This is a genomic window from Flavobacterium branchiicola, assembly GCF_018383905.1.
GTDB lineage: Bacteria > Bacteroidota > Bacteroidia > Flavobacteriales > Flavobacteriaceae > Flavobacterium > Flavobacterium branchiicola.
This window is the reverse complement of the sequence record NZ_JAGYWA010000004.1, coordinates 288,358-346,028: the sequence shown is the minus strand read 5'-3', so window position 1 is coordinate 346,028 and position 57,671 is coordinate 288,358. Positions and strand designations below refer to the sequence as shown.

General features: G+C 35.0%; 37 protein-coding genes (1 of these 37 running past the window's edge). All 37 read right to left on the bottom strand.

The annotated features are described in order from the left end of the window. On the bottom strand, nucleotides 1-197 hold the beginning of the coding sequence (locus KHA98_RS11525) for an efflux transporter outer membrane subunit (protein WP_213258081.1). It extends 1,213 nt beyond the left edge of the window; only the first 197 of its 1,410 coding nucleotides appear in the window; its start codon is at nucleotides 195-197; its stop codon lies beyond the left edge, outside the window. 2 nt (nucleotides 198-199) lie between these two features. Continuing rightward, the gene (locus KHA98_RS11520) at nucleotides 200-3,355 is read right to left on the bottom strand and encodes an efflux RND transporter permease subunit (protein ID WP_213258080.1); all 3,156 of its coding nucleotides are present in this window, start codon (nucleotides 3,353-3,355) and stop codon (nucleotides 200-202) included. A gap of 30 nt (nucleotides 3,356-3,385) precedes the next feature. Next, nucleotides 3,386-4,516, bottom strand: coding sequence for an efflux RND transporter periplasmic adaptor subunit (locus tag KHA98_RS11515; RefSeq protein ID WP_213258079.1), 1,131 nt, complete (start codon nucleotides 4,514-4,516; stop codon nucleotides 3,386-3,388). Between the two features lie 470 nt (nucleotides 4,517-4,986). Continuing rightward, nucleotides 4,987-5,742 (bottom strand): LytR/AlgR family response regulator transcription factor, encoded by a 756-nt coding sequence (locus KHA98_RS11510; protein WP_213258078.1) that lies wholly within the window; start codon nucleotides 5,740-5,742, stop codon nucleotides 4,987-4,989. A 5-nt stretch (nucleotides 5,743-5,747) separates the two neighbouring features. Beyond that, nucleotides 5,748-6,848: a sensor histidine kinase gene (locus KHA98_RS11505; RefSeq protein WP_213258077.1), complete on the bottom strand. Its 1,101-nt coding sequence runs from the start codon at nucleotides 6,846-6,848 to the stop codon at nucleotides 5,748-5,750. 90 nt (nucleotides 6,849-6,938) lie between these two features. Next, the gene (locus KHA98_RS11500) at nucleotides 6,939-7,985 is read right to left on the bottom strand and encodes a beta-ketoacyl-ACP synthase III (protein WP_213258076.1); all 1,047 of its coding nucleotides are present in this window, start codon (nucleotides 7,983-7,985) and stop codon (nucleotides 6,939-6,941) included. Between the two features lie 188 nt (nucleotides 7,986-8,173). Then, nucleotides 8,174-9,007 (bottom strand): universal stress protein, encoded by an 834-nt coding sequence (locus tag KHA98_RS11495; protein ID WP_213258075.1) that lies wholly within the window; start codon nucleotides 9,005-9,007, stop codon nucleotides 8,174-8,176. Between the two features lie 525 nt (nucleotides 9,008-9,532). Beyond that, entirely contained in the window at nucleotides 9,533-9,910 is a 378-nt protein-coding gene (locus KHA98_RS11490) for a nuclear transport factor 2 family protein (protein ID WP_213258074.1), read from the bottom strand. A 112-nt stretch (nucleotides 9,911-10,022) separates the two neighbouring features. Continuing rightward, a complete protein-coding gene (locus KHA98_RS11485; RefSeq protein WP_246522320.1) occupies nucleotides 10,023-10,649 on the bottom strand; it encodes a MarC family protein in 627 nt (208 codons plus the stop codon). A gap of 313 nt (nucleotides 10,650-10,962) precedes the next feature. Beyond that, nucleotides 10,963-12,954 (bottom strand): alkyl/aryl-sulfatase, encoded by a 1,992-nt coding sequence (locus KHA98_RS11480; protein WP_213258072.1) that lies wholly within the window; start codon nucleotides 12,952-12,954, stop codon nucleotides 10,963-10,965. 351 nt (nucleotides 12,955-13,305) lie between these two features. Continuing rightward, complete coding sequence (locus tag KHA98_RS11475) at nucleotides 13,306-14,103, bottom strand: SDR family NAD(P)-dependent oxidoreductase (protein WP_213258071.1); 798 nt, start codon at nucleotides 14,101-14,103, stop codon at nucleotides 13,306-13,308. Nucleotides 14,104-14,374: 271 nt separating this feature from the next. Then, on the bottom strand, nucleotides 14,375-15,409 hold the full coding sequence (locus KHA98_RS11470) for an NHL repeat-containing protein (protein ID WP_213258070.1): 1,035 nt from the start codon (nucleotides 15,407-15,409) through the stop codon (nucleotides 14,375-14,377). After that, nucleotides 15,400-16,623 carry a hypothetical protein gene (locus tag KHA98_RS11465; RefSeq protein WP_213258069.1) on the bottom strand — a complete coding sequence of 408 codons (1,224 nt, stop codon included), beginning with the start codon at nucleotides 16,621-16,623 and terminating at the stop codon, nucleotides 15,400-15,402. Before KHA98_RS11465 ends, KHA98_RS11470 begins: the two co-directional genes overlap by 10 nt. A gap of 170 nt (nucleotides 16,624-16,793) precedes the next feature. Continuing rightward, nucleotides 16,794-17,705: a DMT family transporter gene (locus KHA98_RS11460; RefSeq protein WP_213258068.1), complete on the bottom strand. Its 912-nt coding sequence runs from the start codon at nucleotides 17,703-17,705 to the stop codon at nucleotides 16,794-16,796. Between the two features lie 13 nt (nucleotides 17,706-17,718). After that, nucleotides 17,719-18,837 (bottom strand): N-acetylglucosamine-6-phosphate deacetylase, encoded by a 1,119-nt coding sequence (gene nagA / locus KHA98_RS11455; RefSeq protein ID WP_213258067.1) that lies wholly within the window; start codon nucleotides 18,835-18,837, stop codon nucleotides 17,719-17,721. Between the two features lie 9 nt (nucleotides 18,838-18,846). Beyond that, entirely contained in the window at nucleotides 18,847-22,050 is a 3,204-nt protein-coding gene (locus tag KHA98_RS11450) for a LamG-like jellyroll fold domain-containing protein (protein WP_213258066.1), read from the bottom strand. A gap of 96 nt (nucleotides 22,051-22,146) precedes the next feature. Further along, a complete protein-coding gene (locus tag KHA98_RS11445; RefSeq protein ID WP_213258065.1) occupies nucleotides 22,147-23,334 on the bottom strand; it encodes an AGE family epimerase/isomerase in 1,188 nt (395 codons plus the stop codon). Nucleotides 23,335-23,453: 119 nt separating this feature from the next. Then, the gene (locus tag KHA98_RS11440) at nucleotides 23,454-25,556 is read right to left on the bottom strand and encodes a GDSL-type esterase/lipase family protein (RefSeq protein WP_213258064.1); all 2,103 of its coding nucleotides are present in this window, start codon (nucleotides 25,554-25,556) and stop codon (nucleotides 23,454-23,456) included. Nucleotides 25,557-25,687: 131 nt separating this feature from the next. Continuing rightward, nucleotides 25,688-26,923: an MFS transporter gene (locus KHA98_RS11435; protein ID WP_213258063.1), complete on the bottom strand. Its 1,236-nt coding sequence runs from the start codon at nucleotides 26,921-26,923 to the stop codon at nucleotides 25,688-25,690. A 34-nt stretch (nucleotides 26,924-26,957) separates the two neighbouring features. Next, nucleotides 26,958-28,130, bottom strand: a complete 1,173-nt coding sequence (locus tag KHA98_RS11430; protein WP_213258062.1) for a galactose oxidase — start codon at nucleotides 28,128-28,130, stop codon at nucleotides 26,958-26,960. A gap of 29 nt (nucleotides 28,131-28,159) precedes the next feature. Further along, the gene (locus tag KHA98_RS11425) at nucleotides 28,160-29,080 is read right to left on the bottom strand and encodes a dihydrodipicolinate synthase family protein (RefSeq protein ID WP_213258061.1); all 921 of its coding nucleotides are present in this window, start codon (nucleotides 29,078-29,080) and stop codon (nucleotides 28,160-28,162) included. A 99-nt stretch (nucleotides 29,081-29,179) separates the two neighbouring features. Then, nucleotides 29,180-30,634, bottom strand: coding sequence for a RagB/SusD family nutrient uptake outer membrane protein (locus KHA98_RS11420; RefSeq protein ID WP_213258060.1), 1,455 nt, complete (start codon nucleotides 30,632-30,634; stop codon nucleotides 29,180-29,182). A gap of 17 nt (nucleotides 30,635-30,651) precedes the next feature. Further along, nucleotides 30,652-34,086, bottom strand: coding sequence for a SusC/RagA family TonB-linked outer membrane protein (locus KHA98_RS11415; protein WP_213258059.1), 3,435 nt, complete (start codon nucleotides 34,084-34,086; stop codon nucleotides 30,652-30,654). Nucleotides 34,087-34,400: 314 nt separating this feature from the next. Beyond that, complete coding sequence (locus tag KHA98_RS11410; protein WP_213258058.1) at nucleotides 34,401-35,633, bottom strand: ROK family transcriptional regulator; 1,233 nt, start codon at nucleotides 35,631-35,633, stop codon at nucleotides 34,401-34,403. A gap of 203 nt (nucleotides 35,634-35,836) precedes the next feature. Then, a complete protein-coding gene (locus KHA98_RS11405) occupies nucleotides 35,837-37,891 on the bottom strand; it encodes a protein-disulfide reductase DsbD family protein (RefSeq protein WP_213258057.1) in 2,055 nt (684 codons plus the stop codon). Nucleotides 37,892-38,034: 143 nt separating this feature from the next. After that, nucleotides 38,035-40,854 (bottom strand): M16 family metallopeptidase, encoded by a 2,820-nt coding sequence (locus KHA98_RS11400; protein ID WP_213258056.1) that lies wholly within the window; start codon nucleotides 40,852-40,854, stop codon nucleotides 38,035-38,037. A 225-nt stretch (nucleotides 40,855-41,079) separates the two neighbouring features. Beyond that, entirely contained in the window at nucleotides 41,080-42,462 is a 1,383-nt protein-coding gene (locus KHA98_RS22905) for a TlpA family protein disulfide reductase (protein ID WP_246522300.1), read from the bottom strand. 25 nt (nucleotides 42,463-42,487) lie between these two features. After that, nucleotides 42,488-43,963: a retropepsin-like aspartic protease gene (locus KHA98_RS11390; RefSeq protein WP_213258055.1), complete on the bottom strand. Its 1,476-nt coding sequence runs from the start codon at nucleotides 43,961-43,963 to the stop codon at nucleotides 42,488-42,490. Next, nucleotides 43,960-44,835, bottom strand: a complete 876-nt coding sequence (locus KHA98_RS11385; RefSeq protein ID WP_213258054.1) for a thioredoxin family protein — start codon at nucleotides 44,833-44,835, stop codon at nucleotides 43,960-43,962. The genes KHA98_RS11390 and KHA98_RS11385 overlap by 4 nt, the downstream gene beginning before the upstream one ends. A gap of 72 nt (nucleotides 44,836-44,907) precedes the next feature. Continuing rightward, nucleotides 44,908-46,398, bottom strand: coding sequence for a PKD-like family lipoprotein (locus KHA98_RS11380; RefSeq protein ID WP_213258053.1), 1,491 nt, complete (start codon nucleotides 46,396-46,398; stop codon nucleotides 44,908-44,910). A 34-nt stretch (nucleotides 46,399-46,432) separates the two neighbouring features. After that, the gene (locus tag KHA98_RS11375; protein ID WP_213258052.1) at nucleotides 46,433-47,206 is read right to left on the bottom strand and encodes a DUF4843 domain-containing protein; all 774 of its coding nucleotides are present in this window, start codon (nucleotides 47,204-47,206) and stop codon (nucleotides 46,433-46,435) included. A 15-nt stretch (nucleotides 47,207-47,221) separates the two neighbouring features. Then, nucleotides 47,222-48,667 (bottom strand): RagB/SusD family nutrient uptake outer membrane protein, encoded by a 1,446-nt coding sequence (locus KHA98_RS11370; RefSeq protein WP_213258051.1) that lies wholly within the window; start codon nucleotides 48,665-48,667, stop codon nucleotides 47,222-47,224. A 10-nt stretch (nucleotides 48,668-48,677) separates the two neighbouring features. Then, nucleotides 48,678-52,064 (bottom strand): SusC/RagA family TonB-linked outer membrane protein, encoded by a 3,387-nt coding sequence (locus tag KHA98_RS11365; protein ID WP_213258050.1) that lies wholly within the window; start codon nucleotides 52,062-52,064, stop codon nucleotides 48,678-48,680. A gap of 112 nt (nucleotides 52,065-52,176) precedes the next feature. Further along, complete coding sequence (locus KHA98_RS11360; RefSeq protein ID WP_213258049.1) at nucleotides 52,177-53,328, bottom strand: FecR family protein; 1,152 nt, start codon at nucleotides 53,326-53,328, stop codon at nucleotides 52,177-52,179. A 172-nt stretch (nucleotides 53,329-53,500) separates the two neighbouring features. After that, nucleotides 53,501-54,082, bottom strand: a complete 582-nt coding sequence (locus KHA98_RS11355) for an RNA polymerase sigma factor (protein WP_213258048.1) — start codon at nucleotides 54,080-54,082, stop codon at nucleotides 53,501-53,503. 449 nt (nucleotides 54,083-54,531) lie between these two features. Beyond that, nucleotides 54,532-56,220 (bottom strand): ribonucleoside-diphosphate reductase subunit alpha, encoded by a 1,689-nt coding sequence (locus KHA98_RS11350; RefSeq protein WP_213258047.1) that lies wholly within the window; start codon nucleotides 56,218-56,220, stop codon nucleotides 54,532-54,534. 19 nt (nucleotides 56,221-56,239) lie between these two features. Further along, on the bottom strand, nucleotides 56,240-57,214 hold the full coding sequence (locus KHA98_RS11345) for a ribonucleotide-diphosphate reductase subunit beta (protein ID WP_213258046.1): 975 nt from the start codon (nucleotides 57,212-57,214) through the stop codon (nucleotides 56,240-56,242). Between the last annotated feature and the right edge of the window lie 457 nt (nucleotides 57,215-57,671).

Here is a 57,671-nt window from a genome sequence, read left to right as displayed (position 1 = left end):
TCAATCAATCCTACCAAAAGCGGATCTTTGTAATAACTTTTCCACGGAAGTAAAACCGTGTCTCCTGTTACCGCAACTTCTTCACGGTATTTTTCAGGAGCTTTTAAATCTGTTCGGGAATATTTTTTTCCTACCACGCATGATGTCATGATCGTTCCGGTAAGCAAAAGCATTCCTATTTTATATAGTGTTTTCATTATTATTCTTTTATCGTTTGAACCTGAACTGCAATTTTCTTACCTGAAACTTTTTCTTGTAAATATTGGAATACAATGAAAAGCAACGGAATTACAAAAACTCCCAAAACAACTCCACTAAACATTCCTACCGCCGCGCTGACACTGATTGAGCGATTTCCGACAGCAGTTCCTCCTGAAGCAAACATCAACGGAATCATCCCTACAATAAAGGCTAGCGAAGTCATGATAATTGGTCTTAACCTTGATCTTGCTCCTTCAATTGCTGACTCCACAATCGTTAATCCGGCTAATCGTCTTTGCAATGCAAATTCAACAATCAAAATGGCATTCTTAGCGAGCAATCCGACCAGCATGATTAATCCGACCTGAACGTAAATATTGTTATCCAAACCAACTGCTTTAACTCCTGCAAATGCTCCTAAAATTCCTGTTGGAATAGAAAGCAAAACGGCAAGTGGCAGTAAATAACTTTCGTATTGAGCTGCCAACAAGAAGAATACAAATAGTAAACACAATCCAAAAATGGCAACGGTCTGGCTTCCTCCTGCTTTTTCTTCCAAACTTAAACCCGTCCATTCGTAACTATAATCAGATGGAAGTTTATCTAAAACTTTCTCTAAACTCCCCATAATCTGACCATTACTATAACCTGGCAATGCCATTGCTGTAATATTTACCGAATTGTAAAGGTTGTAACGGTTTACCGATTCTGGTCCGTACACTTTATGGAATCTTACAATCGATTTAACTGGAACCATTTGCATATCAGCATTTCTTACGAAAATTTCATTAAATGCGTCCTGATCCATTCTGAAGATTCCATCGGCTTTTACATTCACTCTGTAAAACTTTCCGAATCGAGTAAAATCTGACGATTGATCTCCTGCAAAATAAGTCTGAATGTTTCCTAAAAGTTCTTTTACATTTACTCCCATTTGGCGGGCTTTGTCTTCATCAACTTCCAACTCCAATTGCGGATAATCTGCTCTAAAAGTCGTATAAGCATATTGAACGCCTGGCTGCTTCATAATTTGGGCGATCACTTTATCCGACATTGCTTTCAGTACTTCAGGGCTTCTCGCCATTCTGTCTTGCAAAACAATTTCTGCACCACTTGTTACCCCAAATCCTTCAACCGGAGGCATTCTGAAAACCATGATCGAACCTTCTTTAATTGTCGATAATTTAGCAGTAACACTATTCAAAATTTCATCAATATCTTTTACTTCACCTCTTTCTTTTTTAGGTTTTAGTTTAATAAATCCTAAACCATAGGCGGTACTGGCACTGTTACTCAAAATATTAAATCCGGTAATACTTGTATTTACATCAATAGCTTTTTCGGTTTCTAATATTTTCTCCATTCGTTGAACTACCGCAGTTGTACGATCTAAAGCAGTTCCCGGCGGCATTGACAAACTGTAAACCATAAATCCGTCATCTTCTAGCGGAACGAAACTTTTTGGTGTAGACATCATCATATAAATTGCAATTGCAGTTATTCCGGTAACTAAACCAGCAGCAATCCATTTTTTACCGATAAGAAAACGAACTCCTTTAATATATCTTCCTGTTAAATTGTCGAAACTCGTATTGAACCCAACGAAAAAGTGGTCTTTAAAAGTGGTTTTATGTTCGTGATCGCCATCTATAGATCCGTGATTTTTCAATAAAAGAGCACATAATGCAGGAGTTAAAGTCAAGGCATTTACTGCAGAAATGATAATCGCAATTGCCAAGGTATAAGCAAATTGTTTGTAGAAAATTCCCGAAGATCCTGTCATAAATCCAATTGGAATAAATACGGCTGACATTACCAAAGTAATCGAAATTACAGCTCCCGTAATTTCTGCCATTGCACTGTGAGTAGCTTCTTTTGCCGAAATTCCTGCATCTTCCTCCATTTTACTATGAACGGCTTCGACGACGACAATCGCATCATCGACGACAATTCCAATCGCTAAAACCAAAGCAAAAAGCGTTAGAATGTTAATTGTAAATCCGAAAACCAAAAGGAAGAAAAATGTTCCTACAATCGCTACCGGAACTGCAATCGCTGGAATAATCGTCGAGCGAATGTCTTGCAGGAATATAAAAACCACAATAAATACAAGAATAAAAGCTTCAAATAAAGTCGATTTTACCTGTCCGGTTGCTTCGTCCAATCGGTCTTTGGTACTCATTACATTTACGTACTTAATGCCTGGAGGAAAAGATTTAGACAATCTTTCTACTTCTTTGTTGATTCCGATTTCAATATCATTGGCATTAGAACCAGAAGTTTGTAAAATTGCCATTGTCACAGCGTTTTTACTATTTGATTTATTATCTCCGCTATACGAAATAGAACCAAATTCTACTCGTGCAACGTCTTTCAATCTTAAAACATTGCTTCCGATATTTTTAACCACAATATTTTCATATTGTTCTGGTTTGTTCTTTTTTCCTTTGTAACGAATTACATATTCTAAAGCAGCTGTAGATTCTTCTCCCAATTTCCCGGGAGCCGATTCTAAACTTTGTTCTGCAATGGCCTGCGTAACATCTGAAGGAACTAAACCTGCATTTGCCATTTTACGCGGATCCAGCCAGATTCGCATCGAATAATCTTTCTGTCCGAAAATCTGAACTTGTCCAACACCCGGAACACGTTTCATTTGAGGAACTAAGTTGATATTGGCATAATTCTGCAAAAACAATTCGTCGTATTTGTTATTATCATCTGTATACAGGTTGAAAATAACAATCATACTATTTTGTTGTTTCGAAGTCGTAAGACCCATTCTCACCACTTCTTGCGGTAATTTTGGTGTCGCCTGTTGCACTCTGTTTTGCACATTTACGGCAGCCTGATCTGGATCGATACCTTGCTTGAAAATCACGCTGATCGAAAAAGATCCGTCGTTACTGGCAGTAGATTTAATGTACTGCATGTTTTCAACTCCGTTAATTTGCTCTTCTAATGGCGTCACCACCGAACGAATAACGGTTTCACTATTTCCTCCCGGATACGAACCACTTACCATAACGGTTGGAGGCGAAATATCTGGAAATCTTGTAACTGATAATCTGGTAAGACCTATAATCCCCAATATTACCAATACAATAGAGATAACTGTGGCAAATACTGGCCTGTCTATTATTTTCTTTAACATGGAAAATGTTATTTTTTATTGAATGAAAAATTATTTGCTGCTTACAGCCTTTGAAGCGGTTTTTGGAACAACTTCCATACTATCGTAAAGTACATCGATAGAATTCAACGCTACTTTGTCTCCCGGTTTTAAACCTGATTTTACAAAATAATCTACTCCAGCGCTTCCAGCAATCTCGATAGGAACCATGGCAACTTTATTGCCTTCTTTCAAAACAAAAACGAAGAATTTATCCTGAATATCTTTTACGCTCGCCATAGGAACTGTAATTATAGAAGACAAACTTTTGTTCAATACAATTCGCGCAGAACCTCCGGCACGTAATTGTTTATTCGGATTTGGAAAAATGGCTTTTAGAGCAATTGTTCCTGTTGCACGATCAATATTTCCACTGGCAACTTCCAATTTTCCTTTTTGGTCGTACTGGCTGTCATCGGCCATAATTAAACTTACGGATTGATTTGCTTTTGAATCTTTTGAGAAAGCCAGATAATCTGCTTCGGTTAAAGAGAAATAAACAAAAACGTTATTGATCTCCGATAAAACAGTTAGTGGAACTGCATCTGTTGGCGTCACTAAATTCCCAACACGATTCGGAATTCGGCTAATATAGCCGCTCACAGGAGCTGTAATCAAAGAGAAATTGGCATTAATCTGAGATGATCCTAAAGCGGCCTTAGCCTGTGCTACCTGAGCCGTAGCTGCTTCATAGCTGGCTTGCGCTGTTTTTAACTGCATGTCTGAAAAAACTTTTCCTTCTACCAAAGGTTTGATTTTCTCTACTTCCAATTTAGCATTTGCCTGATTTGCCAAAGCGCTTTTATACGCTGCACGACTGTTGTTTACTTGTTCGGCATAAACATCGCCTTTAATTTTAAAAAGAGATTGTCCTTTATTTACATAATCTCCCTCTTTAACATAAATGGCTTCCAAATAACCTGATACTTGCGCTTTTATATCCACATTTACAGCACCTTCGACTGTTGCTGGATATTTTTTTTCTACTTCGCCTGTTGCTGAATTAGTTTGCAAAAAATCAACTTCGGGTTTTGGCGGTGCCATTTGCGCATCTGCTCCGCTTTTCCCACATGAAGAAAGAAAAATTATCATTAATATAACTGCAATCTTGTTAATTGCTTTTTGAAAAAACTGTTTTGTCATTTTATTTTTCATTTTAAATGAATACCTCAAATTTGGCAGCAAAATAACAGCGTAAAACAGCTTTTTTAGGGTAGAAAGTTACCCAAACGGAATTTTTGGGTACCGAAACGGATGTTTTTTAATAGGTTCTAAGTGGCTAAGATGCTAAGCTTCTAAGTTTTTTTTTGTTCTAAAAAAGAATCTCACAAAGACGCTAAGTCGCAAAGTTTTTTACCACAGTTAAAAAAGGATTAGAAAGATTTTTTTTACGCACAATTTGTCATCCTGACGGAGGAAGGATCTTCGAAATAAACTCCTTGCAGAATTTGCCAATCTTTGTAGACTTTCTAACGAAGATCCTTCCTCCGTCAGGATGACAAAAATGAGACTATAAATGTCATTCCAATAAGAAAAAATTAATGAAAATTAGTGAAATTCGTGGCAAAAAAACCTTAGTCCCTCAGCACCTCAGAACCTTAGAACCTAAAAAATTACCTATCCATCCACTGTTTAAAGAATGGCGCTTTTTCTCTACTGATAATCACTTCTCGTTCAGGATCTGATTTGAGTTGGATTTTAAGTTTTGCGTTGAAGTAATTTGCAATCGTTTTGATGCTTTCGGCACGAATGAAGAACTGGCGGTTTGCCCTAAAAAAGAGATTTGGATCTAGTTCCTGTTCCAATTCTTCCATCGTTTGTGGAATCGAGATAATTACACCCGATTTAAGAAATAAATTACTGGTTTTAAATTCCGAATATATAAAATCAATATCGGCAACATCTACGCTTTTGTAACCGTCTCTGTAGGTTACTAAAAAACGTAATCTATAAATAGGTTTTTGCATTAAATCTTTTAAAATACCAGTAATATTGGTAACTTCAGTATTCGTTTTAGACAGCGATTTGAATTTTATCAAAGCATATTCCAATTCATTTTTTTCGATTGGTTTCATCAAATAATCGATGCTGTTTACCTTAAAAGCACGAATCGCATATTCATCGTACGCAGTAGTAAAAATAACCGGACAAGAAATGGTTACTTCATCAAAAATGGAAAAACTCAATCCGTCGGCTAAGCGAATATCCATCGTAATTAAATCGGGAACCGGATTAGATTTTAGCCATTCTACAGTATCAACAACAGTATCGATGATACCCAAAATTTGACAATTAGGTTCAATCTCTTCCAACAATCGCTTAAGACGACTTGCATTTATGCTTTCATCTTCTACAATTAAAATTTTCATAACTTTTAAATTAATGGTAGACGGACAAAATAAAATCCGTTTGATTCATAAAAAACAGGCATTCGGTCACATAAAATCTTATATCTAAATTCTATATTTTTATTTCCAATTCCGGTCGAAACCAAGCTTTTTCCTGCTGTTGGCTGTAGATTATTTCTAACTATAATATCTCCCAAATCAGAATATATTGCAATCGTTAACGGATTTGACAAAGTTGCCATATTATGTTTCACGGCATTTTCGACCAATAATTGCAAAGTCAATGGCGGCAAATGAAGCGGCATGGCAGACTCATCAATAAAGATTTTCAAATCAATTTTTTCTCCAAGTCTTTTCTTCAAAAGATAAAAATAAGCGTTCAAAAATTCAATTTCTTCTTTTACAGTAATAGTATCTTTATTTGAATTTGAAATCATATAGCGATACACTCTTGTAATATTTTCGAGAAACGATGCGGCCTGTTGCTGATCTTCATAAATTAATTCTGTCAGCGTACTGAAATTATTAAAAATGAAATGCGGATCTAATTGCAGTTTTAAAGATTCCAATTCTGATCTTGTTACCGCTTCCTGAAGTTCTGATGCTTTAATTCTTAATTCGGCAGTTTCTTCGGCATTTACACGCCATCTGTTTAATAAAAATATTCCGGTATGAATTGCACTGATTAAAAGTGAAATAATAGCTGCCATAATTTTAGACTGCCAAATGGTTACCAAATCATTTTCTTCTAATGCCGTGCACGGATATAAATAATCCCATAGCCAGGAAAAAAAGTAATTCAAAAGAATATTTCCAGCAATCAGGCAAATAAACTGAGCTATTACCCTAAAAACAGGATTTTGTTCCCACCTAATGTAATAGTTCAATTTTCGACCTACAAAAAGGGTCAATTCAGTAAGTATGGCGCAATACAACAGAATTATAAAAATATCGAAGGTCTGATCTAAATCCAGCAAACCTTCTTCTTCAAAATTTCTGTACGGATTCAGAAAATAATACGAAGACAGATACACCAAAAAAACCGCCGGAATTACTATGATTCGGTAATATTTATAGAAAAAATTCTTTCCGGATTTTGTTGTTTTATTTTGACTTCGTAACCTCATTTAATGAAAATTGATAAAATTGATGGATTGTTAAAATTATACATTTAATTGAACGCAAATATAAAAATTGAAAATTGTATGGAATAACAATTATTGTGTGACTAAAATGCTCTTTTTTCTAACATTTATTCGGCGCGATTTTACTGTTCTTTGTTCACGCATTATTCCCCATTTTAAACAAGTTGCTCCCCATGAAAATCCAGCTCCAAAAGTGGTAATAAGTAAATTTTGCCCCTCTTCAAAATCATCTACAAAATCCCATAAACAAAGCGGAATTGTTGCTGAAGTCGTATTTCCGTATCGATCAATATTTACTTTTACTTTTTCTGAATTGATGTTCAGATTTTCGCTTACAGCGTTTATAATTCTCAAATTAGCCTGATGCGGAATTACCCAGTCAATTTCATCTGTCTGTAATTCATTTTTGGAAATAACTTCTTGCGATACTGAAGCCATTGATGCTACAGCTTTTTTAAAAACAAAGGAGCCGTCTTGCTTTAAATAATGCATTTTGTGCAAGATACTACTCATTTCTGCAGGTTTTCTGGAACCTCCTGCAGGCACTAATAATGCCGAAGTTCCGCTTCCATCTGTTCTTAAAATACTTTTCATTAATCCGTAATTCGAAGTTGTCTTTTCCAATAAAACGGCTCCCGCTCCATCACCAAAAAGAATACATGTATTTCGATCTTCATAATCAACAATCGAACTCATTTTATCTGCCCCAACAACAATAATTTTTTCATAACGACCACTTTCTATCATGTTGGCGGCCATTTCTAAAGCGTACAAAAAACCGCTACAAGCAGCATTCAAATCAACTCCAAATGCATTCAAAAGTCCACTTTTTTCGCATACCAAACTGGCCGTTGGCGCCAAAATATAATCCGGAGTTGCCGTTGCTAAAACCAATGCTTCGATTTCAAGAGGATCAATTTTATATTTTTTTATAAGATTAGCAATAGCTTCACTAGCAAGATCTGATGTTGCAACATCTTTAGCGGCTATTCTTCGTTCTTTAATTCCTGTTCTCTTTTCAATCCATTCTTCTGAAGTATCGACTGTTTCAGAGATTTTTTTGTTTGTGAGGATAGATGGTGGCACATAACCTCCTATAGCTGTTATAACTGCGTTCATTTTTTTGCTTTTTTTTGAAGTTGTGTTTTCCTGTTATTTTAATTAAAACGCTTTTTATTCCTTTTTTATTAGATTTTGAATGTACTTTGCAATTATGTAAACACTATCTAAAAACAATTCAAAGAATAACAACAGTAAAACTGAAACCGGATTTTAAAAGAAATCCGGTTTCATCAAGTTATGTATTATTAATAATTCGGAAATGATAAAAGAGGAATATCAAGTCCGGCAGCCAAAATTCTGGTTTTGCTTCTATGTACAAAAGAATCCCAAAAACCATATTTTTGGGGCACCATAATTAAAAGATCAGCTTGGTAATTTTTGATTTCTTTTTTTATTTCATCAATAACAGCATTCGATCGTACTGTTTTATAAAGATATTTTACATCTTCAAACTCTTTTTCGATATTAGAAGACATTAAAACTCTGCGTTGTTCTTCTTTCAGGTCATCTAGTTTGTCATCAACACTAAAAAATTCAATTTCTGCCTCCAAATCTCCAAGTGCATTTTTAATCCAGCTAAATTTTTTAATTGCCGAAAAACTCAGATTATCATAAGCATACAATACTTTTTTTACACTTTGAAAACGAGCCTTTTCAGGAACTGCTAATACAGGAATTTTCAGATTTTTAATTGCCGAAGTGGTTGAATTTCCCAATAATTCCTGCTCAAAGGAACGTTCTGCCATTCCTATGACTACAACATCTGCTTTTGTTTGATCAATAATGCGAGGAAGTTCGTCTTCTAAAAAAGAATAAGTACAAATTGATTCTGTTTCAATTTTAAAAACATTCGCTGTTTCTTTAGCTAAATTTTCCAATTTAGAAATCGCTTTTTCAATTTGTTTCTGCAATGCATCTGCAGAAATATGTGAATTTGCGCTGTGTACACTCAAGGAAAACGAATTAAACAAAATAAGTTTTGCTCCGGTAGCTTTTGCAAGTCCGGCAGCATACGTAACAGCATTGTTTGCTATTGCTGAAAAATTAGTGGCAGCAATTATAGTAAGTGGTAAAGTCATAAATAATACTTGAGATGTTAATTCGGCAAAATTGTCAAAATAATTACCAAAAACGTATATTAAATAACCCAAGTGGCATTTTTCACATCCCAAGCGTAAATTATGACTTCTAAAAAAATCATACAGCGAAATTATCCATGGTATGTGATTACACCAAAGATGTTTATTTCTCTCAAGTTTTTAGTTCAACATTTATTACTAAGTATGCTCTACGCAAAACCCCGTTTGCTATTTTTACGCCTTAAATTTTTACCTTTAAAATCTTTTTATAATTAAGATCAACTCATTACTATTAAAACTTTCGATACAACGGTTTTAAGTGTGGTGATTAAAATTGATATTCTTCTTGTTGATTTATGGTCAACAGTGAAATAATAGCGTGTCTTTCTAGGTAGAATATGGTCAATTTTATCTATAAACATTAATATAGGAATTAGCTGTTCTATTTTAATCCCGGCAACTCCACAAAAAAGGAAGGTGTATAGCACCTTCCTTTTTTTATTTGATTCTTAAGAAAATTTATTCTCAAACAATGTCCAGCTCTGTTTCGGTATGTAATACACACATCCATTTATTGTTTTCTTTAATCCAGGTAGACGTGCAGGCGCACTTTATAGGTGTTTTTTGACTGTCATCTAATATAATAAAGTCGAGAAGATATCCTATTACGGCAGTGTTGTCGGCAATTCGTTTTTCTTTTACATCATAGATGTCCAATACTTTTATTTTATTGGTTTGCCCCGAGTCAAACATCTTTTTGAAATCGGCTTCACTTACACTCTGAATACCATTTTTCCCGGCAACTATACAAGGAAACAGCGTAAGATTTTTTACCGTTTCATAATCATCATTTTCAACTCCGTGCCAGTATTTTTTTTCCAATTCTATAATCTGTATATCCATATTATCTTTTTATTAATTAGACATTTCACAAATTTCAAACTAATATAGAAATAAAATTTCTCTTTTAACATAGATTTAATTTCTATAAGTAACAGTTTCATCTCTCTATCATTCAAATTTTCAATAAAACAAGTAAACCTGTAAATGCAATTTGAAGCCCAACACAAAAAACTAAAAAAGCAAAAATACGTTTGACTACATCTCCGCCATTTGGTCCCAAAAAATCGAGCACGCGCCTAATATTCATGTAACACACATAAACTAAACCACACAAAAATGTTATCGAAATTAAAATCGCGACTAAATGCAAATAATAGCTTGACTTATTTACCATAGATCCTGCATGGGCACTTAATGTAAATAAAACAGAAATGGTACCTGCCCCGGCGGTGACAGGAAATGTTATTGGATAAAATAATTTATCGCTGATGTTTATTTGGGTGATATTTTCTTTCAGCGTGTTTTCTGATCGCTGCTGTTCATCTGAATTAAGAAATTCCCAGCCTATTTTACATATCATTATTCCTCCTCCCAGCTGAATAATTGAAATGCTTATTCCAAATGCCTGCAATATAAAAGGTCCCATAAACAAAATACTAACACAAAAGCAAAATGTGTAAATTGTGATCTTTCTAACAGCATTTTTTTTCTGGCTCTTAGAAAGATTTTTCAAATACGGACTTATTAAAAAAGCAGATCCAAAAGGGTTAACAACGGGAAATAAGGCAATAATTCCCATCAAAACTAAATTAACAAATGAACTATTGAACATATTTTAATCTAACATTTTTCAATTAATTATTAAAACCGGATTAAATTAAATCGAACTTAAAATTTAGTTCCTTCAAAAATAATTATTTCAGTTTATCTGATAATACTTTCGATTATACAGCACTCTTTCTTATAAATCTCTTTCAATTTTCCTTCTCTTATTAGAATTAAACCCTTTGAGATTTACCCTGATCATTTTTTCCTCGTATAAAAGAATAAAAGATCAGGGTAATATTCATTAGAAAACAAAAAATAAATTTGTCCTGGTTATCGAGAAAAAACTAAGGCTCGACAATATTAAACCAGAAATTAAAACTGTCTATCTGACCTAGAAAATTAACAAATGCATTTTTATCACCTGTGATTTTAATAGTTCCGTTATCAACCAGATCTTTAAAAGAACTCTCTCCAAGACTTATACGATCTAGATCCTTTCTATTAATTGTAAGAGAGGCTGTCACATCTTCAGAAACATTACTTCCTATCCTTGGATTTACAACTCCATTCTCAACAATTAGCGCTACTTTTTCGTTTACATCGGGCATTGTAATATTGAAATTGTATTTCATAGCTGCGGCAGCTGGTTCAGTTCCTTTAAATTTCATTGCAAGAAAGTTAAAAAACAAACTTGTTGACATTCCACGTACCATATCTGGTCCTGCTGTATTTGGTGATGGTAATACTTTAACTCCATCTCTCAGTTCTTTAGCTCCAGATAAATAAAAATTTCTCCAAGGACCTGATTCTGCCTGATATCCTAACTGTTCATAGGTATCTGCCAAAAGATTTCGTGCACTTTGATTTTTTGGTTCTGCAAATACCAGATTGTTAAGTACCGTAGCTGTCCAGCGATATTCGCCTTTGTCATATGATTGTTTCGCTTTTGTCAAGACACTAGATGCACCACCCATAAATTCAACATACTTTTTACCCTCTTCAGCCGGTGGCAGCTTATCAAGATTGGCGGGATTTCCGTCAAACCATCCAAAATAAAGATCATATTGCGCTTTAATGTTATGACTTACTGAACCGTAATAACCCCGATTGTAGAATTGTTTATCAAGACTTTCCGGTAGTTTTATCATATTAGCAATTTCAACAGGAGTATATCCTTCATTTGCTAATCTTAAAGTTTGATCATGAATAAATCTATATAAATCTCTCTGACTTTTCCAGTAGGTATTTATAGTTTCATTTCCCCATGTTGGCCAGTGATGAGACCCAAAAGAAGACTGAACATCTTTACCCCATTTCTGAAGAGACAAATCAATATATTCACTCCATTTTTGGCCGTTTCTTACCTTTGCACCTCTTAGCGTATATAAATTATGTAAAGTATGACTTAAATCTTCTGCCTGACAGAAAGATTTAAATTCAGGAAAATAAAACATCATTTCAGCAGGTGCTTCTGATTCTGGTGTGTAAATAAATTCTACTGTTATTCCGTCAATAATCTTTTTTTCTCCGTCTAATTTTTTTATTATTTCCGTTCCTTCCAAAATACCGGCCAAACCAGTTGAAGTTGTTTGTCCCAGTCCTGTACCTAATGTTCCTTTTGCATCTTTAGGAAGAAGGTTTCCATACATATAAGAAGCTCTTCTTCCCATAGTATTTCCTCCCATAACATTTTCACTTATTGCTTCATCAAAATAACCTTCAGGAACATAAATTGGCACTTTTCCGCTTTTCACATCAGCTTCATCAACTACACCTCTGATTCCTCCAAAGTGATCAATATGACTGTGTGTATGAATAATTGCAGAGACTTTTCTTGCTCCAAGTTTTTGATTAGCAAGTTCCAAACCTGCTTTGGCCGTAGGCGGTGATAAAAGAGGATCTATAATAATCCATCCTGTTTTCCCTTCAATAAGAGTCATATTGGCCAAATCAAATCCACGTATCTGATAAATCCCGTCCGTAACTTTAAATAAACCATTAATACTGTTTATCTCGCTTTGTCTCCATAAACTTGGATTGGTCGTCGCCGGGGCTTTATCTTTAATAAAATCATACTGTTTCATACTATAAACCACTGAACCTTTTTCATCTTTAATCTCTCCGGCAGGCAATGTGGCAATAAAACCTTTTCTTGCATTTTCATAATCTGTTTTATCATTAAATGGAAGATAGGAAAGTAAATCTTCTTGTTTTTGCTTAGTAAAAGAACTTGCTTCCTTTTTTGTGGTATTAGAAACATTCTGGGCTCTTAATTCTGAAGATATGAAGGTCACAATTATAAACGATGACAAACATTCAATAAGGATTTTTTTCATGGTTTTTGATTTAAAATTAATAACAGTGGTGCATCTAAGTTAAAATTAATGGCACTGGAAGTAGCCTGCGTAGCCTGGAATTTGGTTGCAAATTAGAAAATGAAACAAACCTTTTAAAATGAACCTATAGTTAAGAACCGTAAAAACAGAAAATAAAGCCCGTGAAAAACACATTGCATAAGTCACTAAAAAACAACTAATTACAAATCACAAAAGCTTAATTAGCTTTAATTTTAAAAATTTTTAATAAGGTTCCTCCATTTTTACAAAAAAGCCTGTAAATATACTATTTACAGGCTTTTTGCTTTTTAGTTAATGAATTTCGAAATCATTTATTCATCGGTTCTTCTATTACATACATCTTATTGTTCCTCCATCTACTCTAATCGTTGCCCCGCTAATGTAATCAGCATAAGTGCTGCAAAGGTATGCTACTGCACCCGCAATTTCTTCAGGCTCGCCAAATCTTCCAGTATCGTTAGGTATTAATTCCTGAACAGCTTTGTATTTAATCTCTTCTAAATCTGTCCCCCAGTTAAACTTAGACGCAGAATTTACCAGCCAGTCTTCTACCATTGGATTAATTATCGCACCAGGTGAAACTACATTTGAAGTTATTCCCGAATCTTTTAATGATCTTGCTAATGAAATTGACATATTATGGCGCGCTGCAAGAGTTGCATTATAATGTGGCTGTTCTTTTATTGGCTGAATTCCCAGACCTCCACCAATATGAATTACTCTGCCCCATCCCAGTTTTTTCATTTGAGGAACCACACGTTGTACCATCCTTACATAAGAAACAACGTTATTATTATACATATATGCCCAATCTTCAGCAGTCGCTTCACCCCATGATTTATGAGAAGTAGCACCGGCATTATTAATAAGAATATCAATCTGACCATTCTTTAACGCTTCATTCGCAACAGTATCTGCTCCTTCATCTGTGGTTAAATCTCCAATTACAATGTCTGCAATTCCTCCATTTAATTTGATTTCTTCACTTACTTTTCTCGCGCGATCTTCATTTCGGCCGTGAACGATTACACTTGCTCCTTCTGTTGCTAAAAATTTAACAATAGCCTCTCCCAATCCGGAACTTGAGCCTGTAACCAAAACTCTTTTCCCTTTTAATCTTAAATCCATTATTCTAATTTTTAATTGTTTTGTATTTCTCTATTTTGTTGAAGACCTATTACAAAGTAGGTTTAACAACAATAATTTCTGATACAAATTTCCCCATTAAAAAGACTATGAACTTTGCTAAAAAAATCAATTTTATTTGTTGAAAAGCTCAGGAAAATAATTTATTAGAAGAAGCCAAATTTTCAAATATTTAGGACGGAATATGTTGCAAAAAAAAGCCCATAAACAATACGTTTACAGGCTTTTTTAAAATCAAATCTATAAGATCTATCTAGTTCTTTTGCTCAGCAATTGTAGATTTATTCAGTTTAATAACTCTAATTTTTTTATTCGTATTATCCGATAAAAAAATGCGATCGTTCAGCTGTGCTGTACTTACTATTGTTCCAAAAGGATTTTGTCCCATAACATCTGAAGCATTAATAATTGCTTTGTAATTTTTATTACTGAATTCGTCTTTTGGATAAATTCTCAAATAAGAAGTACTTCCTTCATTTTCTGAGGCAATTGCCCAATCGCCATTAAATAAAACTGAAACAGGTTTTATTTCTGAAAGTGGTGCTTTTACAGGTTCAATTGGTGTAGTAAGCGAAGCTGCAGCATTGGCCTTAATATTTGCAATATCATAATATAAATAGCTTTTTGCATCTCTTCCTGCAACAACCAAATTCCCGGAAATAATTCCCATTGAATAAATTTCGGTGTAGCCGTTTAAGGTGTTTAATTTAGCAATAGGCTTCAGATTCCAATCGCTTGTTTCTGTAATTTGTGAAGTTTCAAACACTTTAATTGATTTCTCTTTTTCTTTTACAAATACCAATCCGTCTTTAACAACAACACCAAAAACGTGTACAAAAGTTTGCCACCATTGTCCGTTTCCTACAGTAGTAATTCCAAGTGTAGTTGCTTCATCCATTACAAATAATCTTGAATCAGTGCTTCCAAGATAAATACGTCCGTTATCAATACTAATTGACGTTAGATTCGTAAGCGGGATCGTAGTAGTTCCTTTTATATAATTGGTAACTGTTTTTAAATGTGCTAACGTTACAGCATTAAAAACCTCCAATACATCACCGTTACAAACATATAATTTATCATTAGAAACTGCAATTCCTCTTGGGTCTAATGTTCCGGTACCATCACCTATTTGTTTTTCTGTTATAGAGGCTTCATCACTTGGATAATAGTAATCATAATTTGTTGGCTCCATGCTTAAAGAATCTTTACTACAATTGGTAAAAAAACAAAGCATTAGAATTAAGGGCAAAATATTCTTCATCTTGATTTTATATTTTATTTCCATTTTCCTTCACCTTTATATTTCAGCAAAAACGGATTTTTAGGATTAATTGTAAATACTGGTTTCTTGTAGGTTCCGTTTAAATAAGTTGTTTTTGCATACGTTTTTAGAACCTCAGGATCTGTAAATGGAAGATCATTTAAATAAATTAAATACTTATAAAAATGAGTCAGCATTTCCTGCTGGCCTCCTCCTTCACCACTATTTGCTAAATTGCTCGTATGGCTAAATCCAATATGATGTGAATATTCATGCGACCAAACCGACATTTCGCCCAACCAATGTCCGGTTACATAACCAGATTCCCATTGTGAAGCCAACGCTCCTCCGCCCCAGGCAGAATCACCGCCAACCATTGCCATATTCAGGTTACGGCCATCCAGATAATTCAAATATATTTTTTCGATTTCCTCTTTAGACAGGTAATCGTAAACTCCATTTGTGTCTTCTGCATTTCCATGCCAATTTAAGGCGCCGTTTATCGCAGTTCCGGCCGTTGCAGCCTGTTCTTGTTTGTATTTATCAAAATTAACAAAAGTACTGTAGTATAAAGGATGACTTAAAGCATAAGAATAATTAATAATCATTGTGATTGCTTCTTTTGCCAATGCAGGATTCATCGGAAGATATTTTCCTAACTCATTAATATGATAAGAATCGCTGAAACGAACTAAATGCGAGGATTTTATTTTTTTGAATTTCTGAAATAACGGATCTTCAGATTCCACAGAAAATTCAACAGCTCCCGAAGAGAAACCATCAATTTTGTCAATTGTAACGGTATTTCCTGTTTCTAATAAATAGTCATTTTTTCCGGTTGTCATCGGGATTTTATGAAACGATCTGTGAAAGGCAGGGACTTTTGTAAAGTTGTAAATTAAAAATCGCTTCTCATAATTAGGCAATTTTGCATAAATTTTCACATCAGAAAGTCCGACTGGCGAATAAAGCGATACTTGTACAGAATCTTTTCCTTTTTGAATAATCTGAAGGGGCTGATTGACTCTAAACCAACGATCGGCATTGTCATACATTTTTGAAGAACTTTCATTATCTTCAAACATGGTCATTGGCCGGTTTTCCTTTGGGAGGTTTGTTGCGTCTATGCTGGGCAAATAATTGGGCTGATACAAATCACCATCGATATCGTGATCGCTACAGCTAAAAAAAATACTTGCCAACAATGCAAGTAAAAAATAGTGCTTGTTTTTTTTCATAGGTTTAGTAGGTAAAAAATTTGGGAATATTTAGTACAAAACTATCAATAAGCCCGCAAAATGCAAGTCTATTGACAGAAAAGTTTTAATTTGGATGCTATTCGAAACCGTTTTTTAAAATTTAAAAGTTTTAAAAAACTGTAGTTATAATTAACTCATTTTTATCTTTATTATTTTAATTCTTTAGAAGTCAGACTCACATATAGTCCTGTTATTACAAAGAGGACTCCAAAAAGAGTATATAAAGTCAGCGGTTCATCGACAATAAAATAAGCGATCAAAAAGCCAAATATCGGACATAAAAAAAGCCAATAGGAAGCTTTTATAGGATTGATTTTTATAAGATACAACCAAAATTGTATCGCGCCAACAGATACTGCAATAGCCAGCCAGGAAGTCGAGAACCAAAAATCGCTGTCAAAACTATTTTTATCACCATCATATGTGATGCATAAAGCAGGAAGAAGAAATAACGCACCAATTATGGTTTGCCAGCCATTTATTGTCAAAATATGTAATGAATTCCATTCTTGTGTCGAATAATAAATGGTTCCTAATGAATAGGCAATCATACTGACAATTAAAATTAGTATGCCGGCGGGAGTAGCAAAACTGCTTTGTAATAACGGATAGGCAGCTAAAAAAACACCCGTAAAACAAAGCAACAAACTAAGAATGTTTTTGAATTTGATTTTATGCGATAACCAAACAGCTGAGATCAAAACAATAAAAACAGGATTAGTTGCTACTGCTAAACTCCCTAGACCAGCGGATACTTTTTGCATGGCAATAACATATAAGCCCAAATAAAAAGTAATGTTTAGCAAACCGTAAATACTGATTTGAATCCATTCTTTTTTCTGAGGCAAACGTTTTGCCATTATAATATGCGAAATAAAAAGCATAATGCTCCCCGCAATGATAAACCTGAACATAGAAATTACAAAAGGCTGTGCCGAATGCAATCCGATTTTTGTGGCTGTTGATGCAGATGCCCACAAGAATGAAAAAGTAATTCCGGCAAAAATAATTTTCCAGTCTTTAAATTTATCTACAGACTGGCGTAATTTTTCTTTAATCATTATATAAATAGGCTTACGAAAAATTTAAGGTTTCTATTTGAGATAAATCAGCATTGAACTGAACAAAACTGGCCGGAAATCCCGATTTTATTTTACCAACTTTATCTTGCATACCAATTGCCGAAGCCACTCTTGTAGTTGCCATTTTTACTGCTTCATCGGCCGAAACATTTAAATGATTATAGGCATTTTGAACTGCTTCTAACATTGATATTGTAGCGCCTGCCAGATTCCCGTCTTCATTTCTGTAAAATCCGTTTTCTAAATGAGCATCAAAATTATCCCATTTAAAATTGGCTACTTTTCTACCCAAAAATGTGGCATCACTTATAAGAAAGAATTTTTCCTGTTTCAGTTTATACGCCACTTTTGCAGCCGCATAATCGCAATGTGCTCCATCGAGAATAACAGGAGCATAAACATTTTCATTTTCGAAAACAGCTCCTACTAAACCAGGTTCACGGTGACCAAACTGTGTCATAGCATTAAACAGGTGCGTTACCAGATTTATTCCTTTCGAAAAATAAAACTGCGCTTCTTTATGGGTAATTGTCGAATGTCCGATAGAAATCGTAATTCCGCTATCAATCAGCATTTGTAACTGTTCTTCTGTAAAACATTCCGGAGCAATTGTAATTACTTTTATAATATCTTTTCCGTGTTTTATAATTTCTTCAAGCTCTTCGTTAGTTGGTTTTCGAACCTGATCAATGCTGTGCGCACCACGTCTTAACGGATTCAAAAACGGTCCTTCCAAATGCATTCCTATTACGCCATTATGATGCTTTTTCATATAATCGCGAACGGCCTCAATTCCTTGCAAAATGGTTTCTCTTGAAGATGAAATCAAACAAGGCAAGACATGTGTTGTTCCATATTTCATACTGGCATCATAAATATCCTGAATGGTTTCTTCGTTTGGAGTCTGACTGAAATAGTACTTTTCTCCACCGTTAATCTGAATATCTATAAATCCTGCGGCAATATGATTTCCTTTTAAATCAATTTGCTTAACGTCATTTGGAATTTCATTTTGTACCGAAAGAATTTTTCCGTTTTCTATGATAATAACGCCATTATCAATTATTTCCTCGCCCGTATGCACAACAGCATTTACAATTGCTTGTTTCATGTTTTAGTTTTATTTCTTTATTATTTTACTGCTACTTTCAGTATTTGAATCTTTTATATTTAAAAGATAAATTCCCTGAGGCTGACCTGCCAATGAAAACGAAATATCTTTTTCATTCAAATTTAAAGAGGAAGTTTGAATTAATTTTCCCGACAAATCAAATAATTTTACATCAGTAGCTCCAACAGCATTATTTATTTTAATTTTTACAGTATCAGTAACAGGATTAGGGCTTACCTCAACGCTAAATTTCTGATCTTCGATTGCATTTATTTCTGAAACTTTTTTTGCTGATAATGAACCTGACGGAGGTAAAAATGTATCTGCACCATTTGTAAGCCAGTTTAAAGAGAAACGAACAAAATACATTTGATAGGTTGAACTTTCTCCGTTTTCATAATAAATTCCGATCGTTCCGTCAGGCAAAATAGTCAGACTAGAATAGGCTGATGCTCCTGGGAAAATTGTTTTTGGTGAACCCCAGGTTGCTCCTTCATCTGTACTCATTTGCACGCTTACATTTCTACGGCTGCCCGAAAACGGAATAGAATGTAATAAACGGTTTTTATCATATCCATCAAGTGTTGACGTATAACGGATAAAATCACCATCACAATTTGGATCTGTAATACTCGATTGATTATAAGCTGTTCCCCAGGTAGCACCTTTATTTGTCGAAACATTAAATCGGCGTGTTCCTGGATTTCTTATGCTCATCATAATATTTCCGTTATTTAATTCTACTACTTTAGCTTCATCACCATCTATTTCTGCTCTTCCTGTAGAAGCAGTCCAAGTTACACCGTGATCGGCACTTGTAATTAAATAATTGCTGATGCGCTCTGTTCCTGAAACATTTTCTCTAACGGCGATTGCGGCTACAATTTTTCCGTCTCGTAATTGATGTGCTCTTCCTGAAGCCACAAATAATCCTTTCCAATTTGGGTTTGGTCCGTAAATCTGATTTGTAATATCAACTGGAGTTCCCCAAGTTACGCCATTGTCTGTACTGTGAATAACCAAAACTTTTGCAGGCGCTGCATTTGTTGAAGCAAAAAAACCTTTATCTGCCGAAACCAAACATAATAATTCTCCGGTTGTCTGATCTAAAACCAAAGCCGCATCTCCTGCTCCTGTTGCAGCTCCAAAATTGGCAATTGTTACTGGCGATGACCATGTTTTTCCATTATCTGTACTTCTGCGTACAACAGGGTCTATTTTTGCTGCTAAATCACCTGCGCCATTCCATCTTTTATCGGTTACCGTTACCAATGAACCATCAGCAGCTGTAATAATTGCCGGAATACGATAACTCACAGAACCTGCATCTCCCGGTGTAAATAAAAGCGTATTTGCTAATAAAATTACACGATTTCCCGATACTGTATTTGAGGTTGTATTGTAGGTTATTCCGTTAGCAATAATAGATTCGCAGGTTGCGTCCAGCAAATTTCCTTCTGTTGCAGTTGCTGAAACGTCATAGGTAATCCAGAAATAATTATCTCCGGAAGTCAAAACTTTTGAACCATTTGCTGTAAGATTTCCGCTTGACGGGGAAACATTTGCAAACAAAGTCGCGGTTGCCGGATTGAAAATCGCTGTGCTTCCACTAGAATATATTTTAATATTGGTTACGTCGCTACTATTCGTAGTTCCAGTCATAGTAAACTTTAAAGCGCTTACCGTTAAAGGATTTAAATTTCCGCTTACAGAAGCCTTAACGGCAATGATTCTTTGATCGGTATCTCCTAAACCAGTCGGCAATTCGGTCTGAACCAAAGTAACCGAATTGATCTGCATTTCGTTTGTCTGCGCAATAACCGAAGCGCCATTCATTAAAGTTCCCGGATGATTATGTCCCGAAATATCCGGAACCGTTGTACCGCTTATGTTTTCAAAATCCCAAGCTGAGATTAAGCTGCTTTCTGTTCCTGTAATTGTTGCAGTTTTATCTGTTACGACTTCTGCTGCAGTCATGGCTTTACTCCAAAAACGAATGTCATCGATTTGCGCATTCATATAGGAAGAAAAATTACTCAGTGTTCCAAAAAACAAATCTCCAGTGTTTGAAACCGTACTGGTTCCACTAATATTTGATGTTGTTTTGGTTTGCTGTAAAACGCCATCAACATAAATCTTACAACTCGTTGCGGCTACATCAACCACCATTGCCAAATGATGCCAAATGTTATTTGCAATATTTGAAGTTCCGTATGGCGGTCCGGCTGCACCTGCGCTTGTTGTTAAATTTACTCCAAATTGTCCGCCTCCTGCCGAAGTATTATTTATAAATTCATACCCAATTCCTGAACCATTTGGACGTTTGCTTAAAATACGTTTTCCAAAATCAGACGTTTTGATTTTACAGGTAATGGTTAAATTTTGTCCTGCTGCTACATTAAAATCGCTATGATTTGCTACTAACATATAATCATTTATCCCGTCTAAATTTAAAACCATCGGAAAAGCATTTGAAAATATTGCCGTTCCCGAAAGTGTTCCGGTATGATTATTTCCTGAAACATCGGAAACTGAAGTACTCGTTACATTTTCAAAATTCCATGCCGCCAGAAGATCTGTTGCCGGAGCATTTACAACTGCTGTCATATCGGCTTGTAATTCTGTCGCTGTCATTGCTTTATTCCAAACTCTGACATTATCAATTTGTCCTGCCCATTTGTAGCTGTTTGAAGCATCTGAAGTAGCTCCAACAACGAAATTTAAAGCATTCGAAAAATCTGAAGTTACAGACGTAAATGCTTTTCCTGTATTCGCCAAAACTCCGTCGATATAACCATACATCGTTCGGTTACTTGATGCGTCGATTACCATTGCAATATGATGCCAGGTTCCGTCTGCGAAAGGATTGGCAGAATAACCTGCCGTACTAATATTGGCGGGAGTTCCCGTACCACTCATATTCATAGCAAATTTTCCTGCGTTTGTACCATTTCCGGTCCAAAATTCGTAACCGTTTCCGGATGCGCCATTTCTCTTGGCAAAAATTCTTGGTGTTCCTGTATTTGTTGTGGTTTTAATCCAGCAGGTTATGGTTTTATTTTGACCTGAGCCAAAGTCTAAATCCGGATGATCCGCCACTGTCATAAAAGTCGAAGTGCCATCAAGGTTTAAAACTTTACCACTTTGCGCTTTTATATTTATACTACATAAACACATCAAACACAAACAATAATAGCGTAATAAATTTTTCATAGTTTTTAATATTTGGTTATAAATTGGTTAATAAGCATTAAAAAAAATAATAACGAAAAACTTGATGTACAGGCGGATAATCAGAATAAGCGGACTTTAGTTTTTTTCAAGATATTCGTTTAATATTTGTGTACAATACCATTCCTGACGTGGTAAATGAAATGGTCCTTTAAAAAGATTTCCTTTTGCTGTTTGCGCCACACTTCCGTCTCTGTGCAGGTATCCAAACCATTCTCCATTTTCTTTATCGTGAAATTTACTGTACGAGTAATCATGAATCATTTTGTGCCATTCCGCATACTTTTCGTTTCCGGTCATGGTGTAGGCCAATAAAGTGGCTATAATGACCTCATTGTGCGGCCACCAGAATTTCATGTCCTGCCAATATTCCTGAACCGGCTGATCGTATACATCTTTGAAGTATAAAATTCCGCCATGCTCTTTATCCCAGCCACGTTCCCACATATAATCCAGCATTTTGCAACCAAGTTCAATTAAATGCGGATCGTTGTTTCTGTGTTTGGCTTCATGCAAAATAAACCATGCTCCTTCTATGGCGTGACCCGGATTTAAAGTTCTTCCGTCAATGTGGTCAATTATCGAACCGTCTGGCGCAACTTGCTCCATTACACATTTTATATCGTCTTTTACAAAGTCGTTTTCAATTTCAGCAATCCATTTTGTGATCCATTCATCACATCTTGGATCTCCAATATTTTCTCTTAATTGCTGTGCCGTATTGATCATAATCATAGGCGAACCAATTCCTTTTGAAGGTCTTGTAGAAGTATATTTTGGGTCTAATAAACCAGGCGTAGTAGCATATTTAATACATTCCCCAAACAAATGACGTGCCTGCTCTGCTACGACCTCATCTCCACTTGCTTTGGCGTAAGCACTCATCGCGATTACGGCAAAAGTTTCAGAAAAATAATAACGGCGTTTGCGGATTGGACTTCCATCCTGAGTAACATGAAAAAACATTCTTCCATCGGTATCAAAACAATGTTTATTGATAAAATCAATTCCTGATTTAGCGCCTTCCAGCCATTCTTGTTTCGGTTCAATTGTATTGTAAAGCGTCGCCAAAAGCCATGCTGTACGTCCCTGAAACCAAACTGATTTATCGGTATCGATTAAATCTCCGGTTTGATTTCGCATTAATAAATAACCGCCATGCTCTGTATCTATGGATCTCGGAAACCAAAATGGCACTGTATTATTTAGTAATTGGTTCTGATAAAAATCTTTTAATTCTTTTAAATCAGTATTTAAATAGCTCATTTGTTGTATATTTTTATTCCTGAATTTAAAATATCAGGTTCAGTTATGTTGATAGGTGAAACCGCTTTAGATGCAGACAGAGCTCATCTAAAGTGAAAAAAAATCAGTAAAATGTTTGTTTAGTTGTGGGTGCCGGAATCCACTTCCAGTCTAAAAGTCGAGCCTGGAAGACTGGCTTCGTTTACCAGATTTGCAGTTGTATAGGGTTTCCATGCATACAAAACAGTTTTTATTTTTTGTCCATCGGGAATAGTAATCCTGATCTGATTTTTATAAACTTCTGCTTTGCCTTCGATCCGGATTCCTTTATCGGTTACTAATTCAAAACCGGTGAGTTCTTTTTTATCCGATGTTGCTAATTGTTTGGCATTCGAAAAAGAAACTACAATTTCATTTCCTTTTTGTACTGCTTTTATTGCTTCCGGTCCGGTTGCTGTGACAGCTTTTCCGTAAGTATTTCGCAATGCCAATAATGCAAGCCGATCTGCAATTGGTTTTTTATTGATGGGATGCACATTCTCCGGATCGCCATAATCCATGCTAATGGCCATTCCGCTATTTGAAATCTTTTTTTGAATTTTATTTTGTGCGTCTCTAAACTCCGGCCATGACGGACGATTGATACCTGAAAGCTGAACAAAATAAAAAGGCAATTCAGCTCCCCATACTTTTCGCCAGTTTTCAACTAATTCGGGCATTAAATGTTCGTATAATTCTACATTATGTGCATTGCTTTCGCCCTGATACCAAAGAAATCCTTTTATCGGAAACTCCGTAAAATTGGCAATTCCAGCTTCATAATTATACGACGGCTGATAAGGATGACGTTGTTTTGGATTTACAGCATTTTTTAAATTCTCCTCTGCACGGGAGCGTACCCACGGTTGTAAAAAATCAGATTTTCTCCAGTTGGTTAATACATCGACTACTTTATCATCATGTTCCAAAGTATATCGGTCGATCCAGGATTCTATTGGCGAACCGCCCACTGCAACTTCAATTAAACCAATTGGTACATTTTCTTCCTGAATAATCTTTTGACCAAAATAATAGGCGATAGCCGAAAAGTCTTTGGCGCTTAAAGAATCTGATATTTTCCAGTTTCCAGAAAAATATTTTAGCTGATTTGTTTTTTCTAAAGTAAGAGAATCCCAAGCTTTTTCATCCGTTTCCTGAAGCACTTTAAAATGGAATAATCGAAGGTTGGTATTGTTTCCTGCTTTTTTTACTTCAGCAATTCCGCCTTCGGATTTTATTAAAGGAAAAGCCATATTTGATTGTCCAGAACAAAACCAGACATCACCAATTAGAATGTTTTTTAAAGTGATATTTTTAGCTGACGCTGAAATCGTAACCTCATGAATTCCGCCAGATTTCATGGCAGGAAAAACAACTTTCCATTTTCCGTATTCGTTTGTTGTTACCGTTTTCTTTTGGGTATCAAAAGTTACGTCAACTTTCTCGCCTCCATTTGCATTTCCATAAATAACAATTGGCTGATTTCGTTGCAAAACCATATTATCAGTAAAAATGGGGCTCAATTTTAATCCTCCAAAGTCTTGTGTTACATTTTCGTAAACGGTTTGTGCTAAGATTTTTGCTCCTTCTTTTGTTGGATGTAATGCGTCTGGAAAAAGATCCGGACGATTGTATAGTTTTTCGTGAAGATCAATTAAATGTACCTTATTTGCTTTTGCAATTTCACCAATATGTTCCTGAATTTGCCAAAACCAGTCTCTTGTTCCGGATTTAAAACGAGAATGTTCATTAAAAATGGGCGTCATTCGGCAGATATAGATTTTCACTTTCGGATTTTGCTTTTTTAAAGTGTCTGTCAGCCAGGAATAATCTCCGTTGAAATCGTCTTTATAATTCGGCCAGTTTCTAGGATCTGTATCGTTTAATCCCAAATGAATAATCGCAATATCCGGCTGATACGCAATTGCATCTGCACATTCTTTGGTTTTATAATACGGTTTACTTCCTTTTTTTAAAAGTGTTGCTCCACTGTATCCAAAATTCTTTACTTCAAATGCACTGCCCATCAAAATCTGCAATTGTGACGGATAAGATTCTGTCTGCGGATTTGCCAATAAATAGCCGGCCGTAACAGAATCTCCAATGCAAGCTACTTTTACGGCGTTCTGAGCATTCATCTTAAAACAAAATGATGTCAGGAAAACCAGTACAAGCAGCAATAAATTTTGTTTTTGTGTTCTCATTTTTTTCTAAATCGTATAAAAATTGAGGCAATTATGAGCTGGGCAGAACGCATGGCTCCGCCCAAGCTTATAAAAAAACCAAAAAGCTAACTAACAATTTTAATCGTGAAATGGGGTTGAATTAATACCTTTTAAATATCCTGAAAGTCGTTTACTTTAGGACGTAAAAAACTTATTTGTGCTATTAAAGCAATCAGTACGACACCGGCCATCAAAGAAAAACCATAACCCAGGTTGCCGGTATCGGCTGATTTACCTAACAATGAGGTGACCAATGCGCCGCAGCCAACTCCTGTCATGTTAAGAACACCGTAGGCCGTCGCCCGATGTTTTGGAGAAACAAATTGACAGATTATGGGCATATTATTTGCATCAAACATTCCGTATCCTATACCAAAACACAAAACTGCTCCAACCACATGAAATAATGAATGCCCGAATCCAATCAACATAAGTGCGGGAATTGTTAAACTTAAACCTATCGCACTAGTATAAATTCTTCCCTTTATATTTTTCTGAACCCATTTGTCTGATAATATTCCTCCGAAAATAACGCCTACTAAAGAGGAGAACGAAATTGTAATAGTTGCCAAAGGTCCCGCCTGATCCATTGAAATACCTAAATTATCGGAGAATAAGGTCGGCAGCCAGTTTTTGGTCGCCCATCCCGGTAAACTTATAATGGCAAAATAAAACAGAATTACCCAAAAGGAAATATTGGTAAATAATAAAGTCAAACCTTTTAACAAAGGTGCTTTTTCGCTTGTATTATTAAATTCCGGATCAAAAATCTTTGTTTTTTTCTCATATAAAAAGAAAACCAAAACAATAGAATAAACTACCCCAACGATACCAAAATGATGAAAGGTGGAATGCCAGGAATATCGTGCTGCAATTGTTGCCCCGAAACCACCCAATGCCGAACCTACATAAAGTCCCGTCATGTGAATACCAATCGCCAGTGATCTTGTTTTTTGCTGGTGATAATCGGCAATTAGAGATAAACCTGCCGGAATATACAAGGCTTCACTTACACCCATAATGGCTCTTAACCAGTATATTTCGTCGTAGGTTTTGGCATAACCCATTGCATACGTTACTGCCGACCAAACAAATAAACTCCCAATAATCAGCCATTTTCTGTTTACTTTATCGGCAATAATTCCTGAAATGGGGCTCATTAAAGCGTAAATCCAAAGGAATACAGCCATTAAGCGTCCGAAGTTTTCGCCTGAAACCAGTTCCGGAATATCCGTTTCCATTGATGGTCTCATGGTCGCCAGCATTTGCCTGTCCATGTAGTTAAGTAAGGCTACAATCCAAAGCAGCGCTACTACTAACCACGGATAATATTTAGAGTTTTTCATTTTTTGGTTGGGTTTGTTTTTGGTCTTTTTTAATTTATTTAATAGTGCCTATCATAATATCCGGCGTACGAATTCCGGGCTTTATTTCTCCATTTGATAAAACAATTTTATCGTTCCATAATACGGCAGTTGTAGTTACATGAGCCAAAAAGGGTAATTCACCCAATTTTGTCCATTTATATTTTGAGGTATCAAACAATAGAATATCCTTGTAAAATCCCTGATGTGTTGTATTTAAGATATTTTTTTCGGCAATTAATTTTGCCTTTTCTTCTTCTGAAGCTGCTTTGGCAATCTGAGACAAATAAGTTTCTATTTTATGAAAAGTAGTACCGTTATCGCCTCCTGTAATAATAATATATCGGTCCCCGAAAGCAACTCCGGCTCCGGCTGAAAAGTTGGTCGTATGTTTTCCGTCGGTTATCAGCGCTTTGGTTTCCCAAACTTTCTTTTTTAAATTATAGGCTAATGTTGTATTGTGTAAATCACTTATGCCCAAAGACGTTTTTGTTCTTCCGCCAATCACATAAATATTTACCTCCTCTGTTTCCTGCTGAACAACTGCAACTGAATTTGCCAGTGCAAAAGGTAATTTTGGTTCTGTTTTCCAACTTGGTTCACTTTCATTTAAATCAATACTAAAAACCAAATCTGAGGTTTTTGTTACTTCATCACCACCAATGGCGTACACTACATTGTTAACATTTACAAGAGCAATGTTTGTAATCGCGATTGGAAAATCTGTCAGGTTTTTTATCTCAACTTCATTTTTATCTTTATTCCAGCTTAATAACTGTGTTTTATTTGATAAGCCATTTTCATTTTCCCCGCCTGTATACAGGATTCCAAAACTTGTTGAAACAACGCCACAATAGGCTATTGGTTCCGGTAATTCGGTCGTTGTTTTTTTATTCCAGTTGTACTGATCTCCGTTTTTTTCTAAAACATGTATTTCTTTAGAATAATGCTTTTTCCCTCCTTCCCAAGGCAATTTGTCCTGAAAGTTTGCTCCCCCGGCAACAATCATAACATCATTATTTACACCGTTTATTGGTCCTGCAAAACCCAAAGAAATACTTCCGTCAGCATTTTGAAGCTGCGCCGCTTTTTTCCATTCGATTTTTGAAATTTTTGTTTTTTGCGAAAAACCAACTGTTGCTGACATAATTAAAATAGTAAGGATTAAGAAAGAAAAAGACCTATTCATAGTGTTTGTTTTAAGGAAAACGAAACTTTTTATTTGGATTTAAATGCATCAAAATTCAAACCTGCCACATCTTTTTTGAACAACTCAAATTGTTCGGCACTCATGTTTTTAACCGGAAGTCTGAATCCGCCTAAATTATGTCCGACCAATTTCATGTAAGCTTTACCAACAGAAATTCCGCCATACTTTCCTAAGAAACGAATCATGTCGATTGATTTTTGCTGCAATTTTCTGGCTTTCACCAAATCATTATTATTAAAGGCATCAATCAAATCATAATACAATGGAGCAGCATAATTAAATGTACTTCCTACCGCGCCTTTTGCACCTAAAACTAATGCTGACAACATGTTTTCGTCACGTCCCCAAAGCATATCAAATTTTCCATCGGCATAACTCATACAACTCTGAAAATCCATAAAATCTTCGTGCGTATATTTCACTCCGGCAAAGTTTGGCAGTTTTCCGTCTAAAGCCCTTACCAAATCAAACATTGGGATATTTACGCCTGTTAAAACCGGAATATGATAATAATACAATGGCATATCAGGAACACTTTCTCCAACGGTAATACAAATTTCAGCCAGTGTATCTACATTTCCTGGTTTGAAGTAAAATGGAGCAGTAATAGAAACAGCATATAAACCAATTTCATACGAATATTTTGCCAGTTCGATGCAATCTGTTAAACACGTTCCGCCAAGAAAAACCATTACTTTAAAATCGGCATCATGATTTGAACAATCTGCCCAGGCTTTTGCTACGGTTTTCTTTTCTTCTAATGACATAGAAACACCTTCACCCGTAGAACCAATGATAAATGCACCTGTAACTCCGTTTCTTTTTAAAAATGAATAGTAAGCAGGAATTAAGCTGACATCTAATTTTCCGCTTTCATCAAAAGGAGTAAATGGAGCCGAAATAAGACCTTGTAAATGTTGAATTTTCATGACTTTATTTTTTAATGTTTGTTTTATCAGACTGGAAACAGGTACATTTCCAGCCTGATTGTAAACTTTTGTTTATTTTATTTTTTGTTCTTTTTATTATTACAATGGATTCTGTTCAATTTTTGGATTGAAGTTTATTGTGTTTTGAGAAATTGGAAACAATACTTTTTTCCCTGCCATAGACGGAACTAAATCTGTTCTGTTGAAACGTACAATATCCCACCATGATTTCCCTTCAAAAGCCAATTCTTTCAAACGTTCTTTTAAGATTACATCATCGTTTGCTGTTGGTGTGCTGTTTGTAAATGAAGCCGAAGGATCTGCTCTTTGCATTACCAAATTCATTTCTGAAGTTGGATCTTGTCCTAAAGCATTTTTGATTTCCGCTTTCATTAATAAAATATCAGCCCAACGGTAAATAATAATATCACTTACAAATCTTCTGATTGTACCATCTACAGTTCCGTTGTATTTTACTAAACCGGTAACAACAGGAGTTGTACCATTGTATAAAGTTTGATACGTTGCCGCTTTTCTGGTATCTGTTGCTGCAAAATTGAATCTTGTAATATCCGGTTGTACTCTCGAAATACCTGCATTTCCTGCTCCGGTACCTAAAGTTCCGAAAACAGCGATTGCCTGCGCAGATGTTAATGGTGCAAAATCACTTGGTCCAACAAACATAAACTGATTCCAGTTGTCTGCTAAAGAAGAAGGTAAATCTGCCAATGAATAACGAACGGCAAATACAACCTCTGCATTTGCTTTTTTATCGAAAGCAAAAACATCTTTAAAAGCAGGTAACAAAGTTGGTGTCCCCGGTATTGCATTTATGGCTGCCAAAGCTGTATTTAAGTCAGCTGTTCCCCCACTTAATTGTTTTGCTGTCCATAAGTTTACATCGGCTTTTAGAGCATACGCAGACGCCAGAGACAATTGTGTTTTATTGTTGGCAACATCAGGGAAGTTGGCAATTGCTGCATCAATATCTGATTTAATGAAGGCAAAAGTTTCCTGAATTGTATTTCTTGGAATTATGTATTGTGACTGATTGGTGTTTTCTGTCGGATCAGTAACAATTGGAACTCCGCCCCAGGAACGCGCCATTATAAAATAACATAAAGCACGGATAGAATAAGCCTGAGCAATATATCTTTTTTGTTCGTTTACCGTTGAAGGGCTAAACTGAATTTGTGGAACATATTTTAAAACCAGATTCGCCTGATGAATTACGGTATACAAACCTCCCCATTCTACATCAATATTTTGTGGCGTTAGGTTATTGTTGTAATAATTTGCCAAAGTTAACGGAGACTGAACTCCTCCTGTTATTTCTGCACTTCTTGCGCCACCAAGCAAATAATAATTTTGCTGTGTCTGGATTCTGAAGTTTACATACATACCGTTTACACCGGCTTTGGCGTCGTCTTCTGTTTTCCAGAAACTATCGGAGGTAATCACACTCGTCGAAGTTAATTCTAAATCATCCTGACATGAGGTGAATAGCGAAAGACTGGAGAAAAATATTGCGTATAAAAGAAATTTCTTTTTCATGATTTTTTAATTAAAATTTACAAACTGATGTTTAAACCAAGGATAATGTTTCTTGGAACCGGATAAGTTCCTGTTGAACCTGCCGCATTTAATCCTAAACTTGATCCTCCATCAATACCCTGTACTTCTGGGCTTAATCCTTTGTATTTTGTAAAATAATACAAGTTACTTCCTGTAACGTACAAACGAAGTGAGTTTAAGCTTGCTTTTTCGATAAGTGATTTTGGAAAGTTATAACTGAATGTAATTTCTCTGATACATAAGTAATCTCCGCTTTCATAATAACGACTGTTTCCCTGAAACATATTGGTATTGTATGCCGCACCACTCGCCTCAGATCTGAATAAGTTATTTTGATTCGTCTGATCTGCCCAACGGTAACGAGGAACATCTGTAATATCTCCTTCTTTTTGCCACGCTTGTCCACTTTCAGCTAATAAACCGTAATTCCCCTGAAACTGACCTAAGAAACGTGCTCTTGCTTCGTTGTAAATTGTTGCTCCTAATGAATAATCTGTTCTTACCGTTAATGAGAATCCTTTGTAAGCGGCATCAAAATTAAAACCTCCTACGAATGTCGGGAACATATTCCCCATATACGTTCTGTCTCTGCTGTCGATGATTCCGTTATTATCTGTATCTTCAAAAACAGCATCTCCTGCGAATTTTTTACCTTCTGGGTTTCCTCCGTTTGCTGCCGTTTTAGTTACATACGTATCGTGAACTTTTAGGTTGTAAGCATCGGCTTCTGCTTGTGTAGAAAGAATGTACAATTGTTTGTGCGCATAAAAATCTCCAATTTTCTGACCTTCCTGTAAACCTCCAACATATTTGTACGCTCCGCTTTTTGCATCCCAGATTTCAGTTCCTCCAATTCTGTTATTTCCATTTCCATTGAATGGAAGTTTCTCAACTGTATTGGTATTGTGAGAAACGTTTGCCCCAACATTAATTTTCCAGTCGTTTTGATTGTACACATTTGCCTGAACTTCCAACTCAAAACCTTTACTTCTTAATCCTCCTAAGTTGGTTAATACCGTAGAGAAACCACTATTTGAAGCCAGTGTTAAGTTGGTCAATAAATCTGAAGTTAACTTATTATAGAAATCTCCGATGATTCTAACTTTATCTTCATTTAATCCGATATCAAAACCGGCATTAACTGTTTGTGATTCTTCCCATTTTAATCCCGGATTTGCAATTGTAGAGTTTATAATTGCAGATTGTCCGTTGTAACTGTTTGCTATACCATTTGTTGATCCTGAATATAATCCTCCAGCCTGGAAATCACCCAGAGTTCCTAAGTTTCCGTTTACACCATAACTTCCACGAAGTTTAAGAGAAGAGAAGAATTTTGGCATTGCTTTCGCCCAGAATTTTTCTTCCTGAAGATTCCATCCTGCAGAGATTCCAGGGAAAAAACCATATCTGTTATCTGGTCCTAAACTTGATGAACCGTCATAACGAAATGAAGCTGTTGCAAAATATCTGTTTTTGTAATCGTAATTTACACGTCCGAAAACGCTATTTAAAACCAATTTTGTATTGTTACTGTAAACTGAAACCGGAATTGGAGAAGAATCTAAAGTCTGCGCTAAATCAGACGGACTTCCTTTTCCTGCTGCATTAAATGTTTTAATCGATCTGTCGTATTTTGAAACTCCCAGTTTAGCATCAAAATCACCAACCTGATCCCAGCCTTTTTTATAAGCAAAAACTCCTTCGTATTGTACCTGATAAATTTGATTACTCAATCGTGTTGCTGGTCGGCTGTTGTCTACCAAGCCACTGCTTCCGCTTAAAAATGCTTGTTGAAAAGTGTTGTCATTTTCATTTTCGCTATATAAAGACATCGCTGGTGTGAAGGTAAAATCTTTGGCAAGTCTTAATTCACCATCTACGCCCATCTGCAATTTATTATTTTCGTTTACCCCTTTTACTTTACCCATTTGGTACAATGGATTTCCGTTGATATTGTTTTGTCCCGGCGCTAAAGTCCCGTCTTCCAAATACATTTTTGTAGTTGGCGAGTTTCCTAAATATCTGTTGAAAACAACACTATTGGCAACTACCTGATTGTTGCTTGATCTGGAAAATAAAACACGACCATTAATCGTAAAATTATCTGCTATTTTTAGAGAAGCATTTAATTTACTTGTAAATCTTTCGTATCCGGTAAAAATGGTAATACCGTCTCCTTTTAAATACCCCAGACTTAAGTCGAATACACCTGTATCTGTACCACCGCTAAAACCTAAAGTATGATTTTGCGTAAGAGCATCCTGAAACAAAACATCATTCCAGTTGGTACTTTTGTACATAATAGTACTGCTAGGATTTAAAGGATCTGCCATTTCCTGCCAGCCTTTTGCCTGAAGCGTTCCGATTGTCTCTGCCGATAAATTTGATTTTAATAAGGTTGCAAACGGCGTATTGTTTTGCAAATTATTTCCGGTTCCTGCTGGCGTTGCACCAGTTAACTGACCTAATCTTGCAATTCCGGTTGTAGTAGAAAGTCCGGCAAGTTCTGCTGCATTATACAATCCTAAGCGTTGCATTTTAATATAATCGCCACCATCCATAAAATCATATTTTTTATTGATTCTACTGTTTTGAGTCGATACATTATAGCTTACTTTTAATTTTCCTGCTTTTCCTGTAGAAGTGGTGATAATAATTACACCATTTGAAGCACGAGCTCCATAGATAGAAGTTGCTGCAGCATCTTTTAATACCTGAAGAGAAGCAATATCAAGAGAGTTAATATCATCAATCTGAGAACGCAAAACGCCATCTACAATATATAAAGGAGTTGCTCCGGATGGATTATCGATAGAAGTTCCTCCACGAACAATTACATTTGATGCTTTACCAGGTTGTCCTGATGAAGTTTTAACCACCAAACCTGTTACGTTTCCTTGCAGCGACTGTGTTACGTTTGAATAAGGTACATTTTCAAGTACTTTTTTATCCAGTTTAGAAACTGCGGTACTTAAAGTTCTTCTGTTTTGTGATCCGTATCCAACCACAATTACCTCATTCATTTGTTGTCCGATTTCTTTTAGGACAATATTTAATGCCCCTCCAGTAATGGCAACTTCCTGATCTTGCAGACCTATATAAGTTACCACCAAAGTAGTTGCATTATCCGGAACTTCAAAAGTAAATTTTCCGTCAAAATCTGTTTGAGTACTAATGTTTGTACCTTTTGCAACAATGTTTACACCAGGAAGTGATTCTCCTTTTTCATTAGTAACTTTTCCGGTAACTTTTTTCTGAACAGGATCATTGTTTTTGATGTTCTTATCTATAAGCACAAGGCTTTTTTCCGTTTTTGCAGTTGCTAACTGCATCGTTAATGCTAAAAGCAATGTCGACGTCAGTTTAATAACTTTTACGTGGTTAGGAGTAAACCTACAAGATTTAGGTTTACTTTTAGGCAATAATTTCATACTTTTGTAATGGTTTGGTTAATAAAACTTTGTTAAGGTCAATTTATTTATTCCTAATCATTAGTTCTCTCGGGAACAAAGCCAGCAATGTTCACAGCATTGACTGGCTTTTTTTATGATCAAAAAACAATATTTTTATCCAAATGGTTAGTTTGGTATTTGTGTCAATCTTAATTCTTAAAACAAAAAACGCATCATCTTCATAAGTAAACTATATGTAAATAATTTATTATCACTTTGTAAAGATATAAAATATTTTAAAATAACAACTATAGTTATTAAAATATTTTAATAAGTGGTATTGATTTTTGAAATTAACTATTAATTAAAGGAAACAGCAGTTTTTCCTTAATGACACAACATGCCCCAATTACGCCGGCACGACGACCCAAAGTTGATTTTTTAAGTTTCATATCCCGGTTGACTAAACCAAGTGAATATTTTTTTAATGCAGATTGAATTGGTAAAAGGGCATAATCACCTAGTTGAGCAAAATCGCCTCCAATTACCAAAAGATCAGGATTGAAGATATTAAGGAGAATAGATAAATAACGTCCCATTTTCTCGCTTTGCTGCGTAACCAGATCAACACAAAGTGTGTCTTCCAGATTGACCGCACCGGCAATAATAGCATGATGTTGCAGAACTGGAGAATTATCATCCAGCACTACTTTCGATTGTTTACCATCTTTAATTGCATCTTTAAACTGATTAATTAATGACCAGCCGGAGATTTCGGTTTCCAGGCAGCCTAACTTTCCGCACTGGCACATTATTTCGTTATTAAAAATAGTACTGTGACCAAACTCACCCGAATAACCCGATTTTCCATAATAGAGTTTGCCATCTGTAATCATACCAATTGCAACTCCCCAACTGTAATTCACAAAGATTATATTTTGCTCATCATCAACGCCACCTTCACAATATTCGCCAAAAGCCATTGCCCGGGTATCATTTTCTAAATGAACCGGAAGATTAACCTGCTCTGAGATAATTTCGGTTAACGGTCTGTTTTCGCTAAAAAAGTAATTATAACTAAAACCTTCCATAGAGTTAATACGTCCTGAAAAGTTGATGCAAACTCCCAAAATCATTTTTTTCTCAACCGAACTGTCTTCAATAAATGAATTAATTAAACTGCAAAACTTATTTAAAGATTCCTGAGTATTCTCCAGTTTAAAAGCAGTTCCTAATTCTATACTAACCAATTCGTTTTTAATATTCTGAAGTCCGATTGACATGCTGGTTAACCCTACTTCTACTCCTAAAAAATAGGCACAAGTTGGGTTAATACTAAATAATGAGGGTCTGCGACCGCCACTATTGGTAATTTTACCTAAATCTACCACATAACCTTCTGCGAGCAATTCATTTACAGCTTTAGTAACTGTTGGAACGCTGGATTGCAGTTCAGCACTTAGTTCCGCAATAGTCGAATTTCCACCAGATAATAGTCGTTTTACAATAAATTGTCTCAACATATGCCATTTCTGTTCCGATAAACTTTTGTCTTTACTATTATCCAATAAATCTTTTAAACTCATAGCTTTATATTTAGGTTTTAAACAAATTTAATTTATTTTTTAAATTACCGTAACAAATTACCTTTCAATATTAAAATATTTTAAATAGAGTAGCTGTATTCTTAAAATTTTAGTTTTTCAATTTGGAAAACACAAAATTAAGCGCACAAAAAAAGAGATGCAGGATAAGCATCTCTTTTACAGTTTTACATTTTAATGGTTTTCTAAATTTCCGAATATTCATTTTTGAATTTAGAAATTCCGGTATTGAGCCATTTTAAATAATCATCAACATCCGGATTATAAGCTGAAGTCTCGTTTAACTTTTCTCCTTTATTATTAACCAATACATAAAAAGGCTGCGCATTGGTTTTATATTTTATGGTCTGAAATTCGCTCCACTTCTGACCAATGTATTTGATCTTTTTACCCGTTAGTTCAGAAACCTTTTGTTCGTGTGAAGCCAATTCTCTTTTATCATCAACATATAATGAAATCAAGATCAAATCGCCTTTTAAAATTTTCTGCACCTTATCGTCAGACCAGACATTGTCTTCCATTTTACGGCAATTTACACAAGCATGTCCGGTAAAATCAATCATAACCGGTTTCCCCATTTTTTTGGCATATTGCATCCCTAAATCATAATCGGTAAAAGCCATAATATCGTGAGGTCCAAGTTTTGCACCTTCCGGCAGATTTTCTGTGATTTCATGTGAATTGGAATTACTTAATCCATTCGGAATTTCGCTATAATGCATTGGCGGCGGAAAACCACTGATCATTTTTAAAGGTGCGCCCCAGATTCCGGGAATCAGATAAATGGTAAAAGCCAAAACTAAAACTCCAAGTCCCAATCTTCCAACGCTAATATTGGAAACCGGACTATCGTGCGGCAACTGAATTTTTCCGAATAAATAATACGTCAGAGTTCCGAAAATGGCAATCCAAATCGCTAAGAAGGTTTCTCTTTCCAGCCAGTGTAATTGCAAAACCAAATCGGCATTTGACAGAAATTTAAAAGCCAAAGCCATTTCCAGAAATCCTAAAAATACTTTAACCGAATTTAACCAACCACCCGATTTTGGAAGTGAATTTAACCAACCCGGAAATGCCGCAAACAAAGTAAAAGGCAATGCCAAAGCCAGAGAAAAACCAAACATCCCGACAAAAGGTGCAATTCCTCCACGCGAAGCGGCTTCAACAAGTAGCGTACCCACAATTGGTCCTGTACAAGAAAAAGAGACAATCGCCAGTGCCAAAGCCATGAATAAAATTCCCACGATTCCGCCTTTATCGGCTTGTGAATCTACTTTGTTTGCCCATGCATTTGGAAGCATTATTTCGAATGCTCCTAAAAATGAAAAAGCAAAAAACATTAAAAGCACAAAAAATATAAGGTTAAACCAAACGTTTGTTGAAAGCGCGTTTAGAGAATCGGCACCAAAAACCCAGGTTACAACTGCACCCAAAAAAATATAAATGGCGATAATTGAGATCCCGTAAAAAATGGCTTTTCTGATTCCCTGCGACTTGGTTTTGCTTTGCTTGGTAAAAAAACTTACTGTCATTGGAATCATCGGAAAAACACACGGAGTTAATAAAGCTGCAAATCCGGAGAAGAACGACAATAAAAAAATCGACCATAAACTTCTTGATTCTGTTTCCGGTTGTTGTTTTTTCAGTTCTTTTTTGGGTGTTTTTACAATTTCTGTGTGGATTATTTCTTCTGTTTTTTCTTTTACTTCAACAACTGAAGAATCAATTTCTGCTGTTTTATTTTCTTTCTTTACAGCACTTTCAATTAAAGTTATCGCTTTCGCGGATGGGCTAACGTTAAACTCCAATTCATCTGAACTTGGCGGAAGGCAATTCTCATCATTGCAAACCATAAATTCAACTTCGGTTTTGATTTTGAAAGGTTTTGCCGAAAGTATTTTTATGCGCTGCGAAAAAGTGGTTTCTTTCTCGAAAAACTTAATCTGCATTTTAAAAACAGGATCGTTGATGGTTTTTCCTTTTTCTTCTTTTACCTCGCCAATTAACTGAAATTCCAGTGATTTTGTAAAGGTAAAACGAGTAGGAATCGGACCGCCATCTGAAACTTCCTGACTGTATAAATGCCAACCCGGTTCGATTAAGGCTTTTGCCTGTAACTCGTATTCTGTATCGGAAATTTTCTCAATACTGGTCTTCCATTTTAACGGATTGTAAATCTGAGCCTGTGTTATTACTGAAAACAACAACAAAAGACTCCCTAAAAATATGTTCTTGTTCATGGGTTAAATTTTAAAAAAAGAGGGTTGAATAGCAAAAAACAACCCTCTCGATAATCCGCTATAACAACTAATTTGCTTACTAACTCAAAATAATAATTGATAGGGAAAAACAATTAAACTCTATTATAAAAAAACTGATAAAATTATTTTAATGGTTTGAAGACTATCTCATAAGATTTGGCATTTTTTAAAAATGCATTTGTAAAATCTTGAATATCTTTTGCTGTGACTTCATTTACGATATCATTGTAGTTTTTGGGATCATCCATATTAATATGATTTTCAAAGTAATTAGAGATCAGATCCATGCTGTTAAAATTAAAATTCTGCTGATCTGCTTTTGTTTTAATATAGTTCTTCCTCGTCTTTTCAATATCTTCACTCAAAATTTTTCCTTTTTGAATTTCTTCAATTGACTGATATACAATTGGCAATAACTGTTCTGCTTTTTCTGCATCGCAATCAAATGCTATCGTAAGAGTGACATTTGGTTTAGGAAGTTTTGTCAAACTCGAGTTAACTTGAGCACCATATGTTCCTCCTTCTTTTTCACGAAGACTTTCAGTGTATCTCAGAGTTAAAATATCACCTAAAAAAGAGGCTAAAATTTTATTCTTTTGAGAATATGCAAAACTATCTTCAAACTTAATTTTTACAGAACTCTTTGGTGTTTCCATTTTTATAAAAATATCTTTGTCTATTTTATTGGAAACCCATTCAACTCTATCGTCATTAAAGTTTTCTTTTCTTTTTATTCCAGATATACTTGCAATATATTTTTCTAATAAAGGTTTTAAAATTTCAAGTTTTATGTCACCTACGATATAAAACGTAAAATTACTTACGTCAGAAAAGCGATCTAGGTAGAAAGATTTCATTTTATCAAAAGACAGATCGTCAATAAATTGCTGATTCAGTATACGCACTTTTGGGTTATTTTTTCCGTAAATGGCAAAATTCAAACTATCTTTCATTTTAGATGAAATATCATTTTGTTTATTTTTTAAAGCATTTTGCATTCTTTGCTTCAATAAATCAAATTGATCTTGATCAAATCTTGGTTTAGAAAAACGCAAATAAATTAATTGCATCATCGTTTCAATATCCTTCGTATTTGCATTTGCATTCACTCTTTCTACAAAATTATCTATACCAGCAGAAGCATTTACCATTTTTCCTTTTAGCATTTTTTCTAAATCAGTACTCGAAAAAGATGCAACCCCCGACATCATTGCCAGATCTGCAGTAACTGCAAGAGATGGTATATCTTTAGGAGTATATAAAGAAGAGCCTCCAAAACTTTTTGCCACAAGAGTTACTTCTTTTTTATTCTTATCAGCAAATTTATAATGCACTTTTACACCATTGCTTAATACAAAAGTTGTTGCATTGATTTCTTTCGTCTCTTTTTCAGAAACAATCTTACCTGGTTTTAAATCTATCCCATCCATTAGTGATTTAGAAACAAAAGTATCTACATAAGCCTGCAACGAAGCATCATTTTCTGCTTTCTGAATAATATCAAACGCTTTGTCCTGATTCAGATTTTCTTCGCCTTCTACTCCGGTTACGGTAATCACGCGATTTTGCTGTGTATATAATTTACTTATTTGCTCCTGAAGAATTTTACTGTCCAGACTTTTTAAAATGCTCTTCGTCATTTCAAATTCTGCTGCAGGATCGGCAATGACTTCATGATTTAAATAATCGTCTTTCACCATTCCGATTACTTGTTTATGCGAAATCTCATTTATTTTTTCTAAATAATTTTCGTAACCTGAAATGGTTTCAGTAACGGCTCTTTCAATTTCTCCTTTTGAGAAACCAAATTTATAGGCACGAACCCATTCGTTCATAACTGCTGCAAAAGCTTCAGCTTGTTTTCCCGGTTTTGGAGAAACAGTTAAAATCCAGATATCATTCAAACGAGTATAACTTTGATAGCCAATTTGTGCTCCTTTGAACGGGCATTCTTGTTTTTGCGCCATTTCGCCCAAACGGTTATTCAAAATAGAAAATGCAATGCTTCTTTGTGTTGCTTTTTCTAAGTCGGCATAAGTTCCTGTTGGTTTTTCTGCAACGTGACGAATCATATAACTAATTCCCGAAGCTGAAATTTCTTTGTCTAAAGCCAATTTAAAAGTTGGTTCTGCTTTTTCCGGAATGGCAATTTCAAAACGTTTTTTAGGATTTTGAGGTGTCGGAATATCTGCAAAAAGCTTTTTGATTTTAGCTTCAATTTCATCTTCATTAATATCTCCAACAATTGCGATTGCCTGCAAATCGGGACGGTACCAATCTTTATAAAAATCTTTTAAAACCTGATATTTAAAGTTTTTTACAATATTCATATCACCAATTGGCATACGTTCTGCATACGGCGAATTGTTGTAATAATACGGTGCCAACTGCTCGTAAATTCTTGCTCTTGCATTTTGTCTGGTACGCCATTCTTCGGTAATTACACCTCGCTCTGCATCGATTTCTTCATTCGTCAAAGACAAAAAATTAGACCAGTCGTGTAAAACCAGTAAACAAGTATCTACTACTCCCCCATCTTTTGACGGAATGTTGTCTAAGTTATAAACCGTTTCGTCTGTGCTCGTATAAGCATTGATATTTCTTCCGAAAACGGCTCCTTGTTTCTGAAGTGTATTCAGAATGCCTTTTCCTTCAAAATTTTTGGTTCCGTTAAACGCCATATGCTCCAGAAAATGCGCCAAACCTTTCTGCTGATCGTTTTCTAAAATTGAACCTACATTTTGAATGATATAATAACTTGCCGTATTTTTATTTACATCTGTCGGGTAAATATAATACGTCATGCCGTTTGGTAAAACTCCTTTTTTTATTTTCTGATTGACCGCAATTGGATCATTTGCTTTGAAACTCTGCGCTTGAACAGTGAGCAAATTTGCAATCATAAATAAAAAAACAAGTGTCGATTTTTTCTTATAAAACATAGTTTTCTTTTTTTTTTACTGTGATAAATATTTTAAACACATAGAGACATAGTCTTTTTATTTTGCATAAAAGGCGTTTCACTTATTTAAATAAACATAGCTATGTGTGAAAACTAGTTTTTTCTTTAGCCTTTTTTTATTTAAAACTAAAATCTATTGTTTCTATGTGTTAAAAAATAATTTCACCCAACGGGTTAAATATTTTATTTTTAGAACTAATTATTTCTAACTCTTCAATAGTTTATCCAGTTGTTCTCTCAATTCTGGATTTGACGGACGTAAAGCATCGGCATTGATAATATTTCCTTTTGTATCAAACAACAAGAATCTCGGAATAGCATTTACATCATAATTTTTAGCTACATCAGAACTAAAATCTTTATCTGCCATTAACTGAATTCCTTTTAATTGTTCTTTAGTAACGAAATCTTTCCATTTTTGTGCGTCTTTTGGTTTATCTAACGAAAGACTTACGAAAACAATATTTTTTCCGTGATAATCTTCTTCAATTTTTTTCATGTGTGGAATCTCTGCTTTACAAGGTCCGCACCAGGTTGCCCATAAATCGATGTATACCAGTTTTCCTTTAAAATCTGAAAATGAAACCGCTTTGTCATTAATGTCATTATATGTAAAATCTAATCCTTTCTGACCTACGTTTTTATGAAGTACTTTTTCATATTCGATTAAAAATGATTTACTTGCTTCAGAAATCATATACGGTTTAATACTTGGAGCAATTTTTTCGTACTCTTCAATTTTCATTCTTGAAGTGGCAACCGCATCACGAAGATAAACGTCTTTTAATGCCGGATCTGTAATATGAGTTGTCGCTTCTGCAATATCTAAACGTCTTGCAGGCGCTGCGCTATTCATGCTTATGTAAAAGAAATAATTTGACATTAAAGATAAACCATTTGCAACTTTTAATAAATCAGGATCTGTAAATTTTTTGTCGGTTTCCCAGGTTTTTATAATTGCCGGACGATCATCTTTATCCGGAAATGCACTTCTTGGCATTCTGAAAAAAGTATAAGTCAATTCTTCAACATCGGTCGCTACGGCCAATTTTAATAATTTATTAAATGCTGCGTCTTTAGTTTTGATTGATTTTGAAAATTCATCTGCTTTTGCCACGCCTTTGTCAATCCAAGGATAAAAATCTACGTACGTAATATTAGTTCCCAGTCTTGAAAACGGGGCAAACTCATTGTAAATTTCGTTTGCTTTTTGAACCAGAACATTCTGTCCTACATTTTTTCCGCTCAAAACGTAATGTTCTTTATTAATAAGAAGATTGATATCTAATTTTGATTCTAAGTACAAACGAATTAATTGGTTTCTGCCTTTAAATTGTCCGTAATCAACATAATAGAAGCCAGACGCTGAAACTGGTATCATAAAGCCAAATTCCCCGAGTGTATTGACTTTAGCAGTTGCAGCAACCGCTGGCTTTCCTTCTTCAACGCTATAAAGCGTAACTTCTTTGGCCTGAAAATCAGGAATTGAAATTGTTCCTTTAATTACAGCATATTCAGAAATGCTGGCTGCAAAACTCATTTGAACCGTAAGGAAGGTTAAAATGAAATAAAAAAAGTGTTTTTTCATGATAGTTATTTGTTTTTTGATTGTTTTAAATTGAAATACGCATCGATTGATCGCCTTGCTCGATGATAAAATCTTTGGCTTCTTTTGATTCTTTCAGCTTTTTAAGATTTTCCGGTTTCAGTAAATCTTTAGATTCAAAATCATTTATTTGAGTGATTTTAGCTCCTGGTTTTACTTGCTGCAACTCTTTGTTCTGCTGATCGATCACTCGTTTTATCACTAAGTTTTGATTGTCATCAAAATCTAAATCAAGTCCGCTGAGATAAAAAGACGGTCTTTTATTGAAGCTTTTATTGGGTTCCAGATAGACCGTTTTATGCAAAAGATCGATCGTAAAATTGAAACGCTTTATTAAATCGATTCCCAAAGATCCATCGGCGAAAGCCCAGTTTTTATTGGCTTCGTCATATTCCTGTAAAGCAATGGTTATGTTCGGAAAATTATTTCCGTTAATTGCCACATTTGGAATCGCACCACCAACAATTTTAGTTTGTTTACCTAAACTGAAATTAACAGAGTTGTATTCGGTTTTTAAACTTGCCTCCAGATTATTTTTATGGTTGAAAGGTCCGTAAGCGATAAGATCGTAACCTGCTCCGGTATCAAAAGTGAAACTGCCTTCGACTGTTTTTTTATCTTCAAAAGTCAGGTTCATTTTTACGACCGGAAGTCCCGATTTATAATCGAAAACGAATGGCTTTGCTTTTTCCCAATAATTAAAATTTCCGAAATTGTACAAATCAATTGTCATCGTATCAAAGTTGACCGACGTAATAAAATTGCGAAGCAAATTGGCACCAAATAAGCCATCGTAAACACTGTGTTTTGGAAAAATAACCAACCCCTGATTTTTCAGCACCTGATCGCCAATATAAATCGTATTGTCTGCTGAATACTGCACTTGCTGACTTCCACCAACCACAGAAGCCGACTTAGTTTTGGTAACTACAACTCCCGCTTTGTACGCGCTGTCCGGATTCAACGCCATTCCGTCTGCGCCTGTATCGAAAAGCATTAAAAATTCACGATTGGCTTTGTTGAGTTTTATTTTAATGGCGATTCCGTTTTCAATGATTTCAAACGGAATACTAGCCATTTTTTTAACCTCAGCATTTCGATCCACTTTATACAAACCATCAAAAAAGGTTACGTACAAAATTTTATTTTCTGAATTGAAAACGATTTGTGACGGCTTTTTTTCTTTCCCTTTAAAGTGAAAATCTACAGAAGTAAAAGTTTCATTTTTCATGGTCATTGATTTCCCAATCTGAATAGAATCTAAAGCTGGGAAAGCATTGAAAATTCCGTTCAGATAAAATTCGTTTGAAGAGGAATCTCCTACTCCAACGGTAAATTCCGGTGCCAAAAGATCTTTTAAACTGCTGTAATTTTTCTGCTGAAAAGCTTGTTCAAATGCTTTGATTGTCTGTACCGTACTTTTTTTCTGTCCATTTACTAAACAGATAAAAAACAGCAGCGACAAGATCATTATTTTTTTCATTTTACTACTTTTTCAGTATTTGGATTTTTGGTAACGACCTTTTCTACACCAAAATCTTTTAGTAAAATACGCTCGAATTTTGTCCACTCTTCTGTAGAATATAGAGGTTTCATTTCGTCCAGAAGTTTTTTGAAACCAGCTAAATCATTTGTTTTTTCAAATTCTTTTTTCTTGCGTTGCAGAATAGTAAAAACATGCATATTTACGCTTGATGAACCGTAATCTTTGTAAAGCTGTTTGGCATTTTTTAAATAAAACTCATCGTATTGACGGCCAATTCGTAAACCGGTGATAATCACAAACGGAACTTCTGCTGTTAACGATGGCTGTGCTTTTAAATAAGCATCAACAGTTTCAAACGGAACATTTCTTTTTCCGTTTAAATAGGCTTCTCTATAGAAATCCGGATACACTTCGTCTTTGGCGCTGTATTTTTTCAGGATTCCTTTTTTTGCATTTTCTTTCGATTTTTGCAAAAGTGCTGTTAATTGTTCTACACTTTGAAAGCCGGATTCTACATCAATAATTTTCCCTTCGGAATTCATTACCAAAAAAGTCGGAAATCCGGTAACGCCGTATTTCATGCATAATTTTTTACCGATTTCTTCTTTTAGAATGTCGGATTTAAAAGTGACAAAATCAGCGCCCAAAATAGCGGCAACTTTCGGATCCGGAAATACTTCTTTGTCCATTTGTGCGCACGGCATACAACCTGTAAAATACAAATCGACAAAGATTAATTTCTTCTCTGTTTGTGCCTGTTTTTTGGCTTGTTCCCAACTTTCATCAGTCGATTGAGTTTGTGCTTTTAAGGCAATAGAAGGACAGGCAAGCAGCAAAACTGCACTTGCGATTTTAAAAAAACGTTTCATAAAATGTGGTTTTTAAGAACCGAATGAAGAATGAAGTTTCGTTCTTCATTCGGCTTTGTTTAAGATTTTTAATTATCTCCCGCGGTATGCAACATCAACAATTTTGCATAAACCTTCGTATTTGTTTACTAAAATTAAATTACCATTTACCGGAGGAACTTCATACAGTTCTAACTTTCCTGTAGTTCCGTAACTTCCAATAATTAAATATTTGGATTTATTTGTAGCTCTTTGATTGAAATTGATATACGTGATTTCTTCTGCTCCTTTGTCCAGCATTAATTTAGCCGTTTGAGTTCCGTTATCATACTCATATAATTTGCCTCCAACTGCATAAAACAAATATCCTGAATCGGGGCTGACTGCAAATTTTGTTGCTTTATCAAAATCAGGTGCATTCAAAATTGGTTTGTAATAAGTTTGTGCCAAAGCTTTGGTAAAACGAAGCAAGTTAAATTTTCCTGTGGCTAAATTCTTCAGTACAGCAAAATTCTCCCCTTGATTAAACGCAGAAGTTGTCATGTAAACCAAATCAGAATTGGTGTTGTTCCAATCTAAAGATACCTCTGAATCTGCAGCAGGAGGCATTGACGAACAGCTTCCTTTTGATGTAGAGTATCTTACAAAACGTCTGGCTGTCTGATCATAAAAAACAGGTGTTCCCAGCGAACCTCCATTCTCTGCTATAAATGGTGCTGCATAAAAAGTTTTGGTTTCAGTCTCTAGTTTATTTTGAGGCAGACCGTATTTTATCTGCACTACTCGATAAAAATAGTAGATATCTCCTTTGCTATAAATCAGATTTTCTCCACTGTTAGCCGATTTCATAAAATCGACTCCAAAATTTGTAGGCAGCGATCCTCCTACGGTTTCATAGGCTAAATTTTGCGTTATCGTCCATCCAAAAGAATCAGGATCTAATCTCGCTGTTCCATTTTCTGTTGTGGTTACATAAACTCCATAAATTAATGATGATGATAAAGGCTGATTAAAACATTCTACATCTACTGCTTTTCCTGCTAACTTAAGATTTGAACCTGCTGCATCTAATACATCTGTAATAATACGCGGAGCTGGGACACCAGGAAGAATTGATATCATATCGAGACGTGGTTTTCCATCTGCGTCACCAATAATCATCCAGCCTTCATAAATAGCAGAAACGACATTCAGGGTAAAAGGCTTATGCTGCCAGGTTACTCCGGTAACTTTATCTTTTACAGTGTAATAAATAGTATATTTTGCAGGTGGTAACTTTAATTCTGAATCAAAATTTTTGCTTGTCGCCAGAACTGTTTTAGATTCCATTACAAGTTTTACCGGATTAACAGCCACCCACTCATAAGTATAGCGGTCGGGATCTGTATTATCATCTAAAGTCGCATTTAAATTTGGTTCAATTTTTAGTTTCTCACCCGTATAAGCGGTATACGCTTCTTCTATTCCGGTTGCATTGATTTCGTTGATCGCTTTATAATCGTAATTTCCTTCATCATCGGCACAACTTAAAACCAAAACAAGCAATGCCGAAAGTGCTAAATGAATTTTTATATATTTTAACATCGTGTTATATTTTTTAGTTTAAATAAGGAATGTTTTAAGGAAAGATCATTTCTTTTCCATCCTCTTCATAAATAATATTGCCTGCCGCTTTTTGATCTGCCAAATAGCGTTTCATATAGTTTTGATAATACTGAATATCCGGAATAGACAATCCTGGTGATCCCAATTTCTGATTAAACATACTGGGATCTAAATGCATTAAATCGCACATTAAGAAAAATTTCTTTGCTGTAAAAACTCCTAAAAACCCGGCAAACCATCCTTGCGGTTGTGATATTTTATCATCAAATGCTAATTTGTATGAAATATGACTCATCGTTTTGTTGGTAAGCGAATTAATGACTTTGCTTTTCATATTAGTAGTAAACGATTCGTTTTCTTCTAAATTCAAGACTAGTAAAAAGCTATTTGTTTTCATATCGGCAGTTCTAAACACTTTTACCTCAATGGTATCTACTGCTTTGCCGGCATGCATCACAATATTATCCGGAAGTTTAAAATGAGTTCCTTCTACGGCTGTACTTTTTGAATCAATCGCTACTTTTACTTTTCTGTCAACATCACTTACTTTTCCCTGTACTCTAATCGGAATTTTATAAATACGGTCTGTAATTGCTGCTTTATCTAATGCAAAACTAAATCCTGTACTATCTGTGGTTATCAATGCACCGTTTACCGGAATTGTAAAAACAGATGGCGAAAAATAGATATTATCGGTATCGTGATAAGTCTCTATTTCCTCCTGATTGCATGAAGTAAATCCTAAAAAGAATAAAAATGCAAAGCTTAAAATCAATATTTTTTTCATGTTTATCTTTTTAAATTATTGAAAGTTGATTTCGGCATCCGGCAAAGGCACCACATATTGAAGTGGTCCCATTGTAATATTTCCGGAAGCTATGGAACCATTCGGAATTGCGGCGGTATTATTTCTTTTGTAATAAAAGAACAATTGCCCTTCACCCATAAATTCTTTTCTGTATTCTTTTGTTACCTCTGTTGCTAAAACTGCTGTAGTAGCCAGATTAGGTAAGCCTCTGTTAAAACGAAGGGTATTCAATAAAGCGATGCCATCTGCAGGAACTGCTGCTGTTTCAGCTGCAATTAGGTACATTTCTGAAAGCTTAAACATTGAAATCTGCAAGCGAAATACCATTTTGCTTTCCGGCACATCTGCATATTTAAAAAATGTTTTTTGTGTTTTTCCGCCCACAACAGGAATCTTCCAGCTTGGCAAGCTTCGGTAGTCATTATCATTCGACTCAAAAACAGCATTTAATCTGCTTAATAATGGCGCATATATTGAAGCATCCGGTAACTTTGAATCAAATAAATCTTCTTGTGTCTTATACAAAGTGTAATCACTTAAAGCAAAAAAGTTTTCAGAAGAAAAAATTCTGTCGGGATTTGCGCTATTTGTAGCATCCAAAAATGGAGTCCATGGAAAAAGCGTGTTCGATTTTGTAAAAGCAATTATTTCATTTGCTGCTGCCGATGCTCCTACTTTATCTCCAGCGTATAAAAGTGCACGGGCTTTTAAACATTTTACAGCAAGGAAATTCATTCTCATACCTCTGTTTTGAGAATAATAAGGATTTGAATCATAGTCTGTAGTGGTCTGATACCTTCCTGTTTTCAGGATTGGGTCTTTTTCTAATAATGCCAATGCTGTATCAAGGTCTGCCAAAATCTTGCTCATGGCATCTTTTGCCGACAAAATTGGATTATTTGATGTCACAGGCGCATCATAATAAGGTATTGAAGGCAAAGAAGGATCTACTTTGTAAACCGGACCAAATAATCGCAGCATATCAAAATGCACCATTGCTCGTATTGCAATAGTTTCTCCTTTTAAAAGATTTGCTTTTTCCTGAGAAACAATTCCATCATGTTCTGCCAAACTTTCCAAAAATTTATTAGCCGACAGAATTGTGGTAAAAGCTTTTTGCCAAATACCTGTAAAAACGTCTTTCGGATTGGATTCTGCATAAGCGTATAGAGCCATTTTAGTTTTTGCATGCGATGCTGGCATATTGTACTGCTGTCCTAAAATATCTACGGCATCCATTGTTAACTGTCTGCCGTAAAGTTCATCAGACGCAAGCATCATATAAAGTCCGTTATGTACATTTTGCATTCCGGCTTCATTTTCAAATATTTGTGATTCTAAAATTTTATCCTGAGGCACGACATCGAGGAAATTACTACAGCTTGCCGCCGAAAATACTATCAGGATAATTAATGCAATTTTATTTAAATACTGATTCATAATAGTGGTATTAAAATGTTACGCTTAGACTTAAAGAAAAAATTCTTGAAAAAGGATAGCTAATTCCTCGTTCGGCTTTTATAGTCGAAACTTTGAAAAAATCATTGGCATAGGCATTAAATCCTAATCCTGCCATTCCGGATTTCTTCAGCCAATCTCTGTTGGTTACTCTGTATCCTATACGAAGAGATTCTCCGGATATGTAGTCGTCTCTTTGAATGAAACGGGAAGAAATAGGAGTTACAGCGGTCATACTAATTGCCTTGAACTGTGCCATTTGACCCGGTGTTGTCCAACGATCTGAAAATGCTCTTGCATCCTGATTGTCAAAAACATTATCTGAAGTAATATTTTCAACTTTGTTGTACAGCGCTGTATTGAATCGGTCTGCACCAAAACTATAACGGATGAAAACTCCGATATTAAAATTCTTATAATTAAAACTTGTAGAAACAACTCCTGTGGCTATTTCTCTTGAGTTCCCCATTACAACCTCATCTTTTTTATCTAATACAAAAGTGGTTTCTCCGTTTTTCTTTAAGAAAATTTCTCTTCCTGTGGCAGGATCAATTCCTAAAGAAGGTACAGCCCAAAGATCATTTGATTTTGCTCCATCATAATAGCGGGTCAAACTGGTTGTTTTTTTTGCAGCGTCATTTAAAGAAGCCAGTGCATTATTAAAACCTCCTAATTCGTTTTCGTTTGTGGTTGCTGTTAACCCGATACCCCAAACAATGTTTTGTTTTAAATTGTAGATAATATTATAATTTGCTTTTAGTTCTAATCCGCGGGTAGTGATATAACCTACGTTTAGCGGGTAAGCTGTTACTCCGGTAGAAGCTGCAAGATCTATAGCAACAATTTGTGGTGAAGTCTGACGTTTATATGCTCCCAAAGTCACTGTAAGTCTGTTTCTAAACATTGCCAGATCTAATCCTAAAGATAAATCTTCTGTTTTTTGAGGCTTCAGGTTGGCATTTGATAATTGGGTAATATTTAATCCTGCTCCAAAAATATTAGTGTTAGGATCGTATGCATAAACATCGTGCGATGCAAATCCTACTAAGTTTTGATTTCCTGTTTGTCCAAAATTGGCACGAAGTTTAAAAATATTGACAATATCCTGATCCATTTTAAACTCGTTGTTAACGTTCCATCCGAAACCAATACCCCAATACGGTGAATATTTTTTGTTTGTTCCAAAATTTGTCGCTCCTGAAATGGTCTGAGTAAAGTCGAACAAATATTTTCTATCATAAGCATAGTTGACCTGATTGGTTAAATCAACACTTCTAACTAATTCGTTATAGACATAAGGCAATGAATTTTTTTCAAATCCAAAAGCAAAAGACGGGTTTCCGGTAACGCCTAAAGGAAATCCTCTTAAAATAGAACCGTAAACATTGTAATCTGTTTCGTAAGCCGAAGCTCTTATGGTATAATTTAACGAATGAACATTATTAAAAACATTGGAATATGTACCTCCTATATTTGCATTCCATTTATTGGTTAAATAATCCCTTCTTCTATATTTTCCTTTCTCAGACGGAATATCATATATATATTGTGTATCATCTGGCGAAATAAATTCTATTCTCTGCTTATCTATTCTTGTAACAGAAATTGCAGCGGTAGTTTTTATGTGTGCATTGAAATCGTAATTAAGTGCAAAGTTGTTTGTAAAATTAAATTCGCCGGTTTTGTCAAAACTATTCAATTTAACATTGTACAAAGGATTTGCAGGCTGATTAATAACAAGTTCAGCTGGTGACAATGGTAATGAAGAGCCGTCTAAATAACGAGTCGCTACGCCATTTTCATTATACTTTTCATAATACGGACTCACTCTTGCCCAGGTAGAAAAATCACCATAAGGAGATTCCTGATTGTCTGCTCCCGAAACGAATAAATTATTATTGATACTTAATTTTTTACGTTTGTAATTAATATTGACATTATAACCCCAGGTATTGTGCTCAGAACCTTTCATTGTTCCTGATACAGTTTTGTAATTTCCTGCCAGATTAAATCGAAGTTCTTCAGATCCTCCGCCAATAGTCAAACTATGTCCGGATGTTAATCCCATCTGGATTGGTTCGTTAAGCCAATAGGTATCAACACCACGGCGTACTGCTGCCAAACGCTGGTTATAAACATCATTCCATTTATAAACCGTTGGCAAAGGTGTTCCTACATTTGGAGTATAGGCTCCCGAAATTCTTTCGAATTCCAGTTTTTGCTCAGCATTCATTAAATTATAAACACTTAAATCTGCCAATTCATAAGACGAATTATACACATAAGAAAGCTGTAATTTCCCCGGAATTGGTTTATTGGTTTCAATAACAACAACTCCGTTTGCAGAACGCGAGCCGTATAATGCTGTAGAAGCTGCATCTTTAAGCAAAGTAACACTTGCAATTCTGTTAATGTCTAAATCGACAACTTGTTGCAAAGTAGTTGGAAATCCGTCCAGAATAAACAACGGCTGGTTGGGATCTTTATCTTCCTTAAACTTGTCATTTACGTCATTTACAGTTAAACTTGTTTGCCCTCTTACCTCTATTGTTGGCAAAACATTTGGATTAGAACCTGCAATATTATTATTCAAAACAATAAAAGAAGGGTCTAAAGTTTTTAAAGCCTGAACTACGTTTTGTGTAGAAATCTGTCTTAACTCTTCCCCTCTAAAAGTCGAAACTGCTCCGGTAATTAATTCCTTTTTACGAACAGTAACTCCGGTATTTACAACAACACTTTCTAATTCGTTTCTTTGTTCAGCCAATTTAATGTTGATTATTTTTCTTTTATTAACCTCTACAACTTGCGCACGATGCCCGATATAAGTAAACAAAATCTGTCCGTCTTCCGGAGCTGTAATTGTATATTTTCCGTCAAAATCGGTTTGAGTGGCAGCGCCTGTACCTTTTACTTTGATATTGACACCAGGAATTGGATCTCCTTTATCATTTGTAACCGTACCTTTTATTTCAATTAACTTATTTTGCATTACCACCACTTTTTCCTGTGGTCGCTGCTTTACAATAATTGTATTTCCATTGGAGAAACTGAAATCAAAATCTTTACTGGAAAAGGTCGTTTCTAAAAGGTCATTCACACGGATTTTTCCTTTTTTAAGATGTACTTTAGGCAATTTTTTAAATAAATCTTCCTGATAAATAAAAGTATAATCTGTCTGCTTTTTAATGATTTCAAAAACTTCATCTACAGATACCGTTTTATCAGCGGCAATTACAACTTTTGTGTTTTGTGAAAATAGATTTACGGGCGAAAAACCAAAAATTGTAGTACAAAACAAGAATAAAAAAGTTCTCATAATGTTAATAATTAGCCCTTTTCTAAGATAGAAATAGGCACTGGTTAATTTAAATTTCATAAATTTACATGTTAATTGGTTGGTTGGTTGTTAAAACTGATTAATGGATTAATACACAGAAAGGGATAAAGTGCGGTACGGTGAGAGGTCTGAACTTTAATCCCTTTTCTTTTTATTTGATAATAATCTTATCGTCTTTTTTCTCATAGGCATTAATAAAATTAATATTCTTAATGGTGGTTAATATGTCTTCCAGCTTTTGATTTTTATTCAAAACCCCGTTAAATTTCACGTTTCCAAGTGCCGGATCTGCAAATACTATATCTACATCATACCATCTTGACAGCACTTTTGCAATCTCTTTAAGCGGCATTCCTTTAAAAACAAACAATCCTTTTCTCCAGGAAATTTCATTGTACACATCAACCTGGGCAATGGCAATATGGTCGTTGTTGTTACTAATTACAGATTGCTCGTTTGGCGTTAAAATTTCTTTATTGTTTGCATTGCTTACAGCCACTTTACCTTCTACCAGTGTGGTATAAATTGCTGTTTCGTCTTTATACGCTTTAATATTAAATTGGGTACCAATAACCTCAACATTTTGCATTTGAGTTTTTACTTTAAATTTGGAACCCTTATGTTTAGTGCTTGGCGATACTTCAAAATAAGCTTCTCCGTAAAGCAATTCTACTTGTCTGATTTCACCATCAACAAAAGCGACCGGATATTTTAACTGTGATTCTGAGTTTAACCAAACCTTTGTGCTGTCTGCCAACTGTACAAAAAACTGTCCTCCTCTCGGAATCGTTAATAAGTTCTTTTTAATTCCTGCCGGTTTATTTTCTTTTGAATCATAAACTAATTTTTCTCCGTTACTTGAAGCGTTTCCTTTATGGTAAGCTTTTCCTTTTCCTAACGTAATTACAGAACCGTCTTCCAATGTCAGCGTTGCTTTATCACTTCCTATCAGGATTTCTTTGTGAGCTACAACAGGTGTTTCAATTTTAAGCGGATTGGTTTTGTTGACAATTATTGAAATCGAAATCAGCAACAACAATGACGCTGCCATAGCCATAAACTTAAATCGGGTTGTGGTGTAAAATGGTTTAAGCGGAATTGTTTTTGTTTCTTCTGACTGAATTGCTTTTTGAAGACGAGTTCTCATTTTATGTTCCAGTTCTTCTTTAGAACCCAATGCTTCGTCCCATTCTTCGGCTGTCTGGAAACTTTCGTAAAAATGCAGTAATTGTTTATTCTCCTCCCGATTAGTATCGCCAGAAAGATATCTGTTTAATAACGTAAAGAATTCTTCTTTTTTCATTTTTTTTATTATTAATGCAGGAGTATATTAAGTAAGTATCTAAAAAGATATTTACCCCCTAGTCCAAATCGTATTTTTTTTTAATTTTTTTTATCTTTTTAAGAAAAGCCCCGTTGTTAATAAAGAAATACAACGGTTTAGACTTATAATTGGTAATCATTTCGGCTTTCTTCTAAAGATTTTTAGAAAGCCATAAAATCATTGCCATACCCAGCGTACTGCCCATTGACAAACGAATGGTCTGAAGTGCTTTTGTAATATGATTTTCTACTGTTTTGGTTGAAATATTCAGGCGTTCGGCAATTTCTTTATGACTTAATTGTTCTTCTCTGCTGAGTTTATAAACGGCCTGACATTTCTCCGGAAGGGTTTCAACAATTACATGAAGTTGTTGCACCAATTCTTCATGCATTAGTTGAGTTTCGGGTGTCGTGTATTGAAAACGTTTTTCTAAATCATCAAAAAGTTCGACATGAATTTTGTCTTTATTTTTTCTCAAATGATTAAACACCTGATAACGTGCGCAGGCATACATATAGCCCTTTAAAGAAATATGAATTTCGAGTTTTTCGCGATTGGTCCAGATATTTAGAAAGATATCCTGAATAATATCTTCACATAATTCTTTGTCTTTGATAACATTATAAGCCGACATAAAAAGTGCCTGCCAAAAGGTATTGTACAATTCTGTCAAAGCCGATTCATCTCCATTACGAAGACGATCAATTAAAATTTTATCTTGATTAAGGGACAATGACAACAAATTTCTGGCTTTTGACGAATTGAATTATTCGCAACAAACTTACTACTATTATCGAATAATCCTAATTTGTTCTCCTACACAAAACCGGTCTGAAATTTTTAAAAATTTTCTGCTTAAAACAAAATTTCTTAAAAATTTCATAATTTAATAAAATGATAAAGCTGAAAAATTAAACTATACTTAATTTTTAGCTTTATAAAAACGGAATTTCCAAAAGGGTATTTTTTGACTTTTGTGAAGTTAAAACTATATTTTTTTTAATTCGAATAAAATTGCCGTAGCCAATTTCTTAAAACGGAAAATTTGAGAAATTTTAGTCGATATGATTTAACAAAAAAAATCTTCGATATAAAAATGAATTTGCAATTCCGGAAAATACGTTTAAGTCTTTTGTTTCTTTCTTAAACAAAAAAAAACCGGAGAAGATCCGGTTTTTAATTTTATGATTCGCAACTGCTGCATGAAACTAAGCTTGTCACCAATTCTTTCGAAACACTTTGACTGCGTTGGTAATACAAACTTTTTATCCCTAATTGCCAAGCTTCGATCATTAAGCGGTTTACTTCTTTAATAGGTAATTCTGCCGGAATATTTAGATTCAGACTTTGCCCCTGATCGACATATTTCTGACGAATTGAGGCTTGCTGCACAATTTCAAGCTGGCTGATTTCTTTAAAGGTTTTAAAGACATCTTTTTCCAGTTGAGAAAGCTGCGACATATGTTGTACACTTCCTCCGTTTAGCATAATTCCGCGCCAAACCTCTTCATTATCCAGTCCTTTTTCTTCCAGCAATTTTTTAAGGTATTTATTCTTTCGCATAAAATTTCCTTTACTTAAACCTGCTTTATAATAGTTGCTGCTAAAAGGTTCGATTCCCGGAGACGTTTGTCCTAAAATTGCCGATGACGAAGTTGTAGGCGCAATTGCCATTGTTGTGGTATTGCGTTTTCCGTAACCTTTTAACAATTCCGGCTCTCCATAAATTCGCGCCAGTTCCTGTGTTGCTTTATCAGCTTTGTCACTAATATGTTTGAATATTTCTGTGGTTTTCATTTTGGCCTCCATTCCTTCAAACGGAATCATATTTTTCTGCAAGTACGAATGCCATCCTAAAACGCCTAAGCCCAAAGCACGGTGTCTTTTGGCAAATCTGTTGGCACTTGAAAGGTAATAATCTCCTTCTGTTTTTTCAATAAACTCCTGTAATACGGCATCAAGGAAAAAGATCGCCAGTTTTACCGCTTCAGTATCTTTCCATTCTTCAAAAAGTTCCAGATTCATGGATGACAAACAGCAAATAAACGATTCATCTTCTGTTGAAGGCAACATAATCTCGCTGCACAAATTACTGGCGTTAATTCTAAGATTTTTATCTTTATATACTTGCGGTTTATTTTTGTTTACATTATCACTGAAAAATATATAAGGAAGACCTTTTTGCTGACGGCTTTCTAAAACTTTAGCCCAGATTTGTCTTTTGTCCTGATCACCATCAATCATTTCCTGCATCCAGTAATCGGGAACACAAATTCCGGTAAACAAATTCTGGATCGGGTTTCCGATACTTTTAATTTTCAGAAACTCTTCAATATCCGGATGATCAATATCCAGATACGATGCAAATGCACCACGACGCACACCACCTTGCGAAATGGTATCCATAGCGGTATCAAAAAGTTTCATAAAACTTACTGCTCCACTACTTTTTCCGTTATCGGTTACGGCACTTCCGCGTTCACGCAATTCTCCAAAATAGCCCGAAGTTCCTCCGCCAATTTTAGTCTGCATGATTACTTCGCCCAGTTTATGCGTAATTCCTTCAATTTTATCCGGAACGTGAACATTAAAACAAGAAATTGGCAAACCTCTTTCTGTTCCCATATTGGCCCAAACCGGCGAACTGATACTCATCCATCCGCGTTCGATCATTTCTACAAAAGATTCTTTTAATTCGGGTTTGTATAATCTCCTTGCCGCGGCAGTACAGATTCTGTCAATTGCACCTTCTACAGTTTCACCTTTTAAGAGATAACCACGATTTAAAATTTGTTCACTTTCAGAGTTTTTCCACCACATTTTGCTTCCATTTTCGTTCTGAGGAAGTTCATTTACTTCATTTATATCCATTGTATTTATTTTTTACTTTTTAGAAAAGATCGTTTGCCGTAATACTTTTATCGTGTTTTGTATATTCTACTGGTCGTTTTGCAAAAAAATCATCCAGACTGTTTGCAAATACTTCTTCTTCAAACCAGGCCAAAGCATTATAATCTTCTACTCTAACATTAAAAATGGTTGGAATATTAATTTGTTTCAGACTTTCATCAATTCTAAATTTCATAAAATTAACCAGATCTTCTTTTTTAATGCTTTCTATTTCACCTTCTTCAAATATCCAGTCCAGAATATCAGCTTCGACCTTGATAGAATCTTTTACTGTTTCTCGAACAAGTGTTAAAGTTTCTTCATCAAAATAATCCGGAAATTCTTCTCTAATCTTATTTATTATAAAAATTCCACCATTGGCATGTATTTGTTCGTCTATTGAAGTCCAGGCAATTATGTTGCTCACATTTTTCATATAACCTTTAAATCTTGTAAAGGACAACAAAATTGCAAACTGACTGAAAAGCGATACATTTTCGATCAGGATGCTAAACAAAATCAACGAAACCATGTATTTTCTGTTGTCCTGAGAACGTGTGTCTTTTAAAACATCCGAAAGATATTCTACACGTCTGCGAATCACAGGAACGTCAAGTAATTTTTCGAATTCATCATTATAACCCAATACTTCCAGCAAACGTGAGTAGGCTTCTGAATGTCTAAACTCACATTCGGCAAAAGTGCTTCCTAAACCATTGAATTCAGGCTTTGGAAAATGCTCGTAAATGTTTCCCCAAAAACTTTTTACCGCAACTTCTATCTGTGCAATTGCCAACAAACTGTTTTTTACAGCTGTCTTTTCCGCCAGCGTTAAATGCGCATGAAAATCCTGAGTATCAGCGGTAAAATCAACTTCTGTATGTACCCAGTACGCTTTATTTATGGCTTCTGTAAATTGCAATACCTCTGGGTATTCAAATGGTTTATAATTGACTCTTTTATCGAAAATAGACATGATATATAATATTAAATGGTGACTGTTTTAGAATACAAAATGACGACTTGGGGAGGTATTTTTACATTTGTATTTTTACAAATTTAAGTCAGACATCTTTGTTTGTCCCGAATTTGATGTTAAAAATCCGGCCAATTATCAACAGTTAAAAAGACGCCAAAATCTTTCAAAAAACACATCTTATCAACAGGCAGAAAAAAAATCATAACCTGCAAATTGACAGCTATTTAAAACAATTCTAAATAAAGTTATCAACAGCAGAACTCCTCCTCTATTCTCATTTTCAAAAAACAGTTATCAACAGTCTTTTTCTAAAATGGGTTATTTTTGAACTAAAAGTTGCTTCCAAAAAAATAAAAAAAGGCCAAAATCGGTCTTTAAAAACACATTCGCTACTAAAACTTTTAGTTACAAAATTCACTCTAAATATTTAATTTAAAACATATTACCTATTTTA

What these genes read in the sequence shown, in the direction of transcription:
- KHA98_RS22905 (WP_246522300.1), bottom strand. Translation starts at nt 42,462, where the DNA reads ATGAAAAAACACTTTTTTTATTTCATTTTAACCTTCCTTACGGTTCAA.
- KHA98_RS11520 (WP_213258080.1), bottom strand. Translation starts at nt 3,355, where the DNA reads ATGTTAAAGAAAATAATAGACAGGCCAGTATTTGCCACAGTTATCTCT.
- KHA98_RS11350 (WP_213258047.1), bottom strand. Translation starts at nt 56,220, where the DNA reads ATGGATATAAATGAAGTAAATGAACTTCCTCAGAACGAAAATGGAAGC.
- KHA98_RS11415 (WP_213258059.1), bottom strand. Translation starts at nt 34,086, where the DNA reads ATGAAATTATTGCCTAAAAGTAAACCTAAATCTTGTAGGTTTACTCCT.
- KHA98_RS11505 (WP_213258077.1), bottom strand. Translation starts at nt 6,848, where the DNA reads ATGAGGTTACGAAGTCAAAATAAAACAACAAAATCCGGAAAGAATTTT.
- KHA98_RS11390 (WP_213258055.1), bottom strand. Translation starts at nt 43,963, where the DNA reads ATGAAAAAAATAATGATCTTGTCGCTGCTGTTTTTTATCTGTTTAGTA.
- KHA98_RS11365 (WP_213258050.1), bottom strand. Translation starts at nt 52,064, where the DNA reads ATGAAATTTAAATTAACCAGTGCCTATTTCTATCTTAGAAAAGGGCTA.
- KHA98_RS11380 (WP_213258053.1), bottom strand. Translation starts at nt 46,398, where the DNA reads ATGTTAAAATATATAAAAATTCATTTAGCACTTTCGGCATTGCTTGTT.
- KHA98_RS11435 (WP_213258063.1), bottom strand. Translation starts at nt 26,923, where the DNA reads ATGAAAAACTCTAAATATTATCCGTGGTTAGTAGTAGCGCTGCTTTGG.
- KHA98_RS11500 (WP_213258076.1), bottom strand. Translation starts at nt 7,985, where the DNA reads ATGAACGCAGTTATAACAGCTATAGGAGGTTATGTGCCACCATCTATC.
- nagA (WP_213258067.1), bottom strand. Translation starts at nt 18,837, where the DNA reads ATGAAACAAGCAATTGTAAATGCTGTTGTGCATACGGGCGAGGAAATA.
- KHA98_RS11445 (WP_213258065.1), bottom strand. Translation starts at nt 23,334, where the DNA reads ATGAGCTATTTAAATACTGATTTAAAAGAATTAAAAGATTTTTATCAG.
- KHA98_RS11405 (WP_213258057.1), bottom strand. Translation starts at nt 37,891, where the DNA reads ATGAACAAGAACATATTTTTAGGGAGTCTTTTGTTGTTGTTTTCAGTA.
- KHA98_RS11515 (WP_213258079.1), bottom strand. Translation starts at nt 4,516, where the DNA reads ATGACAAAACAGTTTTTTCAAAAAGCAATTAACAAGATTGCAGTTATA.
- KHA98_RS11450 (WP_213258066.1), bottom strand. Translation starts at nt 22,050, where the DNA reads ATGAAAAATTTATTACGCTATTATTGTTTGTGTTTGATGTGTTTATGT.
- KHA98_RS11440 (WP_213258064.1), bottom strand. Translation starts at nt 25,556, where the DNA reads ATGAGAACACAAAAACAAAATTTATTGCTGCTTGTACTGGTTTTCCTG.
- KHA98_RS11485 (WP_246522320.1), bottom strand. Translation starts at nt 10,649, where the DNA reads ATGGGAATTATTGCCTTATTTCCCGTTGTTAACCCTTTTGGATCTGCT.
- KHA98_RS11460 (WP_213258068.1), bottom strand. Translation starts at nt 17,705, where the DNA reads ATGATTAAAGAAAAATTACGCCAGTCTGTAGATAAATTTAAAGACTGG.
- KHA98_RS11475 (WP_213258071.1), bottom strand. Translation starts at nt 14,103, where the DNA reads ATGGATTTAAGATTAAAAGGGAAAAGAGTTTTGGTTACAGGCTCAAGT.
- KHA98_RS11470 (WP_213258070.1), bottom strand. Translation starts at nt 15,409, where the DNA reads ATGGAAATAAAATATAAAATCAAGATGAAGAATATTTTGCCCTTAATT.
- KHA98_RS11425 (WP_213258061.1), bottom strand. Translation starts at nt 29,080, where the DNA reads ATGAAAATTCAACATTTACAAGGTCTTATTTCGGCTCCATTTACTCCT.
- KHA98_RS11480 (WP_213258072.1), bottom strand. Translation starts at nt 12,954, where the DNA reads ATGAAAAAAATCCTTATTGAATGTTTGTCATCGTTTATAATTGTGACC.
- KHA98_RS11385 (WP_213258054.1), bottom strand. Translation starts at nt 44,835, where the DNA reads ATGAAACGTTTTTTTAAAATCGCAAGTGCAGTTTTGCTGCTTGCCTGT.
- KHA98_RS11400 (WP_213258056.1), bottom strand. Translation starts at nt 40,854, where the DNA reads ATGTTTTATAAGAAAAAATCGACACTTGTTTTTTTATTTATGATTGCA.
- KHA98_RS11430 (WP_213258062.1), bottom strand. Translation starts at nt 28,130, where the DNA reads ATGAATAGGTCTTTTTCTTTCTTAATCCTTACTATTTTAATTATGTCA.
- KHA98_RS11360 (WP_213258049.1), bottom strand. Translation starts at nt 53,328, where the DNA reads ATGAAAAAAGAAGAATTCTTTACGTTATTAAACAGATATCTTTCTGGC.
- KHA98_RS11465 (WP_213258069.1), bottom strand. Translation starts at nt 16,623, where the DNA reads ATGAAAAAAAACAAGCACTATTTTTTACTTGCATTGTTGGCAAGTATT.
- KHA98_RS11370 (WP_213258051.1), bottom strand. Translation starts at nt 48,667, where the DNA reads ATGAATCAGTATTTAAATAAAATTGCATTAATTATCCTGATAGTATTT.
- KHA98_RS11375 (WP_213258052.1), bottom strand. Translation starts at nt 47,206, where the DNA reads ATGAAAAAAATATTGATTTTAAGCTTTGCATTTTTATTCTTTTTAGGA.
- KHA98_RS11510 (WP_213258078.1), bottom strand. Translation starts at nt 5,742, where the DNA reads ATGAAAATTTTAATTGTAGAAGATGAAAGCATAAATGCAAGTCGTCTT.
- KHA98_RS11410 (WP_213258058.1), bottom strand. Translation starts at nt 35,633, where the DNA reads ATGAGTTTAAAAGATTTATTGGATAATAGTAAAGACAAAAGTTTATCG.
- KHA98_RS11420 (WP_213258060.1), bottom strand. Translation starts at nt 30,634, where the DNA reads ATGAAAAAGAAATTTCTTTTATACGCAATATTTTTCTCCAGTCTTTCG.
- KHA98_RS11345 (WP_213258046.1), bottom strand. Translation starts at nt 57,214, where the DNA reads ATGTCTATTTTCGATAAAAGAGTCAATTATAAACCATTTGAATACCCA.
- KHA98_RS11495 (WP_213258075.1), bottom strand. Translation starts at nt 9,007, where the DNA reads ATGACTTTACCACTTACTATAATTGCTGCCACTAATTTTTCAGCAATA.
- KHA98_RS11490 (WP_213258074.1), bottom strand. Translation starts at nt 9,910, where the DNA reads ATGGATATACAGATTATAGAATTGGAAAAAAAATACTGGCACGGAGTT.